Here is a 44,707-nt window from a genome sequence, read left to right as displayed (position 1 = left end):
GACGGGGGTGTGGTGGTCGGCGGGGGTGAGGTCGGCGGGGCAGCCTTGGGGATGTACACGCCGGCGTCGATGGTGTGGTCGACACCGCCCGGCTTCGCGGGTGCGGTGACCGGTGCCTGCCCGCTGCACAGCTGCCCGGTGGTCGGCGGGGTCACATTGGAGTCGTGGGCCCGGTCGGTGCCGGCGCGCGGGAGGGTGAACCGCAGCTCGTCGGCGGCGGGTTGGCCCGGTACCCCGCTGGTGTCGGCCGTGCACACGTCGAACTGCACGGTGTACTTCGCGCCGGGCGTCAGCTGATAGTCCGCGCCGACCCCGCCGAAGTAGTACTCACCGTCGGCATCGGTCTTCGTCGTGGCGACCTGCTTGCCGTCGGCGTCCAGCAGGTTGACCGTCGCGCCCGGCAGCAGCACCTGCCCGGCGTCCTGGATACCGTTGTGATCGCCGTCGTACCAGACCACGTTGCCGATCTGGATCGGCGCGTTGGCCGCGGCGTACGCGATGTCGCCGAGGCCGCCGGCCTTGCCGAACCCGTTCTGGTTCGGGCCGATGAACTGGTAGGCGTTGGCGGCCGGGTCGTTGCCGGGTCCGGCGCCGGTGGTGATGTCGTAGTAGCCGGTGCCGTCAGTGATCACGTTGCCGGTCGGGTCCATCTGGGTGCTGACGACCCACTGCTGCTGCGGGATGTAGGCGACCGAGCCCAGCGAGGACTCCTGGTGCGGTCCGGGCTGGGTCGCGGAGCCGCCGTTCGGGAAGAAGTCGCCCGGGAAGTACTCGACGACGCCCGGTGCCTCGGCACCGTCGACGGCGGGAGTCGCGTGGTTGGGGCAGGCTCCGGTGCCTTCCCAGTCGTAGCCGCCGGTGGGCTTGGCGCAGGCCATGTTGATGTCGCCGCCGGACATGCCGTTCTCGGCGTCGTCGTTCGAGGGCCTCGGGTCGAGGCCGCCCCAGCTGACGATGTCCATGAACCGGTCGCGGAAGCCGAGGACCATCGAGCCGTCACGGGCGACGGCCATGGAGGCCAGCTCCGGCTGCGGGTCGATCATCGTGTTGTTCACCTTGAAGCTGTCCCAGTCCTTCAGGCTGCCGTTCCACGGGTTCCAGAAGTGGGCCTGCGGGAAGGCGGCGTCGCCGCTGAGCACGTTGCCGCGCTCGTCGGTCAGCGCGTGGGTCAGCACCGGGGTGAACCGCTTGCCGTCGTAGGCATAGACGACGGCCTTCAGATCGGCGCGCTTCTGTGTGCTCTCCGCGGAGCACACACCGCCGACGTACAGGGTGTTGTCGTGGGTGGTCAGTCCGAAGGGCCGCCAGTCGCCGGACGCCGCGCAGCCCGGGTCCGGGATCGGCACGGTCGCCCGGGGCGCCGAGGCGGCGGCGCCGGTCGCGTCGAAGCTCACCAGTGACCGGCTGCGCAGATTCACCGCGTACAGCGTCGAGCCGTCCTCGGACAGGGCAAGGCCGCCGATGCTCTCCTTGCCGGGCGCGTCGGTGAAGCCCGCGTCCTTGATCAAGCGGGCGGTGTCGTGCGGGGTGACCGAGGCACCGGGCACCTTCGCGAACAGCTTCGGGGCGCCCCCGCCGCCGGCCGGCACGGTGTAGATCGCGTCGCCGCCGTCGGGCCCGTACTTGGTGTAACGCCGGGCGAACTCCGCCTGGAAGAGCCGCTGTCGGTCCTTGTCGTAGGCGAGCCCGAACGTGGTGCCCACCTGGTCCTGGGTGTCGAGTACGTCCGGACACGCCGCCTTGTCGGGGCAGTTGCCGCGGGCGCCCGTACCGAAGGCCACCAGTGCCCGGGTGTCCGTTCCGCTGCCGCCGTTCTGGACCGGCACGAAGTACCGGGAGTCCGGCAGGGCGTAGTCGGCGGCGTCCCAGACGCCGGTAATCACCGAGGCGTCCTTGCCGCCCGAGACGTCCACGAAGGAGGTGAAGCTGTCGAAGTGGTTCGCCGCCGTGGAGGCCGGCGCCGCCCGCAGGTAGTCGCTGTAGGGCGCGGGGACGGTGACGTCGACGCGGTACCGGCCGCCGGTCAGCCCCTTGTCCGAGGGCTGGACGACGACTTTTCCGGTGGCGTCCGTGACGCCGTTGACATGGTGTCCGGCGGGGTCGGTGACGTCGACCTTCATGCCCCGTTGCGGGACGTCCATGGTCGTGTTGATGACGCCGGTGCCGAAGAAGTCCCGCAGTGTCTCGACGGTCAGTGTGCCGTCGGAGGTCGAGGCGCCGGCCTGCCCGGCGCTTGTCGCGATCGTACCGGTGGCGCCGCCCATCAATAACAGACTGGACAGTCCCACCCGCAGCAGCCTACGTAATGGCATCGCATTCCTTTGCGTTGTCTACGTCGTCGCCCGACTCGGCAAATTGACGGCAACCCCCGCTCGGAGAGTACAAGTTGACGGGACGTCATATAGCCGAAACGGGAAAACCGAAGACACGTCCGCGGCAGCTGTTAGCATCGCGCCGCGTGCGGACCAAGGGAATCGGGCAGAGAATCGGGCCGAAAGTCGTGCGAGGTTTCCGGCGGGGTACGGAGGACGGGCGCCGCCGATGGGCGCGATCGGTCTGGGCCGCGGGCGCGCTCGTCCTCGTGGCCGCCGCGGGGACGACGTTCTTCCTCATCGGCGGCGGCGTCGGCGGTATCGACGGCGGCGGTGACTCGGCCGGTCGGCGCGCGCTGACGGCGGACGAGGCGAACCGGCTCGCCATCACGCGCTTCCTCAACTACCAGGCGGGCGGCCGCGCGGTGACGATCACCGTGCCAAGTGCCGCGGGCGGGCTGGTCGTCACCGGGTCCGTCGACTACCGGGCCGGAATCGGGTACGGGGTGGTGCGTGGCGCCGGGCGCGACACGTCCAGTGACGGGCTGATCCAGTGGACGGCCACCGCCGTGCTCGTCCACCCCATGACCGACGCCCCGGCCACGGCACCGCCCGCGCCGCCCGCGTCCGGCTGGTACCGCCGCCCGCTCCAGAAGTCCGGCAGCTCACTGGACAGTTCACTGGCCATCGCGCTCGGGCTGGGCAGTGATCGACCGGACAACGCGGAGCTGCTGCCGCAGAATGGCGCGGCAATGGTCGGGAAGGACAAGGTGCGGGGTCATTCGGTGGACGTCATGGCTGGGCCGAACGCTCGTGCGACGTCCGATAATTCATTCACCCTCGGGTCCAATTCCGGTAGTGCCGTGCGGTATTGGATCGGCGGCGACGGGACCATGTATCGAGTGCGGGCCGGTGTGGCTTCCGAGGCGCAACCGGTGGTCATCGATTTCGACGATCGGAAATATGTTCCTGTGCGGGCGGCGCCTGGGGTTACGTCGGCCGGGTAGCGGGCGGCGTGGGGTGGCCTCGGTGGCAAGGGGGCCGTTGGCGGGGTGGCCGAGTCCGTGCCCGTCGTTCAGGAGGTCCGCACCCGCGCCCCGGTGGCGAGCAGGGACGTAGGCGGCAGCGGGATGCTCTCGATGTCCGGGAGTGCCGGAACGGCGGGCACCTCGGTGGCGCCGGTGGTCGTGGCGTTCGGGAACTGCGGTTGCGGGGCGGGCGTGGCGACCTCGGTGAACGGGATGCCTCGGGGCCCCGCCGGTACCGTCCAAGTACCGCTCGGTGAAGCCGAGTTGGCTGCCACGGGACACGTCGCCGTCGCCGCGAGCCGCGCCGGCACGGTCGTACGAAGCGCGTTGCCGTGCAGGCAATTGCCCTTGCCGTGCGTGGCGGTGGGGAACGTCCAGCCGATGTCGATGCCGTTGGCGGCGAAGGTGTTGTCCGTGATCCGGTTGCCGGCGGGCGGTACGTCGGCGGTCGCGGTGATCACGAACCCTGCGTTGGTGTTGCCGGTGATCCGGTTGCGCAGGAACCGGTTGTCGCTGCCACCGTCGACACCGATACCGATTCCCCAGCCCCCGTCGGCCTGTTCGGGGGTCCGGGTCTGCTGGTTGTCCGCGATCAGGTTCCCGGCGACGACCGCGCCGCGCTGCGGAAGGAGCTTCTCCTGGTGGTCGGAGTCGGTGGTCAGGCCGACGCGGTTGCCGACGAGGCGGTTGCCGACGACGTACATGTCGCCGCTCGCGTTGGTGCCCTCGTACCCGACCGCGTTGAGCTCGGCGATGTTGTCCCGCACCACGACACGGCAGGGCTTGCACTGTCCGACATAGATCCCCGAGTCGGCGCCGCCCGAGGCGTAGGAGTGCTCGATGACACCGTTCTGGGCGGAGAACGCGTAGATGCCGTACAGCCCGTTGCGGGTCGCGGTCACGTACGAGACCAGGAACGACTTCAGGAAGGTGACCGGCTCATCTCCCGTGTCGTAGCCGCCGTTTCGCCCCGGCAGTCCGGCGACCGCCGCCGCGGAACCGGTCACCAGTACCCCGTTCTGCGTGTTGTTCTCCACGGTCAGGTTCTCCACGGCCACCCCGGGCGCCGCCACGACGACACCGTTCGGCTGCCGCAGCCGTCCGTCGATGACGACCTTGTCCCGGGAGGCGCCGCGCAGGGTGACGCGGGGCGTCTTGATCCGTACCGACTCGTGGTAGACGCCGGGGGCGACCAGCACCAGGTCGCCGGGGCGGGCGAGGGACACCGCCGCCGCGATCGTCGGGGCGTCGGCGGGCACTTGGATCGTCACCTGCGCGCCGTCCGGCCGCCGACCCTTGCCCGCTCCCCCGTCGCCACCGCCACCACCAGCGCAGCCGGCCACCAACACCAGCGCGCCGAGTACCGCCGCCGTCATCACGCGAAGAGCTGATCGAGGCATGATCCCAGTCTGGCACGATGGTGAATTGCGCACCGGAATACGGAACTTGAGCCACATGGGCGTTTCGGGTGTGGCACCCTGCACCCCATGCACCGAGCCGATCACCGCCCGTCACGCCGCGCGTTCCTCGATGCCACCGGTGCCGTGATGGCCGCCGGTCTCACCGCCGGGTGCACGGCGGACGTCGCCGGGTCGGGGCGGCACGGTGCTTCCGCGACGGCGGTCCCGGCTTCGACTCCCGCTCCGGTTCCGGCGCTGGGCGGGCATCAGGCGGGAGTCACGCTCCCCCAACCCGCCCAGGGCAACCTGCTGGTCGTGGTCGCCGACCTCGGTACGGCCGTGTCCGCCGGCCCGTTGCTCGCCGAACTCGGCGCGACCGTCCGTACGTTGACGGACGGGACCGACCCCCGGCTGCTGGGGCTGGCGCCGGGCGACCTCACCGTGACCGTCGGCGTCGGCCCCCGGCTGGTGCGCGCGGCCGGTGCCGAATTACCCGGCGCGACCGACCTGCCGCGCTTCTCCCGCGAGCGGATCGCCCCCGGGGCGCGCGGCGGTGACCTGCTGATCCAGATCTGCGCGAGCGACCCGCTGGTCGTCCCGGTCGCCGCCGCCGCGCTCCTGAACCGGGCCGGCGACCGCGTCCATGAACGCTGGCGGCAGTCGGGGCGCCGCGGTACGAACGTGCCCGTCGGCGAGGAACTCGCCGCGCCGCGGAACCTGTTGGGCTTCATCGACGGCATCGTGGGTCCGCACACGGCCGCCGAACAGCGCCGCGACCTGTGGCTGACCGGGCCGTCCGCGGTCGCCGGGGGCACCCTGGCCGTCGTACGACGCATGGAGCTGGACCTGCCGCGGTTCGCCGCCCTGTCCGTCGCCGAACAGGAGGCGGTCTTCGGGCGGCGCCGGGCGAGCGGGGCTCCGCTCTCCGGCGGCGCCGTCGCCTCGGGCCCGGACCTCGGCGCCAAGACGCCCGACGGCCGCTATCTGGTCCCCGCGAACGCCCATGTGCGCAGGGCACACGCCAATGTGGTCGGCGCCGGTCTCATGCTCCGCCGCTCCTACAGCATCGACGAGCCCGCCCCCGGCCTGCTCTTCATCAGCTTCCAGAACGATCTGCGGACGTTCACCGCCACGCTCACGCACATGGACGCCGCCGACGCGCTGCTGGACTTCACGACGACGACGGCCAGCGGGACGTTCCTGATCCTGCCCGGGTTCGACCGTCAACGCCCTTTGGGGGCAGGTTTGTTCGGCGTCCACAGTTGACGCCGTGCCGTGATGCGGTCACACCGGCGTGCTGCGGTCACGCTGCCGCGACGCTGCCGTGAAGCGGTCACACGGTCACACCGGCGCGGGCCCGGAGCATGGCGCCGACGCCGGTGCGACCGTTGGTTGCGCGACGGGCCCCCCGGCCCGCCACGCGGCTCAGAAGTCGTCCGCGCCGTTGCGGAGTTCGGGGGTCCAGTAGCCGGTGAGGGCCTTCGCCGGGTCGACGGCGATGCCCTCGCTGCCGGGCGCGGTGACGGCGATGACCGTCGGGTCGCCCGCGAGCATGACGGAGAACGCGGTCACCGGCTCGTTGTTCTCCTCGCGCCCGCCGTCCGACAGCTTGACCAGGGCGTACGCCGGGTCTCCGGCCGCGAGCACGACCGGCGCCTCCGGCTTGCTCTTGGCGACGGCCGGCACGTCCTGCTTGTGGCTCTCCAGGAACTGGATGTGCGGGAAGCCGGTCAGCCGGCAGGAGTGGCGGGAGGTGTTCTTCGCCGTGAGCACGATGTGGGTGTACGGCGGGCCGTCCTGCGTGGCGGCGGTGATGCGGAGGTCCCCGGCGGCGCAGACCGGGGTGGAGGCGGACGCCTGCTCGCCGGAGGAGGCGGAGCCGGAAGAGCCGGAAGAGCCGGACGAGCCGGAGGACTTGGTGGAGCCGCCGCTGCCGTTGGAACCGGTTGAGCCCGAAGAGCTTCCCGAACCGGCCGAGTTGGTCGATCCCGTCGTAGTGGACGCGTCGGTCGCCTTGCCGCTCGGCGACTGCGCGTTCGCCGAAGTGCCGGACTTGGGCGCGGACTTGGCGTCGCCGTCACCCTGGCAGGCGGTGAGGGACAGGACGAGGGCCGTGCCCGCGGCGGCGAGCAGGGCGGTGCGGTGGAGCGTGTTCATGGAGATTCCCCCGATGAGTGGTGAAGGACCGAGGCGCGGTGGCCCCGGCCAAGGTCGTGCCGTTCGTGATCCGTGGTCCGTGATGCGTGATGCGTGATCCGCGGGTCTGTGATCTGTGGGTCTGTGATCCATGGATCCGCGATCCGTGGGTCCGTGGTTCTCCTCGCCCTGGCCCGGCCGCTAGTCAGGCGGCAGGATGCGCGCGAAGTCGTACGGCGGGTGTGCGAAGCCGGGCGACGGGGTGCACGCGAACTCGCCGGGACCGGTGTGCGCGTGGTCCGAGAACTCGGTGGTCCGTGCCCTGCGTCGAGTTCACCACCCCCGGTCCCGGCGTCCCATGCGGTTCCACCGGCAGAACTGTCGTCCGCCATACTTCTGCCGGGGCTCGCATCCGGACGGGCCGGACGGTCAGGGGACTTCGACGGTGCGCGACGGCACGCCTCTCACGGGAGACTTCGGGCAGCGGCTGCGCCATCTGCGGACCCGCGCCGGGCTGAGCCAGGAGGCTCTCTCACACGCCGCCGGGGTGAGCGTGCGGGCCCTGGCCGACATGGAGCGCGGGCGTACCCGGGGGCCGCAGCGTCGTACGGTCCAGGTTCTCGCCGAGGCCCTGGGCCTGGACGACGCCGAGGCGGCCGACCTGGAGAAGTCCGCCGCCGTGGGCCGTCCGCGCCCCCGCACCGCCACCGGCCCGGCCGCCACCGGCACCCTGGCGCTGCCGCGCGACATCAAGGACTTCACCGCCCGCGGCCCGGCCCTCGCCGGACTGCTGGAGCTGGCGCGGGACACCGGTCCCGACCGGCCGGGGGTCAGCGTGGTCGCCGGTCAACCCGGCCTGGGGAAAACCGCGTTCGCGGTGCACGCCGCGCACCGGCTCGCCCCGCACTTCCCGGACGGGCAGTTCGCGCTGGACCTGCACGGCATGGATCCCGAGCCGACCACGCCCCGGGACGCGCTCGCCCGGCTGCTGGGCGCGCTGGGCATCGCCGACGCCGCGATACCCGCAGGCACCGACGACCGCGCGGGCCTGTGGCGCTCCCTGACCGGCGACCGGCGGATGCTCCTGCTGCTGGACAACGCCGTCGACGAATCCCAGGTCGGCCCGCTGCTGCCCGGCGCCGGACCTGCGCTGACCATCGTCACCAGCCGGCACTCCCTGGCGGGTCTGGAATCCGTCCACCGCACCGATCTGGCCCTGCTGCGGCGCGAGGAGGCGGTCGAACTCCTGACCCGCATCATCGGCCCGGAGCGAGTGCGGGCGGAGGCCCAGGCCGCGCGCGACCTCGCCGACCTGTGCGGCCAGCTGCCGCTGGCCGTGCGGATCGCCGGGCAACGGCTCCTCAGCCGCCCGCACGAACGCCTGAGCAAGCTCGTCGCCCGCCTCGCCGCCGAGGGCCGCCGCCTGGACGGCCTCCAGGCCGGAAGCCTGCGGGTGCGTGCCGCGTTCGCCCTCTCGTACCGCCAACTGTCCACGGACGCACGGACGTTCCTGCGTCGCGCCGCGCTGGCCGCGGGGGCGGACTTCAGCCCGGAGACCGGCGCGCTCCTGGCCGGGCTGTCCTACGACGACGCCGTCGCCTGCGCCGAGGAACTGACCGACGCCGGGCTGCTCCAGAGCGGCGCCGCCGCCGAGCGGTACCGCTTCCACGACCTGCTCAGGCTCTACGCGGCCGAACAGGTGGCGATCGAGGACGGCCCCGAGATCCGCGACGCCGCCCTCGACCGGACCACACGGTGGATGCTGCGCCGGGCCACCGCCGCCGCGCTGCACTTCGACGTGGAGCACGAGGGGAGCCCGCCGGGCGGTGCGCACGACGGCGACCCCGACCCGCACGGCGACCCCGACCCGCACGGCGACCCCGACCCGGACGGAGCCCCCGCCGGCCGGGAGGAGGCGCGGGCCTGGCTGGAGGCCGAGCGCGCCCAGTGGCTGGCGGCGCTGCGCCGGGCCCACGAGACCGGCCGTCATCAGCAGGTCCTGGACACGGCGCAGGCCATGCACTGGTTCTCCGACATCAACCAGCACTGGGAGCAGTGGGTGGAGGTGTTCCAGCGCTCCGCCGACTCCGCGCGCCTGCTGGGCAGCAGACGGGACGAGGCGATCCACCTGAACTACCTCGCCTGGTCCTACAACATGTGCGTGCATGACCCCCACAACGCGCTGACCTCCGCGGACGCCGCGCTGGCGGCGGCCCGTGACTGCGGGGACGGCCTTCAGGAGGGCTGGGCACTCGGCTACGGCGCGGGCGCGCTGCACCGGCAGGGCCTGGTACCGGAGGCGCAGGCGCGGCTGCGGGCGGGGGCCGACTGCCTGGCCTCGCAGAAGTCCGCGCAGGCCCGGCTGGCCGAGCTGACGATCCTCAACTCCCTGGGCACCCTGCTCCGTCAGGCCGGTCAGCCGGTGGAGGCCCTGGAAACCCATCGCCGTAGCGAGCGGATCTGCCGCTCGGGGATCCCGGGCCGTACGGACGAGCTGATCGCGCTGTACCACGCGGTCGCCCGCCAGCAGATCGGCAACGACCTGGCCGCCCTGGAACGCTGGCCCGAGGCCGAACCCCCGCTCCGCCAGGCCCTCGCCGCCTTCGAGACCGCCCAGATGCCCGCGTGGGCCGGCCCTGCCCGCCTCGATCTGGGCCACGTCCTCAGCGCGCTGGGCCATCCGGACGCCCGGGCGACCCTCCTCGCCGCGCGCGACGACCTCACCGGTCTACGCAGCCCGCGCCAGGCGGAGGCCGCGGCGGCCTTGGAAGCGTTGTCGGCGTTGTCGGCCTCGTCGACATCGTCCGCCTCGTCGGCCTCGTCGGCTTCGGAGGAGACCACGGCCGCGAGGTGAGGCACGGGCCGGTCGGCAGCACTGCCGGGGGTGCTCAATTCCATGGAGCCGTCCGCTCGTTGCAGCGGGCGGCTTCGTCGCCATGACCGACCATGAAGTCATCCGGACGTTTGATCCAATGGTAAGAAATTCATTAAGGTCATGCTCCAACCCCCGTTTCGGTGGTCACTCAGACGGAGTGCCGGCGGAGGGCCCCGCCCACCGCCGTGCTGGCAGGCGGCTGAAGGAGCAAGGAGTGAGCCACTGTGGCCTCCCATCGACGACCGAAGCAGCCCAGCCGAACCCGTGTCACCGTACTGACCACCGCGGCAGCCGCGGCCGTGGCCCTGAGCGCGCAGGCCGCCAACGCCGCACCGAGCCAGAAGCCCGGCAAGGACGAGGTCAAGGCGAAGGTCGACAAGCTCTACGAGCAGGCCGAGCAGGCGACCGAGAAATACAACGGTGCCAAGGAGAAGCAGCAGAAGCTCCAGAAGGAGATCTCCGCGATCCAGGACGGCGTCGCGCGCGGCCAGCAGGAGCTGAACAAGCTGCGTGACGGCCTGGGCTCGATGGCCAGCGCGCAGTACCGCTCCGGTGGCCTCGATGCCTCCGTCCAGCTCTTCCTGTCCTCCGACCCGGACGACTTCCTGGACAAGGCATCCACGCTCGACCAGTTGAGCGGCCAGCAGGTCTCCGCCCTGAAGAAGATCCAGGCGAAGCAGCGCACGCTCGCCCAGCAGCGCGCCGAGGCCACCGAGAAGCTCAAGGACCTCGCCAGCACCCGGACCGAGCTGGGCCACAAGAAGCAGGAGATGCAGGGCAAGCTCGCCGAGGCGCAGAAGCTCCTCAACACCCTGACCGCCAAGGAGAAGTCGGCCCTCGCCGACGAACAGCACCGGGCCAGCCGCTCCGCCACCGAACGGGTGCAGCTCGGCAACGAGAACTCCGCCTCGGGCCGGGCCGCCGCCGCTTTCGCCGCCGCCCAGACCCAGCTCGGCAAGCCCTACTTCCGCGGCGCCACCGGCACCGCCTCCTACGACTGCTCGGGCCTGACCTCCTGGGCCTACGCGCAAGCCAGCGTCCACATACCGCGCACCTCCGAGGAACAGGCGGGCATCGGCACCCGCCTCACCCGAAGCCAGCTCCAGGTCGGCGACCTGGTCTTCTTCTTCAACGACCTCCACCACGTCGGCCTCTACGCCGGCAACGGCCAAATCCTCCACGCCCCACGCACGGGCACGGTCGTGCGCTACGAGTCGATGGACACGATCGGCGGACCGTTCATGTTCGGGGTACGGGTCTGACCCACCCCCACCGGGCGACACGAACCGCCCGCTCCTTCGGGGGAAGGCGCGGGCGGGGTGTTCGCACGTCGGTGCCGGTGGGTCGTGACGGGGGCCCGCGGGGCGCGGAAGCCCGCCATTGACACTTCCCGAGACTCGACCGAAGATCGGTGACCCTTCTCGACCGGTTCGAGGATGGCGACGGGGCCCGGGCGGATCAACAGACGGAACAGTCAACTGCGCGGTGTCATCTGGGCTCCTCGCTCCTCGGAATCGAGCATCTTGAGAATCCCCTCCGCTCGTGCGTGATGGACCGCGAGCACCTCCACACCGAGAGTGTCTTCCCGGATCTCCACGCACACGACTCGTGCTTTGTCGTCGTCGTGACAGGCGACCAGAGCCTCCGCCAAGTCGACGCGCAGATCCAGGACTTCAGGGGATCTCAAGCCGTACTGCTTTCCGAAAACGGGGAGACCTTCGGTGAGCAGGTCGACCGCCTTGCCCGGGTCCTCCCCAAGCAGGTTCCGAACCTCGTGGTGGAGATCCTTGACGTCGGCCCGCGGACGGAACGTCTGCGGAGCGGAGGACGGTTCGACAGCGAAGAGGATGCGGGGCTCCTCGGGAGCGAAGAGCGCGCGGAACGGCCGGGTCGGATCGCACGGCAGAAGCCCCGCCGGAGGCGGGTCGCCTGCGGAAGGCAGGTAGGCCCGCAGGACACGATTGACCTCGTCCGCAGTGGCTGGGCGACGCGCGGGATCCACCGCGAGCAGCCGATCGACCAGGTCCAACACCTCATCAGGGAGTCCGACGGTGAGAGCGCCCAACGACGCATGGGTGCCCCGGCCCAGCCTCCGCCGTTCCCAGAGATCCTGCTCATCCTGGAGGACGCGGTGCCCCGTGAGCATCTCGTACAGCAGGCAGCCGAGGTTGTAGAGGTCCGACCGGGCGGTGATCTCCCCGCCCTGGAACTGCTCCGGAGACATGTAGAGCGGGCTGCCAGGAGTGCCACCCGTTCTCGTCAGTCGGGTGTCACCCATGGCTCCTGGCACCCGGGCGATGCCAAAGTCCAGGAGTTTCGTGTAACCCTCCTCGGAGACCATCACATTGGACGGTTTCACATCGCGGTGCACGATGCCCTCGCGATGCGCCTCGGCGAGGACATTACAGAGCGGCACGATGACACTGACGGCTACGGGGAGTTCAAGTACGCCGCACTCCTCGATCAGGTCGTCCAGACACATCCCGGATACGAACTCCATCACGAGGTAGAAGTTCCCGCCCTCCTCACCGCAGTCATGCACCGCCGGCACTCCGATGTGCGTGAACCGCGCGGTGACTCCGGCCTCCTGCTGGAAACGCCTGACTGTCTCGCTGCGATGTTCAGGCGTGGCGACCGGATCGGGAGTCAGGAACTTCACCGCCACCCTTCGACTGAGCAACTGGTCGTACGCCTGCCAGACCGTCCCCATGCCCCCATTCCCCATAGGGCTGTCCAGCCGATAGCGGGATCTCAGGACCCGCCCGGCGCGAATCTCGAACCTACCGGCAGCATTTACCCACGCCATCTCATCTCCGTCTGTCATCGATCGGGTCGACCAGCCCCGCCGCCAGCGCCTCGGCCAATTGCCGGGCGATGCTGCGTCCCTGGTCGACGACTGCGGCGAGGGACTCCTCGAATCGGGCGATGTCCCGGAACCCCTGGCCGATCCTCTGCTGTTCCTCCGGTGACCGCACCGGCAGGAAAAGGCGTCCTGTGTCCAGGCGGCTCCGGCGACCGGCGGTGACCGCCGAAGCGTCGAAGCGTCCGGGACCCGCGCCGCCGGTCATCGTCCCGGCCAGGAACCAGGGGTCCAGCACAGTCCGTTCGGAACGCAGGACGGTGACTCCCGGCCCGACCGCGGCGCCGTACTCCCATGGGTCGGCGGGACGCGCGCTCTCCGGTGCGGCCGCAAAGACCAGAACGTCTCCCTCGCGAAGCCGCTCACTCTCGACAACGTAGGTGTAACCGCTCGGCCCGGAACGGGACAGCCCGTCGTCCAGTGCGAGCAGAGGCGCCCTCACCGTCGTGCCGTCGATCGTGTGCTGGGGTGTCGAGCCCCGCCATGTGCTGAGAGCACCGGACCGAATGAGCTCGTCCAGCGAGACACGAGGCGAGGTGCCACCCTCGCCCGGACCGGTCGGCGGCATGGGCGTCTCCCGTACGACGGGCAGCGTGCTCGGCAGCCCGTTCAGCAAGCGCAGCCACCCGGAACGCTCCTCCTCCCATCGCGTCATATCGATGGCGCCGCCGGATTCGGTACGCACATGCAGCGCCGGCGTGACATCCACGTCGTCACGGAGAAGCACGGTGATCGGCACCCTGCTGGCGAAGTCGGCATCGAGATCCGCTCCCGCACGGAACCGGCGCCACACCGAAGTGACCGCCGCCTGTACCTTCTCCCAGTCCGTCCTGGTGCCTGGCCGCTCCGCATCCGGGCCGACGAACATATCCGCGTCGACGAACAGCACATCCTCCGGTGGCGCCCCTGCCCGAGAGCGCTCGACGATCCAGAGATGGGTGCCCGGAGCCCTGGAGGCCCAGGAGGGTAGAGCCACGACCGCCCGAAGGGTGCCGCGCCGCAGCAGTTCCGCCCGGATACGGCGCCCCGAGGGCCTTGCGGCCACACCCGCCGGTATGAGGAGGACAGCGCGGCCGCCGTCGTCGAGATGTGCCAGAGCGTGCTGAAGCCAAGCGAGTTCCGGCTCTCCCTTCGGCGGTAGACCATGGGTCCACCGGGTGTCGTAGCCGAGTTCGGCTCGACCCCAGTCCCGTTGGCCGGAGGGAAGGTCGCACACGACGCCCTGCACACGCGAGATGGCGTGGGCGTCCCCCAGCAGGGAATCGCCGGGCTTCACGGACACGTCGTATCCGTGAAGCCTGAGCCGGACGGCGGCGATCTCGGCGAGGTCGCGGTCGAGGTCCTGGCCGAGCAGGGCGGTCGTCCCGCTCTCCGCGGCCTGGAGGAGCAGACCACCGGTGCCACACGCCGGGTCGAGTACGGACACCGGCGCTTCACCGTCCGTCGAACCGGCCAACGCACACATCAAGGCCGCCACCGGAGGCGGTGTCACTGCAATCTGGCGTGCGTGAGCCTCCGTCCAACGGCGGAGGAGTTGCTCGAAGGCCTCAGCGGCACCGAGTTCCCTCCGCAGGCCATCGATGTGGGCACCCAGAGCGGAAGGCAGAGGGAGCGCACCGTCCTCCGCTCCCGCTTGGCGCCGACATGGCTCCTCGCCGAGCAGTCGGAACCCGGCCGACACCAGTACCGCGCCCGGGCGCCCCGGGTCCCGCACTGCTTCCATCGCCCGCCACGCCTCGTCGGCCGGCGTGATGCGAACCGACCGGCCGCGCTCTTCCAGCCAATTCACCACCTCCGAGAGCAGAAACCGGGGACTCCCCGCCGTACCGCCCACAGGGGTGGGAAACTCCGCGTATCTCCGGCGCCAGTTGCTCACAGCCGCAGGACCGACCCCCGCGATCCGGGCGATCTCGGCTGCCGTGACTGTGGGTTCGTTCACCATCCCGCCCTCCTCACGCAAGATCTCCGAGGAACCTTAGCGCGTCACTCGTTAATAAACATCACTCAAACGTGTCTGTTGACCATATTCACAAGGGATGCTCCCATGGATGCATTCCATCAAGGCCGACACAGCGGAGGACTCATGGCAGCATGGACCCCACCCCCCGAAAGCACTTGGCCCACCTCCAACAGACTGATCCGCGTGTTCGCGGCCTCTTCCTTACGCCAGGACAGTGGCCACTGCCCATACAAAAAGGCCCTCAAGGCGCGTACCGGGTTCCGGCTTCCCCGGGGCCCCCTGCCCGCCTACAAGCCTGACCGGAGAGAGACGTTCAGCCTCGGACCCATGGGGACCGCGCTCGACCTGATCGAGTACCGGGGGCTTCAGCCCGAGGAAGCCCTCCACCAGGCCCTGGCAGCCACGCACGAACAGCCGGCGGCAAATCCAGGACTCGCCGCCTGGACTCGGTTCGCGGTCGATCGGTACTTGGAGGGCAGGCCCCCCGGGCTCCTGCCCGTGGACTGCTCCTGGGTCGTCGTCACAGCTCTGGAAAGGGCCGATGCCCGCGGCGCGAAGCGCTACGAGCAATGTGTCTGGGGCCGCCCCTACGGCTCCGCAGACGGGCGAGTCCGCGAGTTGTGCGTGCCGGTCGCCCGCTACGTGGGCTCAGCGGACCGTACGAGACCTGCCGACGTCGGCCCGGAGGAGCGCGCGGACCTGGCCGCGGCCGCCCATGTCGTCAGCTGCGGCAAGCCGTACCGCTTGCCCGCCCCTCGCCAATGGAGTCACGGCGCCGAACCGGTCCACGACGTCGGAGAGGCCGCTTGGCGAGATCCTGATGAAGTACGGATCACCGAGGTGAGCTGCCTCGACGGGAAACGTCTCGAACTGCTCCGCGAAAGCCCCGAGGAAGTCGCGCAGCGCTATACGACGTACGGTGCTCCTGAGCTGACCAAGACCGTCGGCGGCGGTGGGTTTCTTCCCGGCTTCGACTGCGAGGACTGTAAGTACGCTCCCGGCTGCCCCGCGTTGAGTCGAATCGGCGGAATATTGGGCATCGAGGACCGGACGAAGCCGCGCCGTATCTGGTCTGTCACCAACGGGCGCTCCTATATGGGTCGTCCGGGGCACGACGAAAAATGTCCGGCCCGCGAGCACCTGCGGCGCCTTCGCCTGCCCGACCCCGAGGGCCGCGCACTGCCCCCGCATGTCATCCGAGGCCATGCGGTGCACGAGTGGATCCAACGTCGTCACGAAACCAATCCCCGGACCGCCTGCCTGGCCGAGTACGCACCGGACGGCCGGTCGCCCTGGTCAGCCGGCCGCTGGACCGTGCCGGAGGAACAAGCGGAACTCGGGGCACGGATGATCGCCGCGCATGCTCGCCACTGTCCGTACAAGTTGTCCACGGTGCACGAAGTCGTGCACGAGCGAACGCTCGTCCTGCATGACACCTCGGCCGACGTCCTCGTACTCGCCAAGCCGGACATGATCTACCGGGACGGCCCCTCCTGGGTCTACCGGGAGACGAAGACGGACGCGCGGCGCGACCCGCCGCCCGAGGACGCCGACATCTTCCGCGCACGACCCCAACTCGCGCTCGCCGTGCTCCTCAGCACCAGCCCCGTCCTCAACGACGACGCCTCGGCCGCCCGTGTGGAGTTGGAGGTCCTGGGTCCAGCCGGCGCACGGCTCGTGATCATCGACCCCCTCACCCCTGAGAATCGCGCTGCCGCCCGTCGGGCCATTCACGAACTGGTCACCGACTGGCACGCAGATACTGACGCCCCGGTCCGTCCCGGCCGCCACTGCCGAAGCTGCGAAATGGCCGTCTGGTGCCGCCCGGCTCCGCCCACGGACACCGCCGCCCCCACCTCCAGCGCGCCGAAAGGCTGAGATGCACCAGACCCAGGCTGTGCACCCCACGCCATGGGCGGAGTCGGAAGGCATCCGCCTGCTTCGTGGAGTTGCCACCGCCATGGTCCGCCTTGCCGAGACCACGGGTACGGAGTCGCTGAGCCGCCCTTATCCCGAGGAAGCACAGCAGGCTCTGAACGACATCGTTCTGGCTTGCCTCCTGCTGAAGGCCGCCCCACCCGAGAGCCTCCCCGCACTGGTCGACTGGGCGGCTCTGCGCCCCATCGACGACTGGACGTTCACCCTGCCCGCCGACGCGGTCCGGCCGGGATCCCTGCTGCTCGACAAGGCGACCCGCCGGCCGACCCAGCTCTGCTACGAATGGGCCGTCGACTCGGAGGAATCCACCGCGCTCTCCGAACGGCCCTTCATGAGCACGGCGGCCACGCGCTGCCGGGAAGAGGAGTACCCCGAGGCATATCAGGCATTCCGAAGCCTCTTGATCCGACGCCCGGTCCTGACGTATCGCGATCTCGTCACTCTCCCCAGCGCCGACGGCGGCCTCCTGGGGCCTCTCGGAGAACTGCTCCACGACATCTATCAGCCGGCTCCGGCGTCCTACCTCGACCGCAAGCGCAGGATCTACACGGCCTGCGGCCGCTGCCGCACCCTGTTGCATCCGACGACCGAGGGCGGAATGTGGTGCGAGCGACGTTCGTGCCAGGACCGGGATTCCGTCCGGCCAGGTCGGGAATTCAGAGCCGACGACGACGGAGGCGTGCACCTCCTGATCGGGCCGTTGCGCCAGTGGGTGGCAGCCCCCGGAATCCTGGAGGAACGGCTGGCACGCCGGCTGGTCAAGTGCGGCGCGGACGTGGAGCTGTGGCCCGACTTCGGCGCATACGGCATGCGCGTGCGGCTGACGGACGGGTCCACGTTGGCGGTCGAGCACAAGGACTGGACGAGCGCGGCGCTGCTGGGCCGCCGGGCCGCTCCACCTTTGTCCGGCCCTTCGTACGACCGGTGCTTCTGGGTTATCCCGGCCGCCCGGCTGCGCGAGCAGCCGACGTACCGCGCGGTCTTCGAGCGCTACCGGCCGACCCGGTCACCGGCCCTCATCAGTGACAGGGAACTCATCGACACCGTACGCAAGGCTGCCGGGGCCGGGCTGCCCGGCGTCGACACCACGAGCGACGAACCGGCCGAGGGACTGTTCTGATGCGCGACCGTACATTCTGGGGCTCTGGGCACGCCGACCGGATCCGTGCTGCCTGGCCGGTGGAAGCGGGCCCGTCTCGTGCCCCTCGCCTCCTCCGTGTCGAGCTCGGCCTCTACCTGCTGGAGCGACTGTGCCCCGGCGAGCCGGCGATCGCCGCGTGGACCCTGCTGGGTGGCTACCCGTTCGCCCTCGCGCAGGAAAGGACCGCGGAGCGCGAGCGGATACTCAAGGTCGCAAGACACCTGCTGTGGCCGCTGCGGCGTCCCCGCACCTGGGAGCGTGCTCTGCGGCTGTACGCCTCCTTCCCCACCGAGGTACGCGGCTACCGGCTCACCGACATCCACACGACCGCGGTCCGGGAAAAGGTCTCCGTCCTGGCCGAGCGCTGGGAGCTGTACGAGAAGGCCCTCACCTCCGCCCCTCGCTTCTACCGTCGGCCACGGCTGGCGCTCGCCCGGCCCGGGAGGTCGTACCGCTTTCCGCAGGGCAAGCTCATCACGTCCGTACGCCTTCCCCGGCATCTGCCCGTAACCACGGCTCGCCCACACGTCCTCGTTCCCTCTCCCGGCACGGCAGAGCCGATCGAGACGACCCTGGCCCAGCTGAAGGCGACCGCCGAGTGGATGGACCGGAAACTGCTCGTCACGGACCCCCGCAAGTCCTGGGTCCAGCGCGTACGGCGTATCGAGTTGGACGTACTCGACTCCGCGCGATCGGCCTTCGGCTCGCTCGGCGAGAAGGACACGCTGTCCGTATCGGGCCTCTTCCATCTGGTGGGCATGGTCGGCGCCGGCAAGAGCACGCTGCGCGACGTACTCACCGTGGAGACCGTCCGGCAGGGGCGCAGAGTCACCATCGTCGTGGGCGACGTCGCCGAACAGATGAGGTTGGTGGAGCTGTTCCGCCGCCTGGAACTGAAGGTCGCACCAGTCCTGGGTACGTCCACCCGGACTCGGAACATCCAGCGTATGCACCGCAGGCTCACCAGCGCGGGCGCAGGCTCCCTGCTCAGCCACGAGGCCCGGCAATTCACCTACCTGAGCACCGCTTGCCCCCTTGACGCTCTGCGCGGCAGGGAGGCGTTGGAGCCACTCGACATCGCCGACTCCCCCTGCACCCGCCTCTACCCCGCGAATACCCGCAAGGAGGGCCGGGCGCAGGATGACGTACCGCCGGACGGCGCCGAACACGCTCCCACGAGCTCGCCCACAGCCGCTCCGGACGACGCAGACCATGACCGGATGGGCACTGCGGAAGGCTGCCCCTTGTGGGGCGCGTGTCCTCGTCATCGTGGTGCCCACGATCTGGTCGACGCCGACATCTGGGTGGCCAACCCCGCGAGTCTCGTCTACGGGCTGACACCCCGACACCAGAATCGGGAGCGAGCCCGGTTCCTGGAGGTCGCCTGCGTCCGCAGCGACCTGATCATCGTGGACGAGGCCGACCGGGTACAGATGCAGCTGGACACCATGTTCGTGCCCTCGGCGACCCTGGTCGGGCGGTCCCCGGATTCGTGGCTGGACGAACTCCAGACCCACACCACCGACGAGTTCGCGCGATACGGACGCCTTCAGCTGTCCGACGCGGACGTGGACCGCTGGTCCTCGTCCCTGACCGCCTCGATCGCCGCCACCAACAGGCTGTACTCGATGCTGATGCGTCACTCCAGCTTGCAACGATGGATCAGGGACGACTACTTCAGCTCATGGACACTGCAGCAGAAGTTGCTCGACGATTGGTTCCCGAAGCCGTCTGCCCCCGACGCCCCGGACCAGGACGACGAGCCCGACATCGACTTCGAGGAGGAGTCCCGCGAGGAGGCCGATCTCGACGAGCAGCCGGACGACGATCCCGGTACGGAGTCCGGGACCGTGGGGGAACCCGAGGACGCGGCCGACGCGAGGCGCACCGCCGTCACGGAGATGCTGGACACCTTCCGGGACGACCCCCTCGGCGGGGAGGGGACGGATGATCCGGAACTCACCGACCTGGTCGCCCTGGCCCGCGCGCTTCTCCACACTTTGGATGAGGAGACCACCCGCCTCCAGGCCGGCGCCACGCTCACCCGGCTCTCAGGGCTCGCTCCCGGAACCGACGCGGAAATGCGCCGCAGGACCCTGCGTTTCGAATTCACCGTGCTGGTTTGCATCCTGCAACAACGCCTCGATGTCATCACAGAGTTGTGGCCGACAGTGGAGACCGCGCTCAACCTGGAATCGACCGACAACCAACTCGCGCGTCGGCCGCCGCTCGATTACGGCCCGCTCCTTCCAGAGTCCCCCATGGGCAACATTCTGGGGTTTCAGCTTCTCACCGAGAATCTGGACGCCACGAGAGGCTCCGCAGGAGCCGAACTCCGGTTCTTTCGCTGCACCGGCGTGGGTCGCGCCTTGCTCACCGGGCTGCACCGGATCACCGCACTCGACGGCAGCCCGACTGCTCACGTACTCCTTATGTCTGGGACCAGTTGGGCCGGTACGGCGGCGGGAGCACACGTGCTCGCCCCGGTCAGGGCCATTCTGAAGATTTCGCCCAAGGAGCACCGCGCACTGCTTCAGACCACTTTCCGCAAGGTCTTCGTCCCTGGACCTGATGGGCGCCCCCTACACCTCTCCGGCACCCGCCCCGACCTGCGTCCCAAGGTCCTCGAGCTGATGCTCGACGGGCTTGCCCGCCCCCGTGAGGGGCAGTTCGAGAGCACGCTTGAGGAAGAACTGAGACTGATCCCAAGCACCCGCCGGAAGCGCCTCCTGCTTCTCGTCGGCTCCTACGACGAGGCCCGCCGGGCCTTCGAGGTCCTCGAAGGCATCCCTCGTTGGAAGGGCAGGGTGTGCAGACTCATCCCGGACGACGCCGAGTTGGAGGTGTCCTTCGGCGGCGTCGACCCGGGTGAGCCCCTCGCGTCAGCCCAGTCCATGACGCTGCGTCGCGGCGATGTCTCAGCCTTCGGGACCATGGACGCCCAGATCCTCATCGCCCCGCTCATGTCCGTGGAACGGGGCCACAACATTCTCAACGACGCCGGTCAGGCGGCCATCGGCTCGGTACTCTTCCTCGCCCGCCCCCATCCCCGCCCGTACGATATCGGTATCGCGGTCCAGGGCATCAACAGCTGGGCCATGCGTCTGATGGCCAACGGCGAATTCGACAGGCTGGTCGCCTCCGCTCCCGATCTCGACACCGCGGGACGGTCATTCCGCCGCGAGGCCCGGATCCGTTGGAAGCACCTGCTGACTCGCAGGATGGCCTGGCGGGAGCTGAACGACGAGGACAAGGTCGCCTTCACCTGGGATCGGCTCGTGGTGATGTGGCAGGTCATCGGGCGTCTGGTACGTGGTGGGGTCCCGGCCCGCGTGGTCTTCGTGGATTCCCGATTCGCTGAGCGGGAGGCCGCCGGCCGAGGGCCCGACGACTTCCGCACCGGTCTGCTCGCCAGCCTGCTCCATGTCCTTGCCCCGTATTTCGACGAGGACGGTCCGCACACACCGGCCGACCGGCATTTGGTGAAAATGCTCTACGAGCCCCTCTACCAGGCACTGGGAAACCTCCCTCCGTACCGGCCGGATGCTCCGCGCCGCACCACTCGAGGAGCCGCATGATCCGCTACGACGCCATCCGCCTCGCCCGCTACACCCCAGTCGCAGAGGCCGCTTGGACCGTCGCTTACCAAACGTTGTCCCTTCCCGAATTCCATCGCAAGCGTCTCCTCGATCTGTACCGGCTGGGACTGCGGAGACCGGGCACCTGCCACGCCGTGCCGGTCGGACGCTTGAACGCACTCCTCCAGGCACTGGCCCCCGAAGTGGTGTCGGTGGCGAAATGGATCGACGTCACCCGGGACGAGCCTTGGCTCTATGCCCGCACACCGATTCCCCAGGACGTCCTTTCAGCATTGCTGACCACCTGGGTACAGGACCTGCGGCCAGAACCCGAGCATCGCCTGGAGGTACGCAAAGCGCTACGTGATCTGCGGTTCGGCGAACTGCAATGGGAGAAACAGGATGTCCCCATGCTCTCCAGGACCACGACGCCGAGCGGCACGGCCGTTCCGGAGGACCGGCTCTACCAGCTGTTGCCCGACGCGATCGCCGACATGGTGCTGGGACGTCCGGACCCGTTCACCTACCAGGGCGGCTCTCTCACCTTTCGCGGGGTGGCTCGTCGACCCTCCGACCGGGGCGCCGAACTGCTCTCCTGGCCTCCCGATCGTTACGACGACCAGAACGGAACGGTCTGGTGGTTCTCGGCGCTGCTGACCGTGACACTCCAGACCGTCCCCTTCTCCCCGGCCCCCCAGATCCATGTGCGCTCCGGAGTCCGGCGATGGGCGACTCGTACCGGCCGAAACGGCCTGTACCTCCCGCCCCGTCGAGCGGCGTCCGTCTATCTGCTCGCAGACGCCCCATGGATCGGTGACGGTCAGGAAGGCCGGCCCGCCGCCCGCTTCTCCGTGGGACGCCTCGCTTACGACCACACAGTCGGCGCCCGGATCTGGGAGTCCGGTGGCCCGAACGGCATGCTCACCCGGTTACGACTCCGTCGGCCGCTCCCGGAACCGGGCGAGCTCCTGCGCAGCCCGGTGGACTGGCTGGAACGGACGGGGCCTGTCGCCGCCGCGGTGGTGCACAGCACGTCGATGGGCTCCCACGGCGTAAAACCTGGGCTCATGCCGGGCGACCGTGTACCGCTTATGGAGTGGTTCGAACAGGCACTGCCCGAAGGCCTGGTCCGGGCACCCGACCAGGTACGGGCGGACCGCTACCTGAACTCGCGACGAAGCACGCGGAAGAGTCAGAAGGGGCCCGAGGCCCGGGACGCGGAGGAGACTGCGGCCCTGCGCCGAGAAGTGGCCGGCGCCCTCGAAGGCGAGCCATTGCGACTGGAGTTCCTCTGGCTCACCCAGCCCAACCGGGATGCCGGCGTGCTCGCCCTCCGGACCGTGCTCGGCCTCCCGGAGAAGGTGGACGTCACACGGCAGGGCCAGACAGGGGACGGAACAGACGAGACCCTCTCCTGGCAAACTCCCGAGCTGACGGTAGAGCTACACCTGACCGCCGTCGGTGAACTCGCCGACGGCCTGTCATTCCCTGCCGACGGCCATGTGCGGACCAGCGTGCTGCGCACCGCTCTCGCGGCTCGCCGTGAGCAGGTCGTGCGTCGGCTGCCCGAGGCTCCGGCCAAAAACCGGGTCACGCTGGCACTTGTCGAGATCCACCACAAGGACGCGTACTCACCACGCTCGGCCGACCCCAAGTTCGCCCTGCGGTTGGGATTCAGAGACGCCGGACGGGTGACGCAGTTCGTGGTGAATCCCCGGCTAGCGGCCTCCAGATTCTCGAACGCCGAGACGACTCGGGCGAAGAAGTTCGAGGCCTGTTGGATGGACGGCCTGCGCCAACTCGGCCATCGCGCCGTGCCCGACCACCGTCTCGGCCCGGTCGTCCCGGACGATATGCAGTACGCAGCACTGTGGCTGGTGAGACGGCGGCGCGATGGACCGACCCGGCAGGCAGACCTCGTGCCGATCGCCGTACGCATCCGCCCCACCGCGCCTGCCATCGAACGGATCACCGGCTGGGACTACCGGTCTGGCGCATGGGTGCCGTACGCCGAGCTTCTGATTCGCCTGGCGGAATCCGCCGAACTGCCCACGGCGGAGGACAGCGTGGAGTCTTCCGAGTGGAACACGGATGATCCGTCCGAGCCGGGCAACCTGGACGACGCAGAAGAAGACACCGGCTTCGAGGGTGGCACGGCCCCGGGCAGTCGTATCGAACGGCGCCGCAGTGCTCTGGCGTCCACGATCCAGGAGATCCTGTTCAACCTACGCGACCGCTCCACACTTCTACTGCTTCACGCGCAGAACACCCGGCAACTGTGGCCGTGGTTGCAGAACAGCCACATTCAGCCGGATGTGATCCAACTGCACGGCCAACAGGCGCAGCGAGTCGCCCTTCAAGGCCCCGGCCTCCGCGTGGTCCGTGTCCGGGACCATTCCGGCACTGAAACACCCCAATGGTGGGGCCACGGGGAGGACGCCGAGGCCGACACCGGCACGAAGAACAGGAGGTTCGGCATCCCGACCGGCCTGTGGAAGCCACCCGGCTGCGACCAACGGCATCGGGTGTTCGGCAGCACGAGCGAGAAAGCGGGCCCCGGTTCAGGGGTATCCGTCAAGGCATCGCGCTGGGCTCTGCGCTCTTACGCTCACGGTGAGAAGACCGGCATCACCATCGACACCGGCAAATTGGCCTGGAACCCCGCCTTTCTGGAGATCACCGTCGCCGCAAGCGGCCCCGAAGACGATCCCGAACTATGGGCGGCTCTCACTCATCGGCTGCGCCAGTCTCCCGGTCGTGATCCTCTGCTCGCTCTGCCTCTCCCCCTCCACCTGGCCCGCAAGGCCTCCGAGTACGTCCTCCCGACCACCCAGGACCAACCATCAGAGCCGGACGATGACGACGGAGCTGTACAGCTCTCGTTCGACCTCGGAGCGATCACATCATGAACGCTCCAGCTCCACTGGACACACCGGACCTCCACATCACGTGAGCCCATACCCATGTCCCCCCGGCGGGCCCGGTCACGAGCCCGCCGACAACCTCGTTCGCCACGGCTCGCTCCGATTTTCGGTGGATGCACAACTCGCCGACTCCACCCTCACCAAGGAAGCCCCGGCCGCCGTCACCTGTTCCGGGCTCAGCTCATCCTGCGAGACTTGCCCTCGTACAACAGGTGATCGGGACGTGCCATTCCGGAACAGGCAGTCCCGGGCCCAAGCCTTCTCGCCACGCTCCAGGACGAATTCGCTTCGCTCGCCATGTGAAGTGTTCACGGCGCTCCGCCGACAGAGGAGAGACCGCCTCACCGCAACTTCTCCAGGCGGTCCCGTACCTCCCGCGTGCCGTCGCCGCCCATGCGCTCGCGCAGCACGAGGACTCGTTCCAGAGCTTGCACCGCCTCGTGCGAGCGGCCGACCGCCACCAAGGCATCGGCGTAGCGCCACAGGAGCTTGCTCTCGTCATGCCAATGTTCCAGTTCGCGGAAGATCTCATACGCCTGCCGGTACAGGTTGAGCGCCTCGGTCCGCTCGGAACGGGAGAGACGGATCTCAGCGAGGGTGTACAGCACGTCAGCCTTGCCCCTCGGATCAGCCGCCCCGACCACGCGAAGGGCTTCCTCGCACAGACGGAGCGCTTCGTCGTCCTCCCCTCGGTCGTGATGAAGGGTGCCGATGCCGTTCAGCGCCGCCGCCTCGCCACTGGGGTCGGGCAGCATCCGGTACAGCTCCAGAGCCTCTCTGTGGTGTCCCTCCGCCGCTGCTCCATTCCCCTGCTTGCGGAGAGTGAGGGCGAGCGTGTGAAGGGAACGGGCAAGGCTCAGCCGACCGCTCTCACTGTCGTCCTGCCTGCTCAGCAGTACAGCCCGCTGCAATTGAGCCGCGGCCATCTCGAACTCTTCCAGCCGCCAGTGAGTGCCGGCCAGCATGCGGTAGACCATGGCACAGTCCACGGGAGCAGCAACGCCCTCGGCCGCCTCTCTGGCAGACGCCAGCCCGCGCAGCGCGTCGCCCAGGCGGTGGCGGCACCACTGATAGGTGACCAACGCCATCGGCAGCAGCCATGTGTAGAGCTCCAGCCCCTTTTGGTAGGCCAGTTGAATACCAAGCTGGACGGCGTCGTACTCGGCGTCCAGCAGGGTCATGGCATGTGCGAGGTTTTCGGGCACGCACACGCGCACTGCGTCCGGGTCACCGACAGGAAGTGTCCGATACCGGTCGAGCAGCCTGTCGCAGGCTCGGACATTCTGCAACTGGTGTTCCAGGACCTGCCGTACAGTGGCCTCTTCGAAATCCCTCCGTGGCCCGTCGACGCCTGGATCGATCTCGTGGCGCGCGAAGGCGCGTACCAGGTCGTGAAGGCTGTAGCGGTCCGATCGGAACTCCACCAGACTGGCTGCCACGAGTTCCTCCACGGCCCGGTCGGCACGGGTCGGCTCACCTGCCGGGTCGAGGTCCATAACGGCGTCCCAACAGATACTGGGGCCGGGGTGAACTGCCAACTGCCATAGAAGACGGCGTGCCGCATCGGACAGCGCACGTTCGGAGCAGGCCAGCGCCATCCGCACTGACAAATCCTCTTCGGGGAAATGCAGGACATCCAGTTTGTCCTTCTCCTCCCTGAGGTCGCGCACGAGGGCGCTGATGCCCTGTAGCGAGCGGTGCTCGAGCCGCCGGGCGACCACCGTGAGTGCCAGCGGGTGACGATCACACAACTCGACCAGTTCGCTGACGAAATAGCGACGGGCTTCCTGTTCCGGTGCGTGAAGGCGCTCCAGAAGAATTGCGGCGGCGGCGTCGTCGCCCAGCGAGCCCACCGTGCAGAAGTGCGCGTCCTGCCCGGCGCCCAGTTCCCCGAGGGCCTTGCGGCTCGTAACGATCACCGCGCTGGCGCCGCAGCCTGGCAACAACGGACGAACCTGCGCGGCATTCACCGCGTCGTCGAGCACCATGAGCACCGACCTGTCGGCCAGCACCGTACGCAGGGCGGCGCTCTTGCCGTCCAGGCCCGTCGCACGGGTACGAGGCGACAAGGCCGCCAGGAACTGGTCCAGAATCTCCTCGGGGTCGGCAGGCGTCACATCGCCGCCGGCGAATCCTCGGAGATTGTTATGAAGAACCCCGTCCGGGAATCTGTCCCGCAATGCGTCCGCCAGCCGGAGTGCCACCGTGCTCTTCCCGATGCCGGCCAGCCCCCTGAGCACGATCAACGTCGGCCTGTTCGCATCTTGTCGCTCCTTCACGACCTCTTGGAGATCACGAATCAACGCGTCACGCCCGAAGGGTCTCAGCTTGCCCGGGGGTAACTGGTTCGGAACAGGCCGAAGGGACGTTCCGCGTGTACGACGCGGAGTACCACGCAGCTCGTAGATGACGTCCTGCAGGTCGGAGTTCGGGTCAGGAGCCCCGTAGCGCTTCACCCACCGCTTGATCAGTCTTTCCCGCGCCACGTGCCCCAACTCCCGGCCATGGACAGCCAGATAGAACCCAAAGATCCAGTCTCGCTCCGGTATGCGTTCAAAAAGTTTCGCCGTCTCCGCACGCAGCCATTTCTCTTCATCGGCCTCCAGTGCCGCCTCCAACTGGGAATGGACAGCATCCATCCATTCCTCTCGCAAGTCAGACTTTCGCGTCCCGAACGTTTCATCTGGCAATCCGCACAACGGCTCACTATCGGACCATTCCTCCAACGCGGCACACAGTTGCTCGAACTTTTCCACCGGCGGAAGGCGAGCGGCCTTCCGCACCCCTGCACGAAAACGAAAAAGATCGACACTCTCATCCGGAATGACAATCGAACAGATCCCCGACTTGATCCGCGGGACGACTCGCTCCCCCAACTCCTCTCTCAGATCCGACATGACCCGATACACGCGGTCCCGCGAATATCTCGTGCCGGCCCAAAGAGCCTCGGAGACTTCCCCGGTTGTACACCGGCACCCTGGCGATGTCACCAGTAGTCCGAACAGCGCAGCCGCCTTCCCAGCGCCGGAAATCCCTTCACCGTTTGATCCTTCTACACGGATCAGGCCGAGTACGCGCCCCTCCACGCTCTTTCCCCTCCCACACACCTCAAGCAGTCACCGCCACCTGAACGGCACTCCTGATTCTGCGCGTGTCCGGAGCACCTTCTACACCCTCGGGCCCGTGCACGACTTCAGATCAGGCTCAGATCTCCCTCAGATTCGGGGCCACGGCACTCCACGCCGGCCGGGCACGATGGCGTCAGCCGCTCGCCGCGCAAGGCGATGTCGGCCCCCACCCATCGAAAGGTCACACCCATGACCAACCGTCAGCACAGCCGCCGGGGAAGCCGTCTCTTGCAGTCCGGAGGCTTCCCTCCCACCGAGCGCCGAACCGCGCGCAAGGGACAGCCCCAGAGCGTCACGACGCCGCCGGCCGCGGCGTCGGTTCCGCCGTCGAAGACCGGCTGAGACACCTCGGCACTGTGACCACATCCCTACTCATCGGCATCCGGGTCACTCCCGGATGCCGAGGGAGAACAGTAATGAACTGTCCGCTGTCCCGCGGTGCGTTCGCCGCAGTCATCCGCCACTTCGAGAATCCTCACTTCAACGAAGGAGTACTACCGACTGCCACCACAGAGAAGAACGGCGAACCGATCCAGTCGTGTCCCCCCGGAGCCCATGACGCGCTGTACGGTCCAAACGCCGACGCACAGATCGCCACAACGGTGTGGCAGCAGACACTCCGAGCGGCCGGCGCTGAAGTCACACTGCAGGGTCCCTGGCAGCTCCTGGCGATCTGGTTGGCCCCACCACGGTTGAGCGGCACGGCCTATCGAATCTGCGATCGGGTGCACATCGACCGATCCGGCGTAGAGGCGGAGATGGCCCTTGCTCTGCTGGAAGAACTGCGGACCATGGATCCCGAATCACCGTGCCCGGTCGAGGCTTTGATCAGAACAGCATGCGGCAGCGGCTGGCACTTCGCCCGCGCGGCAGCACGAGAGGCTGCTCCTTCCGCCTACTTGGAGGAGATCGCGGGGGAGGACCACCGCGCGATGACGGGCAGACTCACCGACCACTCGGCACCGCACACAGACTTCGAACCGGAGGTTATCCGTCCTGGAGGGGCGGCCGATCTGAACGCGTCACCACACGTCCAGGCATCCACAACACAGTGGGGAGAGGAAGTACTCGATAGCCTGACCGATCGCCTCAGGCCGAACGAAGTCGTCGGGCATGCCCGACGCTCCAGGCGAAGGCGACCCATCGGCGCTCTGCCACTACGGCGTCGTACCAGGCGGCGGTGAAACGCCCAGGTGTCAGGCAGCTCAGCTTCACCGACGCCGACTGGTCCGTGAAAGCGCCTTCCCCTGTTCCGTCATACGCGTCGGCCGTCAATACCGGATTGCGACGACTGAGTCGACGCGCCTCCTGGAGATGGAGGAGGAGCCCCTGTACACCGTCGAACTCGAAAGAGATCCGGGCCCTTCACCGGCCCACTTGAATCCGTAGCAGCGACTCGGACAGCCCGACACGGTACGTGTGGGCTCAAGGTCTTCACCTCGGGCCCCCACGTACAGGCGCACATATGAGTCCCTCGGGAAGACGGACGGGAACGCCGATTCTGACAAGACTCCGAGATCCGAGCACATCACGACGGCACAGTCGGCCGTCCTTCTTGCGGTCGACAGGTTCGAGGAGGCCGCAGCCACAGCGCGGGTCGGAGCCACTTCTCCCCAGGCAGCACTAGGTCGGGCCGCCCGGAAGCCGCAGGTCAGGAACCCTTCGCGGCCGGTTCGAGGATCGCCACACACTCCACATGATGCGTCATCGGAAACAGATCGAACGCCCGCAGCATCCGCACCCGATACCCGTTCTCCCCGAAATACCCCAGATCCCGCGCCAGCGCCGCCGGATCGCACGCCACGTAGGCGATGCGGCGCGCCCGCAGGGACGCGAGGTGCTTCACCGTGTCGCGGCCGGCGCCCGCGCGGGGTGGGTCGAGGACGATCAGGTCGACCTCGGTGATGCCCGTGCGCGGGAGGACGGATTCGACCTTGCCCTGTTCGATGCGGACGCGGGGGAAGTCGGCCAGGTTGTGGCGGGCGTCCTCGACCGCGCGTTTACCGGACTCGATGCCGAGGACCGCGCCCTTGTCGCCGAGGCGGTCGGCGAGGGCGCCGGCGAAGAGGCCGGCGCCGCAGTAGAGGTCGAGGGCCATCTCGCCCTTGCGCGGCAGCAGGCCCTGCATCACCGCGGTGACGAGGGTGTCCGCCGCCTTCGGGTGGACCTGCCAGAAGCCGCCGGCGCCGACCCGGTGGGTGCGGCCGTCCGCGCGCTCGCGGACGAAGGGGCGGCCGTGCACGCGGTGCACGCCCCCGGACTTCTCGTCGACCCGCATGACCGAGACCGGCTTGTCCAGCTCGACCAGGGGCAGGCGGCCGCCCGGACGCGGGGTGAGGATCACCTGGCGGTCCTGGGAGCCCGTCGCCGCGATCGCCTCGACCGACTCCATGCCGGCCCACTCGTGCTTCTCGATGCCCAGCTCCGACACACCGGGCGCCGCGATCATGCAGTGGTCGATGCGCTCGACCTCGTGCGAACGGTGCCGGCGCAGACCGGCGTGGCCCTCGGCGTCGACTGCGTACTGCACCCGGGTGCGCCACTGCGGCACCTCGCCGGCGGGCAGCTTGTCGCCCTCGGCCGGGACCACCGTGCCGTCCCAGCCGGCCTCCTCGGGGGTGAGGCCCGCGAGCCGGCGCAGCTGCTCGGCGAGCACGTCCGCCTTCAGCCGGCGCTGGGCGCCCGGCTTGGCGTGCTGCCAGTCGCAGCCGCCGCAGCGGCCGGGCCCGGCGAAGGGGCAGGGCGCCTCGATGCGGTCCTTGGACGCCTCCAGGACGCGTACGGCGTCCGCGCGCAGGAAGCGGGCGCCCTCCTCGCCCTCGGTCACCTTCGCCACCACGCGCTCGCCGGGCAGCGCGTGCCGGACGAAGAGGACCTGGCCCTCGGCGGTACGGGCGATGCAGTGGCCGCCGTGGGCGACGGGGCCGATCTCGACCTCGTACTCCTCGCCCACCAGAGACGTGGTCGGTTCTGCCTGCATGGTGGGTGGCTCCAGAGGATCGGGTTCGCGACGGAGGACGGCAAAGAAGCAGACGAGCTGCGGAGACGGGTCCGGGGCGGTCGAGCGCAGCCCGGTGGACCGACAACAGCCCACCAGTCTACGGCCTCGCCGCCCCGGTCCCGTACCCCGGTGCCTCGTCAGTCCTTCGCGGACGAGCCCGACGAACCCGACGACCCCGACGGCTCCGACGGCTCCTTGGGCCGCTCCCCCGCCGGGCCGCGGCGGACCGCGCCGGGCGCGCTCCACTCCTGGCGCCTGCGGGCCCGCATCTTGGCCGCCTCGGAGGAGGCCAGCTGGTAGGGCACGGAGGTGACCATCACACCGGGCGTGAACAACAGGCGGCCCTTGAGGCGCAGGGCGCTCTGGTTGTGCAGCAGGTGCTCGTACCAGTGGCCGACCACGTACTCGGGGATGATCACGGAGACCGCGTCCCGCGGGGACTCCTTGCGCAGGCCCTTGACATACTCGATCACCGGCCGGGTGACCTCGCGGTACGGCGAGTCGAGGACCTTCAGCGGTACGTCGATGCCGCGCCGCTCCCACTCCTCGCGCAGCGCCTTGGTCTCGGCCGGGTCCACGTTGACGGTGAGCGCCTCCAGGCTGTCGGAGCGCATCAGCTTGGCGTAGGCCAGGGCCCGCAGGGTCGGCCGGTGGATCTTGGAGATCAGCACCACGGAGTGCACACGGGAGGGGCGGACCAGGTCGTCGTCCGGCTCCTCGGGCGCGGCGATCTCCTCGGCGACGCGGTCGTAGTGCTTGCGGATCGCGGTCATGGTCGCGAAGAAGATGCACATGCCCAGCAGGGCCACCCAGGCGCCGTGCGTGAACTTGGTGACCAGGACGACGACCAGCACCAGGCCGGTGAGGAAGGCGCCGAAGGTGTTGATCGCCCGCGAGCGCATCATGTGGCGCCGCTTGGCCTGGTCCTTCTCGACCGCCAGGTGGCGGTTCCAGTGCCGGACCATGCCGGTCTGGCTCAGCGTGAAGGACACGAACACGCCGACGATGTAGAGCTGGATCAGACGCGTGGAATCGGCACCGTAGATCACGGTCAGCAACGCGGCGGCGCCGGCGAGCAGCACGATGCCGTTGGAGAAGGCGAGCCGGTCGCCGCGGGTGTGCAGCTGGCGGGGCAGGTAGCGGTCCTGGGCGAGGATCGAGCCGAGCAGCGGGAAGCCGTTGTACGCGGTGTTGGCCGCGAGGAACAGCACCAGCGCGGTGGCGGCCGCAAGCAGCACGAACAGGAAGCTGCCCTTGCCGAAGACCGCCTCGGCGACCTGGGAGATCACCGGGTTCTGGACGTAGCCGGAGCCGATCGGGTGGCCGTTGTGCAGCAGGTCGGTGGCCGGGTTCTCGGCCATGCGCACCTTGGTCGTCGCGGCCAGGGCGATGATGCCGCAGAACATGGTGACGGCCAGCAGGCCCATCGCCGCGAGCGTGCTCGCCGCGTTCTTGGACTTCGGCTTGCGGAAGGCCGGGACGCCGTTGGAGATGGCCTCGACGCCGGTCAGGGCGGCACAGCCGGAGGAGAAGGCGCGCAGGAGCAGGAAGACCAGCGCGAAGCCCGCGAGGCCCTGGTGCTCGGCCCTGATGTGGAAGTCCGCGGTCGGCGCCCGCATGGTGTCGCCGAGCACCAGGCCGCGGAACGCGCCCCACAGGATCATGATGAAGACGCCGCCGACGAACACGTACGTCGGGATCGCGAAGAGCTTGCCGGACTCCTTGACGCCACGCAGGTTCATCAGCGTCAGCAGGACGATCACGACGGTCGCGCAGAGCACCTTGTGCTCGACCACGAACGGGACGGCCGAGCCGAGGTTCTCGATGCCGGAGGCGATGGACACCGCGACCGTCAGCACGTAGTCCACGAGCAGCGCGCTCGCGACGGTGAGGCCCGCCTTGGGGCCGAGGTTGGTGGTCGCCACCTCGTAGTCGCCGCCGCCGCTCGGGTAGGCGTGCACGTTCTGGCGGTAGGAAGCGACCACGGTGAACATCAGCACGACGACCGCGACAGCGATCCAGGGGCTGAAGTGGTACGCCGACACGCCCGCGATGGACAGGACCAGCAGAACCTCCCCCGGCGCGTAGGCGACGGAGGACAGCGGGTCGGAAGCGAAGACGGGCAGTGCGATGCGCTTGGGCAGGAGGGTTTCCCCCAGCCGGTCACTGCGCAGTGCGCGCCCGATCAGGATCCGTTTGGGCACGTCGGTCAGTTTGGACACGAGAGAGGATCGTAAGCCTTCGAACTGGCAGCCGCCCACCCTGTCCGCAATATCTTCCCCATGGGTGAACTCGGCGGTGGAGTGATGTACGGATTCCGTGGCACGGGCCCGGGTCGTGCCTAGATGGCAAACCCCGTCTGTCACCGACCCGTGGAGGCCCCATGCCGCCGACCGCTGAGCTGATCGGGGCGGTGCTCGCCCTGGCCGGCCTCGGAATCCTGACCGTGTGCAGCGTGCGCAGCATCACTCGAAGACGAGCGGATGAGCCTCTATGAGGCCCTCTGAGCCCGTCTGAGCCCCTCTGAGCCCGGTGCGCGGGCGCTACCCGGGCACGGGGGTGCCCGGTGAGGGTGATGCGTGTGTAGCTTGGGCGACAGTCTGAGAACCTGTTCAGGCCAAGCCAACGACTCTTGACATCGGAAGGACGGTCGTGCACATCGTCATCATGGGCTGCGGGCGAGTAGGCTCCGCTCTCGCCCAGACCCTGGAGCAACAGGGGCACACGGTCGCCGTGATCGACCAGGACCCGACCGCCTTCCGTCGGCTGGGACCGGGATTCGGAGGCCGCCGGGTCACCGGAGTCGGCTTCGACCAGGACACCCTGCGCGAGGCGGGGATCGAGGAGGCGGGCGCCTTCGCGGCCGTCTCCAGCGGCGACAACTCCAACATCATCTCCGCGCGGGTCGCGCGCGAGATGTTCGGCGTGGAGAACGTGGCCGCCCGTATCTACGACCCCCGGCGCGCCGAGGTCTACCAGCGTCTCGGTATCCCGACCGTGGCCACGGTCCGCTGGACCGCCGACCAGATGCTGCGCCGGCTGCTGCCCTCCGGGGCCGAGCCGCTGTGGCGCGACCCCACCGGCGGGGTGCAGCTCGCCGAGGTGCACGCCTCCCCGAAGTGGGTCGGCCACAAGATCAGCAAGATGCAGGAGGACACGGGCGTCCGGGTGGCGTTCCTGACCCGGCTGGGAGAGGCGATCCTGCCCACCTCCCAGACGGTGCTCCAGGAGGGCGACCTCGTGCACGTGATGATGCGGACGGACGACGTGGAAGCGGTCGAGGCGGCGTTCGCCGGGGGCCCGGAAGAAGAGGGCGGTCACTGATGAGGGTCGCCATTGCCGGAGCCGGCGCCGTCGGCCGCTCGATCGCGGGCGAGCTGCTGGAGAACGGCCACGAGATCCTGCTCATCGACAAGGCCCCGACCGCCATCTCGGTGGAGCGGGTGCCGCAGGCCGAGTGGCTGCTGGCCGACGCCTGCGAGATCACGTCCCTGGACGAGGCGGCGCTCCAGCGCTGCAATGTGGTGATCGCCGCCACCGGTGACGACAAGGTCAACCTGGTGGTGTCACTGCTCGCCAAGACGGAGTACGGCGTCCCGCGTGTCGTCGCCCGGGTCAACAACCCCAAGAACGAGTGGCTGTTCAACGAGGCGTGGGGCGTGGACGTGGCCGTCTCCACCCCGCGTCTGATGTCCGCCCTGGTCGAGGAGGCGGTGAGCGTCGGCGACCTGGTACGGCTGCTGCGCTTCAGCCATGGCGACGCCAACCTCGTGGAGCTGACGCTGCCCGAGGAGTCGGCCCTGGCCGGCACCCAGGTCGGGGACGTGCGCTGGCCCGAGGACACCTCGCTGGTGACCATCATCCGGGGCACCCGGGTGCTGACGCCGTCCCGGGATGACTCCCTGGAGCCGGGCGACGAGCTGCTGTTCGTGGCGGCTCAGGCCCGGGAGGAGCAGCTGGAGGAGCTGCTGTCGGTGCGCAAGCGCGAAGAAGGCTGACGGACCGGAGCGGACGGGCCTGAGGGCCCTGAGCACGCGCAAGGGCGCCCTTGGTGACAAGGGCGCCCTTCGTCGTCGTGACGACCGTCCACGGCAGGAGCATCGCTGCCGAGCGTCCACGGTGCGGACCACGGCTACCGACCGTCTACGGTGCGGAGCGCATCCGCCGACCGTCCACGGCGCGCGGCACAGCCGCCGACCGGCTACGGCACCGCGCTCACGCCTGCCTGCGATGGCGGCCCGGCATGGCCTCGGGCTCGCCGCTCTCCGCGGCCAGCGCGGCCTTGCGCTCCTTCTCCGCCTTCTCGGCCTGCTCCTCGGCCTCCATCTCCGCGAAGACGTCGATCGGCGCGGGCGCCTTGGCGAGGAAGACCCAGGTGAGCCAGACGGCCAGCAGGAAGGGCGGGATCTTCAGGGCGACGAGGACCCAGCCGAGCCGGGTGGTGTCGGACCACCAGTACAGCGGGAAGAGGATCGCGCACTTGGCGAGCAGGATCAGGCCCCAGGCCCAACTCGACTTCGCGTAGGCCTTCTTGCGGCCCGGGTTACGGGTGCGCCAGGAGAGGTTCTCCTTGAAGACCGGGCCCAGCACGACACCGATCAGCGGCACCCCGAGGAGGGTGGTGACGATGTAGGCGAGCGCCAGGCCCAGCGTGTAGAGCATGCCGGGGAGGTAGAAGTCCTTGGCATTGCCGGTGAACATGGCGAACACCACGCCGAAGACCACGCCGAACACACCGCTGAAGGCGTGCTTGACGGTGTCCTTCATGGCGAGCCGGACCACGACCAGCACCAGGGAGACGGCCAGCGCGGCGATCGCCGAGATGTGCAGGTCCTTGTTGACCGTGAAGATCGCGACGAACAGCAGGCCCGGCACGACCGTCTCGACCATGCCGCGGACGCCGCCGAACGCCTCGAACAGCGCCGCCTCCGTCACCGCACGGGCGTCGCCTTCGCCGGACTCGCCGGGCGGGGTCTGGTCGGTGTCTTCGGTCGGCTTGTCGAGGGACGTCACCGGCTACTCCCGTCCGAGGGGTCGCAGTTCGTACTTCGGATTGAACAGCACCCGGCGGCCTCGGCTCAGCGAGATCCGGCCCGATGCGATCAGCTTGCGCCCCGGTTCTATGCCCACGATGGAACGCCTGCCGAGCCACACCACGTCCAGCGCCGCGGAGCCGTCGAACAGCTCGGCCTCCAGGGCCGGGACTCCGGCGCGCGGACGCAGGGTGACCGTGCGCAAGGTACCAGTTACGGTGACGATCTGCCGGTCCTGGCAGTCGCCGATCTTCGTACAACCCGCCGTCTCGGCGTCCTCGCGCAGCTCCTCGGACTCCAGGTCCTCCTGGGACGTGGAGAGCCGGTCGAGCATGCGCCGGAACCGGCCGGCCGGCTTTTCTGAACGAGGAACAGCACTCATATCTGAAGCGTACCGGGGCCCGCCGACAGCGCCGTATCCCCGCTCACACTTCCCCGGTACGCGCCTCTTCGCCCATCGAAACTCACTTCTCGAACCGATACCCCATCCCGGGCTCCGTGATGAAGTGCTTCGGGTGCGAGGGATCGGCCTCCAGCTTGCGCCGCAACTGCGCCATGTAGACGCGCAGATAGTTCGTCTCCGTCCCGTACGAGGGCCCCCACACCTCCTGGAGGAGCTGCTTCTGGCTGACCAGGCGCCCTGTGTTGCGGACCAGCACCTCCAGGAGATGCCATTCCGTGGGGGTGAGCCGGACGTCGCGCCCGCCGCGGTGCACCTTCTTGGCGGCCAGGTCGACGGCAAACCCCTCGGTTTCCACGGTGGTGACATCGTCCTCGCCGGCGCCGACCGGCTCGGCGCGGCGCACGGCGGCGCGCAGCCGGGCCAGCAGCTCGTCCATGCCGAAGGGCTTGGTGACGTAGTCGTCGGCGCCCGCGTCCAGGGCCTCGACCTTCTCGTCGGAGGAGTGGCGGGCGGAGAGCACCAGGATCGGCACCCGGGTCCAGCCGCGCAGGCCCTTGATCACCTCGACGCCGTCCATGTCGGGCAGGCCCAGGTCGAGGACGACGACGTCGGGGTGGCGGGAGGCGGCGAGATCGAGGGCGGTCCTGCCGTCGGCGGCCGCGTCGACGTCGTACTTGCGTGCCTTGAGGTTGATCACGAGGGCGCGCACGATCTGCGGCTCGTCGTCGACCACGAGGACCCGCGTGGGGGTGCGGTCCCCGCTCGGGCTCAGCATAGGGTCTGCCTTTCTGGTTCCGCGCTGCCCGGCCCACCGTGGGCCGGGGCGGGGGTGGACGCCGCTTCGGGGGACTCCGTGACCGGCTGCCGCCCGTGGATGCTGCGCAGGCTCAGGACCATGGTGAGGCCGCCACCGGGCGTGTCCTCCGCGGTCAGGGTGCCGCCCATGGCCTCGGCGAAGCCCCGGGCGACCGCGAGGCCGAGCCCGACGCCCGCGCCGCGCGGGGCGTCGCCGTAGCGCTGGAAGGGTTCGAAGATACGGTCCTTGGCCGCGTCCGGCACGCCGGGGCCGCGGTCCACCACGCGGACCTCCACCCGGTCGGCGAGGGCGCTGGCGGAGACCAGGACGCGCCGGCCGCCCGGGCTGTACTTGACGGCGTTCTCCACCAGGTTGGCCACCGAGCGCTCCAGCAGCCCGGGGTCGGCCAGGATCATCGGCAGGGTCTCGGGCACGTCCAGGTCGACGCTGTCCTCCGGGACGCCGCCCAGGGCCATCGGTACGACCTCGTCCACGTCGATCTCGCGGATCAGCGGGGTGACGGTGCCGGTCTGGAGGCGGGACATGTCCAGGAGGTTGCCGACGAGGTGGTCGAGCCGGTCGGCGCCCTCCTCGATGCCCTCCAGGAGCTCGGCGCGGTCCTCCTCGGACCAGTCGACGTCGGCGGAGCGCAGCGAGGAGACGGCGGCCTTGATCCCGGCCAGCGGGGTGCGCAGATCGTGGCTGACGGCGGCCAGCAGGGCGGTGCGGATGCGGTTGCCCTCGGCGAGCGTCCGGGCCTGGTCGGCCTCCTCCTGGAGACGTCTGCGGTCGAGGACGACGGCGGCCTGGGCGCCGAAGGCGGCGAGCACCCTGCGGTCCTCGGCGGGCAGCACCCGGCCGGTCAGGGCGAGCGCCATGTGGTCGCCGACGGGCATGTCGACGTCGGCGTCCTCGGGGCGCTCCAGGACGGGCCCGAAGCCGGCACGGCCCGCGCAGGTCCACGGTTCGACGTCGCTCTGCCGCTCCAGCAGGGCCGCCGACTCCATGGCGAAGGTCTCCCGGAGCCGCTCCAGCAGCTCCTCCAGGCTGGTCTCGCCGCGCAGCACGTTGCCGGCCAGGAAGGACAGGATCTCGGACTCGGCGCGCAGCCGGGCCGCCTGGTGGGTGCGGCGGGCGGCGAGGTCCACCACGGAGGCGACCGACACGGCGACGCCGAAGAAGATCACTATGGCGACGATGTTCTTCGGGTCGGCGATGGTCCAGCGGTGCAGCGGCGGTGTGTAGAAGTAGTTCAGCAGCAAAGAGCCGAAGGCCACCGAGGCGAGGGCGGGCAGCAGGCCACCGAGCAGGGCCGCCGCGACCGTGACGGCCAGGAACAGCAGCATGTCGTTGGCGAGGCCGATGTCGACGGTGTTCAGCAGCAGCGCGAGCACGGCGGGGCCCGCGACCCCCATGGCCCAGCCCGAGAGGATCCGGGTACGGCCGAGGCGGGCGCCGCGGGCCACGGGCAGTCCGCGGCCCTTGGCGACCTCCTCGTGGGTGACGATGTGGACGTCGAGGTCGGGGCCGGACTCCCGGGCGACGGTGGCGCCGACGCCGGGTCCGAAGACGTACTGCCAGGCCTTGCGGCGCGAGGAGCCGAGCACGATCTGGGTGGCGTTGACGCCGCGTGCGAAGTCCAGCAGCGCGGCCGGTATGTCGTCGCCGACCACATGGTGGAAGGTGCCGCCGAGGTCCTCCACGAGGGTGCGCTGGACGGCGAGTTCCTTCGGGGAGGCCGCGGTCAGCCCGTCGCTGCGGGCGATGTAGACGGCGAGCACCTCGCCGCCGGCGCCCTTCTCGGCGAGCCGGGCGGCGCGGCGGATGAGCGTACGGCCCTCGGGTCCGCCGGTCAGCCCGACCACGATCCGCTCCCGCGAACCCCAGATCTTGGAGACCCGGTGTTCGCTGCGGTACTGGTTCAGGTATTCGTCCACCCGGTCGGCGACCCACAGCAGCGCCAGTTCGCGCAGGGCGGTGAGGTTGCCGGGGCGGAAGTAGTTGGACAGCGCCGCGTCGACCTTGTCGGGCTGGTAGATGTTCCCGTGCGCCATCCGGCGGCGCAGCGCCTCCGGGGACATGTCGACCAGTTCGATCTGGCCGGCCCGCCGTACCACCTCGTCGGGGACGGTCTCGCGCTGGCGCACCCCGGTGATGGACTCGACCACGTCGCCGAGTGATTCCAGGTGCTGGATATTGACGGTCGAGATGACGTCGATCCCGGCGGCGAGCAGTTCCTCGACGTCCTGCCAGCGCTTGGCGTTGCGCGAGCCGGGGATGTTGGTGTGGGCGAGTTCGTCCACCAGGGCGATGGCGGGCGCCCTGCGCAGCACGGCGTCGACGTCCATCTCCCCGAAGACGCCCCCGCGGTACTCCAGCTCCTTGCGCGGCACCTGTTCGAGGCCGTGCAGCATCACCTCGGTGCGCGGACGCTCATGGTGCTCCACGAACGCCACGACACAGTCCGTACCGCGCTCGACGCGCCGATGCGCCTCGGCGAGCATCGCGTACGTCTTCCCGACCCCCGGCGCCGCCCCGAGATAAATCCGCAGCTTCCCGCGTGCCATGGCTCCATTGTCTTCCGCTCACCCCTGCCTACGCAGCGTCGACCTTACGGCCAACGATGGGGACAAACCGGACGGGGGCGGGCGTACGAGAGCACTTTGACGGAACCCTGATGGGCGGGGGGCTCCCGGTCCGCGCGCGGGCGCGAAAAACGGGCCGCACCTCGCGAAGGCGCGACCCGTCTGCTGGTGACCGTCAGCGGACTTCCGTGATCTCCGGACCCCGCTGGAGCTGTCCCATGCCCCCGGAGAACCGTGAACCCTCCTCCTGCTGGACCCCCTCGGGAACCATCTGGGCGTCGTTCGGCAGCTTGAGGACGATCGGGTCGCGGGGCGCCATCGGGCCCTCGCCGCGGACCACGACCGTGTCCCGGAAGATCTGCTCAAGGAGCCCGGCGGCCTGCGGCTGCACCGCGCCCTGGCCGGAGATCACACCGCGCAGGAACCAGCGGGGGCCGTCGACACCGACGAACCGCACCACCTGGAAGCCGCCGGTGCCGTCCGGCAGCTGCACCGGCACCTGGGCCCGCAGCTCCCAGCCGAGCGGACCCTCGACCTCGTCGATGATGCCGCCCTGCTGGGTGATCCCGGCCCCGATCTCCTCGCGGACCTCGCCCCAGATGCCCTCACGCTTGGGCGCGGCGAAGGCCTGGAGCTGGACGGCGCTGTCATTCAGGACGACGGTGGCGGCCACGATCGCGTCACCCGCGACCTCGACCCGCAGCTCCATGCCGTCCACGCCCGGCACGAACAGACCGCCGAGATCCACGCGGCCCTCGGCCGGGTCGCGTACCTCGGTGCTGTCCCACGGACCCTCGGGCCGCGGGCCGGGCTCCAGCCGGACGCGCTCGCGCTCGGCCTCCGCTTCCTCGTCCGCCTCGGTCTCGACGCTGTCGACGACCTGCTCGGCCTCGCCGGCCGCGTCCTCGGCGGCACCCTTCTTGTTGCGACGTCCGAACACGTCACTGTCCTTCCCGGTCGGATACGACCGAAGCGTATCGATTCCCACCCGTCGGGCCGCCCTCGGCGGACCGACCGCTTGTGCCGCTCTCGTCGCCCACCGCGGCATGGCCACCGGTGGACCCGAAGCCCCCTTCGGCCCGCGCGGAGCCGGGAAGCTCCGCGACCTCCTGGAAGCGGACCCTCTCGACCTGCTGGACGACCAGTTGGGCAATCCGGTCGAAGCGCTCGAACCGCACGCTCTCGCGCGGGTCGAGATTCACCACGATCACCTTGATCTCCCCACGGTACCCGGCATCAACCGTCCCTGGAGCATTCACCAGGGCGACACCGCAGCGGGCGGCGAGACCGGAACGTGGGTGCACGAAGGCCGCGTACCCCTCCGGGAGGGCGATCGACACTCCCGTGGGCAGAAGGGCCCGCTCACCGGGGGCCAGCTCGCACGCCTCGGTGGTGCGCAGATCGGCGCCGGCGTCCCCGGGGTGCTCGTACGCCGGAAGCGGTACGTCCGGATCCACGCGCCGGATCCGCACGTCCAGCGGGGGGCGGCCGGCGGGGCGCACGGGCTCCTGCGGGCTCACGGGTTCACCTCGAAGGCACGGGCCCGGCGGACCTGGTCGGGGTCGCTCATGGCGGCCTGGATCTCCTCCGGGCGGCCGTGGTCGATGAAGTGGTCGACCTTCACCTCGACGAAGAGGGCGTCGGCGCGGACGGCGACGGGTCCGTCGGGGCCGTCGAGGCGGCCGACGGCACGGGAGTAGATCTTCCGCCCGGCGACGGCGGTGACCTCGGCCGCGAGATGGAGTGTGGTGCCGACCGGGACGGGCCGCACGTAGTCGGTTTCCAGGCGGCCGGTCACGGCGACGGTCCGCAGCAGCCAGTTCAGCGAGCCCAGGGTCTCGTCCAGGGCGGTGGCCAGCACCCCGCCGTGCGCGAGGCCGGGAGCGCCCTGGTGGGCGGGCTGGACCGTGAACTCGGCGGTCAGGGCGACGCCCTCACCGGCCCGTGCCTCCAGGTGCAGCCCGTGGGGCTGCCCGGGGCCGCAGCCGAAACAGTGTTCGTAGTGGGCGCCGAGAAGGTCCCCGGGTGCGGGCGCGTCGGGGTGCCGTACCGGTTTCACCGCGTCGGCTGGGGGCTGAAGGCTTGCGGAACTACCACTCACGAGCGCAGACCTTACCCGCGCGTCGGCCTGTACAGGATCCCGCGCCGAGCTCGTACAGGAACGCGTGCCAAGCTTGGCTCCATGCAGCACTCCGCGACCCCGTACGAAGAACGCCTCACCGCCCCCCGCTCGTGGTGGCTGATCAGCTTTCTCGTGGGCGTCTCCTTCGCCCTGATCCTCTTCCCGTTCGGCACCCTGCCGATCCTGGGCGGCCTGGTCGGCGGTACGGCCGCGGCCGCGGTGGTCGCCAGCTCGTACGGATCTCCGCGCATCCGCGTGGTCGGCGACTCGCTGATCGCGGGCGAGGCGAAGATCCCGGTGTCGGCGCTGGGCGAGTCCGAGGTGCTGGACCCGGAGGAGGCCCGCGCCTGGCGCACGCACAAGGCCGATGTCCGCGCGTTCCTGCTGCTGCGCGCGTACATCCCGAGGGCGCTGCGGGTGATCGTCACGGACCCCGAGGACCCGACGCCGTACCTGTACCTGTCGACGCGTGAGCCGGAGCAGCTGGCGGCGGCGATCGAGGCGGCGCGCAAGGCGAACGCGCCCACTCCGGCGGAGAGCTAGGAACCGGCTCCTCGGGAAGTCCCGCGAAAGGGCCCAGGAGGGCCGGAGCAGGCCCGGGAAGGGCTCAGGGGGTCTCGGGGTGGGTCAGAGTCCCTTGTGAAGACCGCGCAGTCTCAGGGGCTTCGCAGGCTGTTCCAGGGGCGGCAGCTGCTCCAGCTCCTCCCAGGGCACCTGGATCTTGCGCAGGTCGGCGCGGACGCGGGCCGCGAGTCTTCTGGTGTCCCGGCGGTTCAGGACCGCCCCGACCGCGGCTCCCACCATGAAGGGCATCAGTGTGGGCATGTCCCGCACCATCCGCTTCATGATCTGCTGGCGCAGTTCGCGCTTCATGCGGCCGCCGAGGGCCGCGTCGTACGTCGACGGCTTCATCACGTCGATGCCGCGCTCCCCCGACCAGGAGGACAGATACGCGGTGCTGCGGACCTTGAGGTTGCCGGGCGGCCGGTGGCCGTAGACCTCGTGCAGTTCCGCGATGAGTTTCAGTTCGACCGCCGCGACCCCGGTGATCTCCGTGGCCAGTTCGGTCGGCAGGGCGGGCGGTACGGGCAGCATCGCCGCCGCGCCGACCCCGGCCCCGATGGTCGAGGTCCCGGCCGCGGCGCCCGCCACCAGCTTGTCGGCGAGTTCCTCGGGTCCGAGACCGGGGAACTGCCTGCGCAGGGTCGCGAGGTCGCGTACGGGCACCCGCGGGGCGATGTCGATGACACGGTCCGCGAGGTACGCCAGGCCCGCCCGAGCGCGGTCACCGCTCCTGCGGGCGCCTTCCCGGGCGATGACCCGGGCTTTGCCACCGATGACCCGTGCCTGTCGCCTGGCGATGGGCACGGGTCCTCGCTTCGGCACCGGATGGTCGGTCCGGTCCGCCGTCGGTTCGAGCGGGGCCCCCGTGTCCGGGGAGCCACGCTCGTCGTCACGCGCGCCGAGTGGGCCGTCGGGCGACCCTTGGTCCGCTTTCCGCAGGGAGAAGCGGCGCTTCCGGGGAGGGGTCGAGCCAGTCATGGCCGACCCGTCCTCAGTCGCAGTCGCGGCAGATCGGCTGACCGTTCTTCTCTCGGGCCAGCTGGCTGCGGTGGTGGACCAGGAAGCAGCTCATGCAGGTGAACTCGTCCTGCTGCTTCGGCAGCACCCGGACGGCCAGTTCCTCGTTCGAGAGGTCTGCTCCGGGCAGTTCCAGGCCCTCGGCGGCCTCGAACTCGTCGACGTCCACCGCGGAGGTGGTCTTGTCGTTCCGCCGGGCCTTCAGCTCTTCCAAGCTGTCCGAGTCGACGTCATCGTCTGTCTTGCGTGGAGTGTCGTAGTCGGTTGCCATATCGCTCTCCCCCTCTGGGTGTCTGCGGTGTCTCCAGCGCACGTAACGCGTGAGAGGCCGGACTTGTGCCCGACCTGAGGCGGAGATTTTGCCTCACATCAAGGGCTGTTACTCAATCGACACCCAACCCGATCCCTCAAGAGTGATCGGCTTGGATGGCGGTGAGGACCGTACACGCTTCGAATACCGCACCTCAAAGGCGCCTCATCGTGTACTTCCCGTGATCAAGAGCCCTGAAAACCAGGACTTTTCAGGCTTTCTGCCCTCTGTCATGATCACTGACCGTACATGGCCGGAAATCCGCCCATGTGATCGATCACACAAACAGAAGCCCATTCAGCCCCCGGAAAATTCCGCGTGAAGCGAACATCTCCCGCGTGTGTCGACGGAATGGGCAATGGATCACAGCGGAAGTGTCACACGCATCACGAGGCCACCGCCCTCGCGGGGTCGCGCCGCGATGTGCCCGCCGTGCGCCCTGGCCACGGACCGCACGATGGACAGGCCGAGACCGACGCCCTTGTCGCTGCCCGTGCGCTCGGTGCGCAGCCGTCTGAAGGGCTCGAAGAGGTTGTCGATCTCGTACGCCGGCACCACCGGACCGGTGTTCGAGACGGTGAGCACCGCCTGGCCGTGCTGGACCTCGGTGTCCACCTCGACCCAGCCCCCCTCGGCCACGTTGTACCGCACGGCGTTCTGTACGAGGTTCAGCGCGATGCGCTCCAGGAGCACGCCGTTTCCCTGCACCACCGCCGGTGCGCGCTCGCCGCGGATCTCCACGCCCTTGGCCTCCGCCTCGGAGCGGACCTGGTCGATGGCCTGACCGGCCACCTCCGCCAGGTCGACCGGTTTGCGCTCCACGATCTGGTTGTCGCTCCGGGCGAGCAGCAGCAGGCCCTCGACCAGCTGCTCGCTGCGCTCATTGGTGGCCAGCAGCGTCTTGCCGAGCTGCTGGAGCTCCACCGGCGCGCCCGGGTCGGAGAGATGGACCTCCAGGAGCGTGCGGTTGATCGCGAGCGGGGTGCGCAGCTCGTGCGAGGCGTTGCCGACGAAGCGCTGCTGGGCGGTGAAGGCCCGCTGGAGGCGCTCCAGCATCTCGTCAAAGGTGTCCGCCAGCTCCTTGAGCTCGTCGTCCGGGCCGTCCAGCTCGATCCGGCGGGACAGGTCGGAGCCGGCCACCGCGCGGGCGGTGCGGGTGATCCGGCCGAGCGGGGACAGCACCCGGCCGGCCATCGCGTAACCGAACGCGAAGGCGATCACGGCGAGACCCAGCAGGGCCAGCAGCGAGCGGCTGAGCAGGTTGTCCAGGGCGGCCTGGCGCTGGTGGTCCACGCACTGGCTGATCGTGTTGTTGAAGTCAGCCAGCGGCAGGCTGGTGGTGTTGATCGCGGGGCAGTTGTCGCTGGAGACCTTCAGCTCCTGGAAGCTGACGATCTTGAACAGCGGCTGGTTGCCGGTGCTGATGGCCTGCGCGGCGAGCAGGTAGATGATCGACAGCAGCAGGATGCCGGCGATCAGGAACATGCCGCCGTACAGCAGCGTGAGCCGTATACGGATCGTGGGCCGCAGCCAGGGGAAGGGCGGCTCCGGGCGCCGGGGGTCCCAGGTGGGCTTCGGGGGTGCCTGCGGGCTGTC

At 69.5% G+C, this 44,707-nt stretch carries 29 protein-coding genes and 1 pseudogene; 12 read left to right on the top strand and 18 right to left on the bottom strand.

Annotation, left to right across the window (positions count from 1 at the left end; translation table 11 throughout):
* Window positions 1-2,312: SdrD B-like domain-containing protein (locus CCN72_RS13170; RefSeq protein ID WP_086807689.1), on the bottom strand; the 2,312-nt coding region annotated here is incomplete at its 3' end.
* A gap of 269 nt (window positions 2,313-2,581) precedes the next feature.
* Between CCN72_RS13170 and CCN72_RS13165 the strand changes: the two genes are divergently transcribed.
* The gene (locus CCN72_RS13165; RefSeq protein ID WP_425276144.1) at window positions 2,582-3,319 is read left to right on the top strand and encodes a hypothetical protein; all 738 of its coding nucleotides are present in this window, start codon (window positions 2,582-2,584) and stop codon (window positions 3,317-3,319) included.
* Between the two features lie 68 nt (window positions 3,320-3,387).
* Here CCN72_RS13165 and CCN72_RS13160 read toward each other — a convergent pair whose 3' ends face one another.
* Window positions 3,388-4,740: a right-handed parallel beta-helix repeat-containing protein gene (locus tag CCN72_RS13160; protein ID WP_086807685.1), complete on the bottom strand. Its 1,353-nt coding sequence runs from the start codon at window positions 4,738-4,740 to the stop codon at window positions 3,388-3,390.
* A gap of 87 nt (window positions 4,741-4,827) precedes the next feature.
* On the opposite strand from CCN72_RS13160, the gene CCN72_RS13155 reads away from it, so the two are divergent.
* Window positions 4,828-6,006 (top strand): Dyp-type peroxidase, encoded by a 1,179-nt coding sequence (locus tag CCN72_RS13155; protein ID WP_086807684.1) that lies wholly within the window; start codon window positions 4,828-4,830, stop codon window positions 6,004-6,006.
* A gap of 159 nt (window positions 6,007-6,165) precedes the next feature.
* Here the strand turns inward: CCN72_RS13155 and CCN72_RS13150 are convergent, their stop codons facing one another.
* Window positions 6,166-6,897, bottom strand: coding sequence for a DUF4232 domain-containing protein (locus CCN72_RS13150; protein WP_086807683.1), 732 nt, complete (start codon window positions 6,895-6,897; stop codon window positions 6,166-6,168).
* A 424-nt stretch (window positions 6,898-7,321) separates the two neighbouring features.
* Between CCN72_RS13150 and CCN72_RS13145 the strand changes: the two genes are divergently transcribed.
* A complete protein-coding gene (locus CCN72_RS13145) occupies window positions 7,322-9,730 on the top strand; it encodes an XRE family transcriptional regulator (protein ID WP_086807682.1) in 2,409 nt (802 codons plus the stop codon).
* A gap of 245 nt (window positions 9,731-9,975) precedes the next feature.
* Window positions 9,976-11,013, top strand: a complete 1,038-nt coding sequence (locus tag CCN72_RS13140; protein WP_086807681.1) for a C40 family peptidase — start codon at window positions 9,976-9,978, stop codon at window positions 11,011-11,013.
* Window positions 11,014-11,225: 212 nt separating this feature from the next.
* On the opposite strand, the gene CCN72_RS13135 is transcribed toward CCN72_RS13140, so the two are convergent.
* Together CCN72_RS13135 and CCN72_RS13130 are read right to left on the bottom strand one after the other, a co-directional pair.
* Window positions 11,226-12,557, bottom strand: a complete 1,332-nt coding sequence (locus tag CCN72_RS13135) for a serine/threonine-protein kinase (protein ID WP_279630234.1) — start codon at window positions 12,555-12,557, stop codon at window positions 11,226-11,228.
* Between the two features lies 1 nt (window position 12,558).
* Window positions 12,559-14,553 carry an N-6 DNA methylase gene (locus CCN72_RS13130; protein WP_086807679.1) on the bottom strand — a complete coding sequence of 665 codons (1,995 nt, stop codon included), beginning with the start codon at window positions 14,551-14,553 and terminating at the stop codon, window positions 12,559-12,561.
* A gap of 345 nt (window positions 14,554-14,898) precedes the next feature.
* Here CCN72_RS13130 and CCN72_RS13125 point away from each other — a divergent pair, with 345 nt between their 5' ends.
* From CCN72_RS13125 to CCN72_RS13110, 5 genes and pseudogenes are all read left to right on the top strand, one after another.
* On the top strand, window positions 14,899-16,449 hold the full coding sequence (locus tag CCN72_RS13125; RefSeq protein WP_158101347.1) for a PD-(D/E)XK nuclease family protein: 1,551 nt from the start codon (window positions 14,899-14,901) through the stop codon (window positions 16,447-16,449).
* A 1-nt stretch (window position 16,450) separates the two neighbouring features.
* Window positions 16,451-17,629, top strand: coding sequence for a pPIWI_RE_Y domain-containing protein (locus tag CCN72_RS13120; protein ID WP_086807677.1), 1,179 nt, complete (start codon window positions 16,451-16,453; stop codon window positions 17,627-17,629).
* A pseudogene (locus tag CCN72_RS41675) lies at window positions 17,629-18,162 on the top strand (pPIWI_RE_Z domain-containing protein); the annotation flags it as partial. The gene CCN72_RS13120 and the pseudogene CCN72_RS41675, both read left to right, overlap by 1 nt.
* Window positions 18,163-18,318: 156 nt before the next feature.
* Window positions 18,319-21,228: a signal recognition particle gene (locus CCN72_RS13115; RefSeq protein WP_143664092.1), complete on the top strand. Its 2,910-nt coding sequence runs from the start codon at window positions 18,319-18,321 to the stop codon at window positions 21,226-21,228.
* Entirely contained in the window at window positions 21,225-24,137 is a 2,913-nt protein-coding gene (locus CCN72_RS13110; protein WP_086807675.1) for a pPIWI_RE module domain-containing protein, read from the top strand. The genes CCN72_RS13115 and CCN72_RS13110 overlap by 4 nt, the downstream gene beginning before the upstream one ends.
* A gap of 356 nt (window positions 24,138-24,493) precedes the next feature.
* Here CCN72_RS13110 and CCN72_RS13105 read toward each other — a convergent pair whose 3' ends face one another.
* The 3 genes from CCN72_RS13105 to CCN72_RS13095 form a co-directional block, all read right to left on the bottom strand.
* On the bottom strand, window positions 24,494-27,049 hold the full coding sequence (locus tag CCN72_RS13105; RefSeq protein WP_143664091.1) for a tetratricopeptide repeat protein: 2,556 nt from the start codon (window positions 27,047-27,049) through the stop codon (window positions 24,494-24,496).
* A gap of 1,882 nt (window positions 27,050-28,931) precedes the next feature.
* Window positions 28,932-30,260, bottom strand: a complete 1,329-nt coding sequence (locus CCN72_RS13100) for a class I SAM-dependent RNA methyltransferase (RefSeq protein ID WP_086807673.1) — start codon at window positions 30,258-30,260, stop codon at window positions 28,932-28,934.
* 158 nt (window positions 30,261-30,418) lie between these two features.
* A complete protein-coding gene (locus tag CCN72_RS13095) occupies window positions 30,419-32,503 on the bottom strand; it encodes an APC family permease (RefSeq protein WP_086807672.1) in 2,085 nt (694 codons plus the stop codon).
* A 430-nt stretch (window positions 32,504-32,933) separates the two neighbouring features.
* Here CCN72_RS13095 and CCN72_RS13090 point away from each other — a divergent pair, with 430 nt between their 5' ends.
* Together CCN72_RS13090 and CCN72_RS13085 are read left to right on the top strand one after the other, a co-directional pair.
* Window positions 32,934-33,605, top strand: coding sequence for a potassium channel family protein (locus CCN72_RS13090; RefSeq protein ID WP_037654174.1), 672 nt, complete (start codon window positions 32,934-32,936; stop codon window positions 33,603-33,605).
* Complete coding sequence (locus CCN72_RS13085; RefSeq protein ID WP_085566956.1) at window positions 33,605-34,279, top strand: potassium channel family protein; 675 nt, start codon at window positions 33,605-33,607, stop codon at window positions 34,277-34,279. The genes CCN72_RS13090 and CCN72_RS13085 overlap by 1 nt, the downstream gene beginning before the upstream one ends.
* 217 nt (window positions 34,280-34,496) lie before the next feature.
* Here CCN72_RS13085 and CCN72_RS13080 read toward each other — a convergent pair whose 3' ends face one another.
* The 7 genes from CCN72_RS13080 to CCN72_RS13050 form a co-directional block, all read right to left on the bottom strand.
* Complete coding sequence (locus tag CCN72_RS13080) at window positions 34,497-35,294, bottom strand: DUF3159 domain-containing protein (RefSeq protein ID WP_086807671.1); 798 nt, start codon at window positions 35,292-35,294, stop codon at window positions 34,497-34,499.
* 3 nt (window positions 35,295-35,297) lie between these two features.
* Complete coding sequence (locus CCN72_RS13075; RefSeq protein ID WP_078967283.1) at window positions 35,298-35,696, bottom strand: OB-fold nucleic acid binding domain-containing protein; 399 nt, start codon at window positions 35,694-35,696, stop codon at window positions 35,298-35,300.
* 82 nt (window positions 35,697-35,778) lie between these two features.
* On the bottom strand, window positions 35,779-36,492 hold the full coding sequence (locus tag CCN72_RS13070; protein WP_085566954.1) for a response regulator: 714 nt from the start codon (window positions 36,490-36,492) through the stop codon (window positions 35,779-35,781).
* The gene (locus CCN72_RS13065) at window positions 36,486-39,080 is read right to left on the bottom strand and encodes a sensor histidine kinase (RefSeq protein ID WP_086807670.1); all 2,595 of its coding nucleotides are present in this window, start codon (window positions 39,078-39,080) and stop codon (window positions 36,486-36,488) included. The genes CCN72_RS13070 and CCN72_RS13065 overlap by 7 nt, the downstream gene beginning before the upstream one ends.
* 193 nt (window positions 39,081-39,273) lie before the next feature.
* A complete protein-coding gene (locus CCN72_RS13060; RefSeq protein ID WP_085566952.1) occupies window positions 39,274-40,038 on the bottom strand; it encodes a DUF3710 domain-containing protein in 765 nt (254 codons plus the stop codon).
* A 1-nt stretch (window position 40,039) separates the two neighbouring features.
* Window positions 40,040-40,618: a dUTP diphosphatase gene (dut, locus tag CCN72_RS13055; RefSeq protein WP_232988206.1), complete on the bottom strand. Its 579-nt coding sequence runs from the start codon at window positions 40,616-40,618 to the stop codon at window positions 40,040-40,042.
* Window positions 40,615-41,199 (bottom strand): PaaI family thioesterase, encoded by a 585-nt coding sequence (locus CCN72_RS13050; protein WP_086807669.1) that lies wholly within the window; start codon window positions 41,197-41,199, stop codon window positions 40,615-40,617. The genes dut and CCN72_RS13050 overlap by 4 nt, the downstream gene beginning before the upstream one ends.
* 81 nt (window positions 41,200-41,280) lie before the next feature.
* Here CCN72_RS13050 and CCN72_RS13045 point away from each other — a divergent pair, with 81 nt between their 5' ends.
* Entirely contained in the window at window positions 41,281-41,763 is a 483-nt protein-coding gene (locus CCN72_RS13045; RefSeq protein ID WP_086807668.1) for a DUF3093 domain-containing protein, read from the top strand.
* 84 nt (window positions 41,764-41,847) lie between these two features.
* Here CCN72_RS13045 and CCN72_RS13040 read toward each other — a convergent pair whose 3' ends face one another.
* The 3 genes from CCN72_RS13040 to CCN72_RS13030 all read right to left on the bottom strand — a co-directional run.
* Entirely contained in the window at window positions 41,848-42,762 is a 915-nt protein-coding gene (locus CCN72_RS13040; protein WP_202442221.1) for a hypothetical protein, read from the bottom strand.
* A 13-nt stretch (window positions 42,763-42,775) separates the two neighbouring features.
* Entirely contained in the window at window positions 42,776-43,072 is a 297-nt protein-coding gene (locus CCN72_RS13035; protein WP_037654155.1) for a DUF4193 domain-containing protein, read from the bottom strand.
* Between the two features lie 402 nt (window positions 43,073-43,474).
* The coding region (locus CCN72_RS13030) for a sensor histidine kinase (RefSeq protein ID WP_107430096.1) at window positions 43,475-44,707 on the bottom strand (1,233 nt) is incomplete at its 5' end.

Origin of the sequence: Streptomyces murinus (assembly GCF_002154555.1) — a bacterium.
In the GTDB taxonomy this organism is placed as follows: Bacteria; Actinomycetota; Actinomycetes; order Streptomycetales; family Streptomycetaceae; genus Streptomyces; species Streptomyces murinus.
The sequence above is the reverse complement of the archived record's forward strand: the minus strand, read 5'-3'. Positions and strand labels throughout refer to the sequence as shown.

What these genes read in the sequence shown, in the direction of transcription:
- CCN72_RS13040 (WP_202442221.1), bottom strand. Translation starts at nt 42,762, where the DNA reads ATGACTGGCTCGACCCCTCCCCGGAAGCGCCGCTTCTCCCTGCGGAAA.
- CCN72_RS13155 (WP_086807684.1), top strand. Translation starts at nt 4,828, where the DNA reads ATGCACCGAGCCGATCACCGCCCGTCACGCCGCGCGTTCCTCGATGCC.
- CCN72_RS13100 (WP_086807673.1), bottom strand. Translation starts at nt 30,260, where the DNA reads ATGCAGGCAGAACCGACCACGTCTCTGGTGGGCGAGGAGTACGAGGTC.
- CCN72_RS13130 (WP_086807679.1), bottom strand. Translation starts at nt 14,553, where the DNA reads ATGGTGAACGAACCCACAGTCACGGCAGCCGAGATCGCCCGGATCGCG.
- CCN72_RS13160 (WP_086807685.1), bottom strand. Translation starts at nt 4,740, where the DNA reads ATGCCTCGATCAGCTCTTCGCGTGATGACGGCGGCGGTACTCGGCGCG.
- CCN72_RS13120 (WP_086807677.1), top strand. Translation starts at nt 16,451, where the DNA reads ATGCACCAGACCCAGGCTGTGCACCCCACGCCATGGGCGGAGTCGGAA.
- CCN72_RS13105 (WP_143664091.1), bottom strand. Translation starts at nt 27,049, where the DNA reads ATGTCGGATCTGAGAGAGGAGTTGGGGGAGCGAGTCGTCCCGCGGATC.
- CCN72_RS13110 (WP_086807675.1), top strand. Translation starts at nt 21,225, where the DNA reads ATGATCCGCTACGACGCCATCCGCCTCGCCCGCTACACCCCAGTCGCA.
- CCN72_RS13150 (WP_086807683.1), bottom strand. Translation starts at nt 6,897, where the DNA reads ATGAACACGCTCCACCGCACCGCCCTGCTCGCCGCCGCGGGCACGGCC.
- CCN72_RS13125 (WP_158101347.1), top strand. Translation starts at nt 14,899, where the DNA reads ATGGGGACCGCGCTCGACCTGATCGAGTACCGGGGGCTTCAGCCCGAG.
- CCN72_RS13085 (WP_085566956.1), top strand. Translation starts at nt 33,605, where the DNA reads ATGAGGGTCGCCATTGCCGGAGCCGGCGCCGTCGGCCGCTCGATCGCG.
- CCN72_RS13135 (WP_279630234.1), bottom strand. Translation starts at nt 12,557, where the DNA reads ATGGCGTGGGTAAATGCTGCCGGTAGGTTCGAGATTCGCGCCGGGCGG.
- CCN72_RS13070 (WP_085566954.1), bottom strand. Translation starts at nt 36,492, where the DNA reads ATGCTGAGCCCGAGCGGGGACCGCACCCCCACGCGGGTCCTCGTGGTC.
- CCN72_RS13035 (WP_037654155.1), bottom strand. Translation starts at nt 43,072, where the DNA reads ATGGCAACCGACTACGACACTCCACGCAAGACAGACGATGACGTCGAC.
- CCN72_RS13065 (WP_086807670.1), bottom strand. Translation starts at nt 39,080, where the DNA reads ATGGCACGCGGGAAGCTGCGGATTTATCTCGGGGCGGCGCCGGGGGTC.
- CCN72_RS13075 (WP_078967283.1), bottom strand. Translation starts at nt 35,696, where the DNA reads ATGAGTGCTGTTCCTCGTTCAGAAAAGCCGGCCGGCCGGTTCCGGCGC.
- CCN72_RS13045 (WP_086807668.1), top strand. Translation starts at nt 41,281, where the DNA reads ATGCAGCACTCCGCGACCCCGTACGAAGAACGCCTCACCGCCCCCCGC.